The sequence below is a fragment of the Hymenobacter sp. 5317J-9 genome (assembly GCF_022921075.1).
GTDB lineage: Bacteria > Bacteroidota > Bacteroidia > Cytophagales > Hymenobacteraceae > Hymenobacter.
On sequence record NZ_CP095050.1, the window covers coordinates 2,460,437 to 2,515,290 of the forward strand.

The window sequence follows — 54,854 nt, forward strand, 5'->3', positions numbered from 1 at the left end:
CCACTGGAAGAGCAGCTTGCTGCGGCCGACAAGCTCAGCAAATCGCTACTCAAGCGTTTGATGAAAGTCAGCCGTAAACACATCACCCGCAAACGTGAACTACTCACGCAAATCATAGCGCTCAAGGAGGAAAATGCCCGGCTGCGCAAAGATGCCTTTGCCGAGGAGCGAGACCGCTTAAAAGCAGCCTTCAAAGCTGAACTCAAGCTGCACTACTTGGTAATGCACGAACCCGAGGCGTTTTTCCTGCAACAGGTATCAGAGATGGAGCTGGGTTGCCAGTTCCACCTTTTTGAAATCCTCGACCAGTTCCGGGAGCATAAAGCGCTGTACGACGCCGCTCGTAACGGAGAGAAACCGTCGCAGGAGTACTACGAGCGGCTGCTTCGCTTTACACAGGACCTCCACGCCATGAGCTACGATTGGTACGAGGAATCCAAACGCTACTGGACCGAAACCGAGGAGGAGCGTACCCACCGGCTCACCAGCGACGACCATGACGCAGACGGTCACTGGGACGACGACCTTGTTTCCGTTAGCAATTTCTACGCATCCGAAGAGGGGCAGGCCTACCTCCGAGAGCAGGAGTCCTACCGCAAGACACCAGAGTACGCCCGAGAGCAAGCGGCACAGGCAGCAGCGTGGGAAGTCGAAAGTAAAAAGTACGCCGAGGCCCACGGTTTAAAGTACGAAGCCTTGCAAACTGCCAAGGCAGAGCTTGCAAGCAAACCTTCGCTGAACAACGAAGAAGAGCGAGAGTGGCGCACTGACTGGTTGCCCAACAGCAAGCAGAACGACTCTGGCACCCTTTGGATGAAATCCGAAGATGGCCAAGACTACCAGCGTGAGCGGGAGGAATACCGGAAGACACCAGCCTACGCTCTGGAGAAGGCGGCTACTGATGCCACGCTGGCAGCAGCCAATGCGCAGTACGAAGACAACCACCGCTTCCTGCTTGGGCAGTAAGTAACCCGCACCGACACCCCTCGGCGCAGCCGCCTAATGAAAAACCCCTGCAAGTTGCTTGCAGGGGTTTTTCTATATGTTGATGCCCTGGAGGCGCAAGTCCTCTTCCATTGTGTCCATCACCTTGCGCATTTCCGCAACTGGGCGCAGTCGTCATTTCAGACAACCATGAAATACCTAACAACACCTTGCAAATGCAGGGTAGCAGAGGGTTGCGGCGGCTGAGTTTATAGGATAAATGTATCCGTTTTTTTTGCACCAGTGATTGGTGTGGGAATCGGGTGCATTTATCCTATTGACGTTTTAGGTCATGCCATCCAGACATACTGACCACAGCCAAGAAAATACCTAACAATGCCTTACAAATTGGGTGTTAGGAGGGTAGCGGCCGCTGCGTCCATAGGATAGATGTATCCGTTTTTTTGCACCGATGGATAACCGGTCCCGATGCAAAAACACGGATACTTGAGCTTATGGCTTACCTACTATCTCTACCGTCTGTAAGCGCAAAAAAACGGATACATCTATCCTATGAATGTGCATCGTCCACGCAGCCAGTGTGCATGGTGCACACCATTAGCTGGCCGCTGGCTGTGCAAAAAAACGGATACATCTATCCTATAGAACTGGCCGTCCGCTGCATGCACTTGCTGCCCGCTGGATGGTTGGGTGGCGGCGTTAAAGAGGCGGACCGGCGCCGAAGGCTGGCCGGGTAGCTGGCCACTATGATCAATAAATTATTTTCAGAAAGTGGTGATTTACTGAGACTTTTGGGCTAGTAGAGGCGTATAATCCTCATATATAAAGCATGAAAGACCACGCCAACGACCAGCCGAGCAAGCTCAGTAAAACCATCACCATCACGCCGTCGGTGCATGCCGACCTGGTGGCGTTAGGCAAGCGGTTCCGCCAACAGCACGACCGCTACGTGACGGCCAGCGAGGCCATCCGCATTCTCATTACCGCCTACCAGGCGGCCAACTAACCAAACCAAGGGCAACGGCTCCCGACGTCATCTAGGGAGATAGCAAGGCGGGCCGGCCAGCCTGCCTTGCGCCTACCGTTAACACCATCAGATGACGTAACCGATGACACAACTAAAACGAAAATCAACCGCCGAAAAGGCATTCGACAACGGCACCCTGACACCTTTGCGGGTGTGGCTGCCCGCCACCGTCAACGTGGCCACGTTCCGCAGCCAATTTCAGGCGTGGGTAGCCGCCGAAACCATCATCTTCGAGAACGGCCAGGGCGTGTTCCTAGAAGACGAGTGCCTGCATTTGTTCTCCACGCTAGGCCTGACGGCATACATGCACCAGTACCGCTCCCAGCGCTTTGCGGACACCTACAAGGACGGCACCCCGGCGGTGACCAAGCTCACGACCCTGGGCTACACCGGCTTGAGCTGGGACCGCTTGCGCCAGCAGTTCGGCAACAGCTACGGCAAGTACCTGGAGTTCCTGCGCACCCACCGCTACCTCCAGGTGTACAACTTCTACGACGCCGAGGGACTGGCCAGCGACGGCACCGACCTGTTCGGCGTGGCCCCGACGAAACGCAACTACACGTACCAACAGAAAGGCCACAAGAAAGCCAACACCGGCTCCTACATCGGCAAGAAGGCCGGTAGCAAAGAGGAAGGCCTTCCCAAGCAGTACCGCCTGCACAACGACCATGCGCTGGAAAACGCCGTTGGTTTCGATGCCATTTACCCTATCAAGCTGGGCCTGAAGTATTCGTACAAGGCGCACAAGTTCTACACCAAGGAAAAGGCCAGCACGCTACGAAAGCGGGCTACTCACTCGCCGCACCGCCAGCGCATGGCCGAATACGTGGACAGCCTCTTGCGGAACGTGGACTACGCTGGCATGGAAGCGTGGCTGCGGGCAAAGACCGGTACCATACAGGAGATGTCGCCCGTGTGGAGCCTCTACTATGCCGACCAACTACGCCAGGGCATCGTGCAGTTCGAGAATTTGAGCGACGACTTTGGCCACCGTTTGCACACGCCTCTCACCAACATGCCCACGGAGCTGCGTCGCTTCTACCGCCCCAACGACAACCAGGTGTACTCCATGGACATTCGCTGCTCGCAGTTCGTGCTGGCCGCTTACCTGTTCAAGTACCCCGAGCAATGCTTCAAGCTGCTCACCGAGAACGGCGACATGGACCCGGCCACAGTGCGCTACGTGCTCGACACGCTACACGCTGCTTACGTGGCCGATGAGAAGGTGCGCCAATTCTGCTACGATGCCATTCACACCGACCTGTATGCGACCACGGCCACCGAGTTAGGCCTGAAAGACCGGGCAGCCGGCAAAAACCTGTGGTTTGGCGCTTTCTTCTCTACCACCGGGGAATTTGCCAGCGTGAAGCGCCAGTTGGGCCGGTTGTACGGCTCCCTGCTCATCGTGACGAGCAAGTTGAACGACCCGAAACCGGGCAGCAACGTGAAGCAGAACCTGATGCCCATGATGCTCCAGTTACTCGAGCAGCGGCTCCTGATTGAGGGCGTGGCCAATCACTTGACTGTTACCTACGACGGCGTTTTTGGGTCTGTCCACGATTCAATCCACATTGACGAAGCGGGCATTCCACATGCTGCCGCTGCTTTGGGTGCCGTCTTTACCGCTGCCAGCTTGCCCGTCCCGCCCTACAAGATTGAAGGCACGGACGACCAAGGCAACGAAACCAAAACCCTCGTGGAGCCCGCCCCAGCGGCCACCACAAGCCTGCCCGAACCAACGCCCATGAACCTATCCGACTTGTTTTTCGACCTGGACGACCTGTTGGCCATCCCAGACGAGCCCGTGGTGGAGTTGCTGGCGAAACCCACGCCAACGACACCGGAGCCCGTGCAGGCCAAGAAACAATACCGCACGCCCTTCGAGCACTTCTTTCCCGGGGAAACGCCGCCGAAGGTGTACCGAGACGCCTACCAATAGGCTGCAAAGCCACCCATCTGCATTGCGAAGAAATAATGCCTCCGCAATGCAGACCAAATGCGCCCACGCTATTTAAATCAATACGAAAGGCGCAAAAGCCAATACATACCTCATGAAAACATTTAAGCTGTACAACTACACATCCCTAGCGCAGGCCATCAATACTGTGGCTCAGGAACTCAATAACGCCGCCACCGTGTCCAAAAAGCTTGCTTCCTACATCGAGGGCAAAGCAGTCAATAGTATATCCCGTTCCGCTACCCTCGACGCTGTGAAGCACGACGCCGCCCAGCACCTGCCCGGCTTCCTCGACTACCTGAAGGCCGGCGTCAACCTTGCTACCTCAATGCCCAACTGCCAAGAGTCAGACCAGACCCTGACCGCCATCGAAAAGGTAGTAACCCAACTGAAAGATTCCCACCTGAAAGATGGCCTGCGCTACGTGGCCTACTTCCAGAAGCAAAACAAGTTTGCTGTAACAGAAGAGGGCAAAGCGGCTCTGGAAGCTGCCGTCACCCGTTTGGAAAGTGCCGACGAGCAGACATACGAGTTTGTAGTTGCCTTGTATACCCATCTTAAAACCAGCTACGGCCTCAACAGCCTGCGCAAACTCATCCCCTCGCAATTCCTTGACACGTTCACCAGCGAACTGCGGGACGAAGTACTGGTCCCCCAGATTAAAAGCGTTGCCAATGCCAAGTAATGAACGACGAACGCCTCGACGCCGTGCTCCGCAAGAAAGATGCTGAGTACCGCCGGCTACGTCAGAAGGGCATTGACACGGCTCTGAAGCATTCGGTGTCGCTGCTGCTCTCTGACTTGGAAACGACCCGCATCGAACCGTTGCTCAAGCGCTACCACTTAACGCAAAGCGAACTGATTCGTCTTGCCATTCATCACTTCGCCGCCCATGTGAACCCGTCGAAGTAAAGTAACTGCACCGGGTGTCTTCGTTCCCGGTGTTAGTAGTCCCACTGGTTCGTCAGCAGTGGGCACCCGGTCTGCTCAGGCGTACAGTGCAGCCCACAATAGAAATGCCGGTGGGGTTAAGGTGATTCATAGCGCCTCCCACCGGCTTTTTTGTGCCCTTACCCAGGCCGCATTTTTCGATACCTTCGGAAAATAGGCTGCTTTTCTACAACTACGGCGGCCATGCCAGCACCATCTTTCGATACCTTCGGAAAAGCGTGAGCATTACCGCCGATTCAGCAGCGGCAGGAGGGGAGTAGCGCCGTGGTGGTAGTAGAAGCCCGGCCAATACAGGTGCTCTCTATAGGCACTTTCGAGAGCTGTTAGACCAGTAGAAAGGCCATAAGCCTATCAAATCGGACCCCAGTCACGTCCGAACCCTTCAGGTAGCTTCTACGCTTGCTGCGAGGTTCAAACGTGACTGGGGCCTTCTTTTTGAGCGATTTGAAAAGGTCGTAATCTTTAACAAAAATTAGTTTTTGGGTACAGCAGTAGTGTGGCGCCAACAGCGCTACTTCGAGCCATACATCAACCAAAAACCCCCAAACAAACACAATGGCCAAGAAAAACACGACCGCCCAACCCACTGTCGCCGCTCAGGTTGAATCACCCGAAGTTGCACAGGACACAGAAGTAGCTGCGGAAGCAACTGCCGCCGAAGCCACTACCGAAGAGGCTGCCACCGAAGAGAAAGCAAAGCGTGAGCGTGGGTACTCGCAGAGTGCTATCAATAAAGAGGACCTCGACCGCCTCAACGCTTTCAAGACCAACATCAAGGAGACCCGCAAGCTCAACGTGAGCAATCAAGTGATTCTTGCCGCTGCGCTCGACTGCCTTGCCACCACGGAGAATATGGAAGCGTTTCTCAAGAAATTGGTAGCGGCCGCTGCCGATAAACAGCGGGCCAAGGACTTGAAAGCATTCGAGGCGTTACGTGCGAAGCTCGAAAGCACCGCAGAGCCTGTCGCTGATGCCACGTCAGCTCCTGAGGAAGCCACAGAAGGAGCGAAGTAGTCAACCTCACATAGTTGGGCCTCACGTCTACTCAGGCGTGGGGCTTTTTTGTGTCCGATGGCTAAAAATCAGCGGAACCCACTGGGGCGTTGGGGTGCCCAATTCGGTGCTGAAACGCACTACGAAAGGCGCTACTGAGCACTGAATACATGAAAAAAGCCTCACAATCGGCTGATTATGAGGCTTTTAACTTTTGCAAACGAGCGGTCTGGACGGGACTTTCCAGGGGGTAGAATGGCGCGGCTGGGTCAAGGCTAATGTGCCTATGCGATGCATCAGGGCACTTTTTGCGCGTCAGGCCGCGTCAGCCTGGGCCACGTTGGGCGATTCATTGCCACCCTTTTTTGCCACCTTTTCAGTGCTTACTTGGGTTTTCGAAGCAACACACACAGGCTGTTGGTAGTGGAAAAGGTGTTTGCACTGTAGACCTCGTAGCCTTTCGACTCGAACTCATTAACCACTTTAAATAGCGGCCCTTCATCATAGGACCAGTGTTTGGATTCAGATTTTATGTTGCGTACCTCATATCTCCCATCACTACCAGAAATAGCAATATCATAGCCGGCTCGCCTGACCATCACGTAATCATACTGCTTTCCCTCGGCGGGGGCCTTGGCTGCGATGATGCTTCCGACAAGCAGCAGGGCGAGGACAAATAAACCAGATTGACGGGAGAAGATGTTCATAGTGTAAGGAAGTGAGGAAGCGAATGTAGTATCAAGCGGCCGCTTTGCCTGACTGCCCGCTTGCCACCTTCCGAGCCGTTTTGCGGTAGTTCTCCACCAGCTCATCCTCGTCGATGCCGACGTAGCGGTTGAAGCTGCGCTCGGTTTTGTGGCCGGTGGCCTGCATGACGGTGGTGCGCGGCACGCCCTGGGCGAGCTTGAGGGTGGCAAAGGTCTTGCGGCCCACCTTGCTTGTGAGCGGGATGCGGGTGAGGCCGGAGAGCTCCGCGACCGTGGGCAGGTATTCGTCCAGGCCAGTGCCCACCGGCAGGCAGGTGGCCAGCTGCAGCGGCCGGTACTTTTCGACCAGGGCCACGGGGCGGAACACGTCGTCGTCGATGAAGGGGATGACGCAGGGCAACTGGGTTTTGCCGGCCTTGAGGCGCACGACCTGGCGGGCGTAGTCGAGGTGGCGCGGGGCGAGCTTGTTGGCATCGGAGATGCGCAGGGCAAAGTAGGCGCACTGCAGGAACTTGTCGCGGGCGCGCTCGAGGCTGCGCAGGCGTTCGAGGATGCGGTAGTCGTCCACCTGGCTGCGGCGCTGGCCGCGGCGGCGTGGGGCGTCGGGCGCGGCCGCGTCGAGGGCCTCGAAGTGGCGGCGCACCAGGGTGCGGGCCCGTTCGGTGAAGAAGTCCAGGCCGGCGATGGCCAGCAGCTCGGGCTGGGTCAGCGCGTCGGTGCCAGTGCTCTCATCCGGAGCTTGGAACTTGTGGAACTTGGGGCTGACCGGCAAATCGTTGGTTTCGCACCAGCCCAGAAAGCTCTTCAGGGCCCGGATGTGCTTGCCGAAGGTGTTGAGGCCCTGACCGCGCTGCTGAAAGAAATACTCCTGGAATTGCTGGTAGAACTGGGGCGTCATGCCCTCCAGCGTCAGTGGGTATCCGGTGTGCTCGGCAAAGTCCTGCAGCACGCGCATCGAGTTGGCCAGGCTGTCGAGGTAGACCTTGCTCAGGCGCTGGCCCGTGCGCAGGTTCACCGAGCGCGACTGCTCGCCGAGCCAGCGGTCGAAGTACTGGGCGAAGGTGGGCGGGGCCGGCGGTGGGGGCGGGGGCACGGCCGGGAGCCCGGCGGCTTCGGCCGCCAGCTCAGCGTAGCGCTGCTCGATGGCGGCTTTCATGGCGCCCTTGTCCAGGTGCCGGCCGGCCAGGGTGGCCTCGTGCTCGGCAGCCGTGGCCGCGTCGGTATAGCGGTCGAGCACGTCGTTGATGCCGTCGAGGTAAGTGCCGGGCTTGGCCTTAGCGCGCTCGCGCTTGGCATCCCAGTCCTTGGGGTCCACCTTCTGGCCGCTGCTCAGGCGCAGGCGCTGGCCCGCCCAGCAGAAGGTGAGCTGGATGCGGGCCAGGCCTTTTTTACTGGCCCGCTCGGTGAGGAGCTGGCGGGTGACTTCCATCGGTGGGAAAGATAGCAGGGCAGCGGCCAAAGCTGTTATTCACATGCGGCCCGTGGCGCCTTAAACGAGGTGGCAGGGGCGGTGCCGTCAGCGGCCAAGGCGTCGAGGCGATGCTGACGGGTGATTCTTATAGTTGCGCCCAAGGTAGATGAGAACGACGCAAACGTATGATTCACCCGCTCTGTCGCATTAGACAGTCATTCCTATGCGTAAAGCTTTAGGATTGCTTGGTCGGATACCTCTGATGGATTGAGGATTTTTGGCACTACGAGGTCTTTTGAAAAAAACATTACCTCGCCGCCTTTCCGACGGTCCTGCGCACTGTAAGTCAATCCGTATTCCAGTGGCCGAAAGTCTTTGTACAACTCAATGATTTCGGGCGCGTCATCGTAGGATACAAGCCACTTTTTTTTCAGGGCAATTACTTTATCTGCTACGGCCGCGTGCTCTTCGGGGGTGTAAGCATTTTTGTAAAGACCCTGACCCTTAACATAGTATGGCGGGTCGAGATACGTTAAACTACGGTCGCTCATTTTGGGTACCACTTCGTCTAAAAAGACGGCCGCATCCAGATTAGAGAGGTGAATGCAGTTGCGGTGCCGCGCAATTTTTTTGATTCTTCTGATGAGCTCTTTTTTGTTGAAGCGCGCATCGACTTTCCAATCGCCCGTTTGGTCTTTGCCGCCAATAACGCCGCCGAGGATAATGCCGGAGCGATTCGTACGGTTGAGGTAAAAGGCAGCAAATCCACGTTCCAGTAGAGAAGAATCCTCACTTTTGAGAATGCGTTGCTGGTTTTCCCGCTCTATTAGGTCAACCTTGGTGTCCGTAATCCGTTTGGCCAAGCCCTCGGTTTCTTCCAGCACCGAATGCCAGAACGCATACACCGCCAAGTCCAAGTCGTTGATGAAAATGCGCGAGGCGTACTCGCCAAACAGCAACGACAGCGCCACGCTCGCGCCCCCCGCGTACGGTTCTGCATAGTCCCCGTCCAACAAATCGTTCACCTCGAAGAGGTACTTGACGTAGTTGGCAACCTTTAGCTTCCCTCCTGGGTAGCGTAAAGGAGAGGGATAAGGTCGGGCAGACATAGTAGGGGGTGATTAGAGCCAGATGGCTTCAATGAGCGGCTGAAGGACGTTCCAGTTGCTACGCAAGTTAGCACCCGTGGGTGATACTGGCCACCCCTGTTCGGTAGTGTACAGCAGTCCGGCATTGGCCGCTAGCGGATTATCTTTTTCAAGAATTTTGGTCAGTTCTTCGCTCTGCTCGGCGCTGAGCCGGGCGGTAGCGGCCAGGTGCTGGGTGGTTGCGAGCAGCTTTGCCAGCAGCACCGGAACCTTTGCTTTGCGGCTCGGTTTGGGCTGGGCTTCGGGAAATTGACTTAAATAGTGCTCCAGACTCGCTTCAACTAGGGTGTTGAACAGCATCGCGCATGCCAGGGGGCACGCGTCGGCGTCGGCCCGCTGCAACTCACGGTAAATGGCCTGCACCGGCTCGGGTGCGGTGCCAAGTTGCCCGCTGGGCAGTATAACTGATTTGCGCGGCCTCACCCGGACGGGGCGTGGCTTGGGTTTCTCGGCAGGGGGCGCGGCCTCGTCCGGTTCCGAAGCGTCGTCTTCGGCCGGCGATGGGGTTTGCGGCCTTTCACGGAAGGACGCCGTTTCTTCCAGGGAGTCAAAGTAGACCTTGCGGTCTTCTGACAGGGCCAGATGGGTAACGTCGACCCGCTTGTGGAGCAGGTCCAGCACCATGCGCTGCAGGGGGCGGATGATGTCGACGTCGGCGATGGTGGTCAGCACGCGCCCTTCTTGGTAGTCGAGGCCCAGCTGCGTTTTGATGTAGCGGTCGGCGATGAGGCGCTTGAGCGTGGTGATGGGGATTTTCGGCAGGTTTTGCAAATCCTCCGGGGAAAGGCTGCCGTGCTGGCGCACGGTTTCCAGGATTTGCCACTCGCGCGACTCGTAGCCCCGCCAGGCGTCGAAACGCTGCTTGTCGAGCGCTTCCCAACTGTCTTGGCCCACGCCGTTCATGTATGCCGAGTGCCGCCGGGCCACCCACAAGGCGCCGTGCTCGCGGTTCTCGAACAGGGCAATTTCCACCTCGTCAATAGGGTCTTCCTCAAACACATCGCCTAGGCGCTTGAGGCGCGTGAGCAGGCGGCCCGACATGACGCCATCGGCCAGCAGGGGCTCGTGCAGCAGCTTGAGAGCCACCAGCCGGCGGTTGCCGTCGAGGGAGATGTACTTGAAGCGGCTGTGCTTGTTTTCGGACGCCATCGCCATGAACCGCTCGGCGGCGCTGAGGCCGTGCTCGGCGATGTCGGTCGCCAGGTTCACGATTTTCTCCCCCTGCTGCTGGACCATGGCCCGGATGGCTTCGCGCTGGCCGATTTGTGGGTCTAAGCGGGGGTTGAGTTCATCGAGGCCGATGCTGGTGAGCGGAACGGTAAGCTTACGGATTGTTGGACGGGCCATTAATTTTAAAGATGTTATACAGAAGATTAAGCCCAGATAATCTCCATCAGCGGCTGGAGATTATTCCACTGCTTCCGCAGGTCGCTTGCCACCGGCGTCGACTTTTCCCGATGAACATAAGTGTGCATTTGCAGCACTGTTGGAGCTAACAATGCATCTGTTTTAGCTGCAGCGTAGATGGGCTCGGCGTCGGATTTTTCCATTAAGCCACTCGCAACAACGTATGCCCCGACCGCATGCAGTTTGTCGGACATGGTGGAGTTGCTCTTGCTCTTCTTGGGAGTTATCCCATTGGCATCGATGTAACTATCCAAGCTTAACTCAATGAACACCCGCATAAGCACGGCGCAGGCATTGGTGCATTGGTTGGAATCCAAATCCACCTGCAATTCGTGGTAGATGTCGTGAATGCGTTGTGAACTGATGGTCAGATGGCAGTCCTCTGGGATAATGCAAACCCGCTGGTTAGTGGTTTTCTTGCGCGGTGTACGCGGTTTCCTTGACTTTTTTTCTGGCTTGGACTCACCCTCTTTCTTCTTATCGTCAGTTCCTGATTTGCCTTTGCCATCCTTCTCCTTCTCGTCCTCTTTCTTCGTGGTTTCTGACTCGGGCAATGCCTCGTTTGGTTCGCCAAGCATGTGTGTCTTCACCTGCTTGGCGCTGGAGGAAGGCATGTGGTAGAAAGGAAACCCGTCGATGTATTCGGCACGGTCTGGGCTTTCTTCCAAATCGGTTACCTTGATTCGTTCGTCTTTATCCGGCAATGTGAGGTCTAGCACCATTTTTTTGAATGGTTTGACGATTTCATCGTCGGGCAGGTCGGTAAACACCACGTTGCTCTCGATGGTGTACCCAACGACTTCCCGCACATACGAATCAACGATGATGCGTTTGAGCGTCGTGATGGGAAACTTTCGCTTGCTTACCTGCTCATGTTCGGCTTGCGTCAGCGAGCCATGTTTTAGAACAAAGTCCAAGATTTGCAACTCAGCACTCTTTTTGACGGGTCTGCCTTCTTCGTCCAAGCGGGTTAGAAAACGCCGAATCTCAATTGGGTTCCAGCGTTCTTGTCCGACACCTTTCATCTCAATGGAGTGCCGCTTCTCCAGCCATGGTGCAGCCTCCGTCCTGTTTGCATAAACTGCTATTTCAGCGCGGGCAATTGGATTGGCCTTGAATTTATGAGAGGCCGTTCGCAGGCGTTCCATCAACTTTCCCGAAAGATGGCTACCGGCCAACGCAGGGTTCTCTAGCAATTTTAAAGCCACCAAGCGCCTGTTGCCATCGAGGGTGATATAGGAGTACGGTTGCCCCGTGGCCTTCATCACAATGAACCGCTCTGCGTCGCTTAGGCCGTTTTCCTCGATGTCCTCGGCTAAGTTAACAATCTTGCCCTTCTGATTTTCGACCATCGCCATGATGGCGGCCGGCTGTGAAAGTTGTTTAGCCAAACGAGGGTTTTCCTCATCAACGCCAATAAGTGTTAAATCAACTTCCAGTTTCTGGGTGGTATTCCGCGGCATTGAGATGGTAAGAAGGGGTTAAAGGAAAAGCAATGTATGGTACAGTACGAATTCAGGGGTATGAAATAGCAGGAAAGACTGCTCTTTGAGCAGTTCGCAATGGAAGATGCTTTTTGCTAGGCCGCTTGGCCCAACTCCCGCACCTCATTCGGCTGCCTCAACTGCCGTACCACGCTACAGGGCTGCATGGGCTGCCGCACATAGCCACCGGGTTGCACCACCTGCTGCTCCCAGCGCTGGGACGAGCCCCCCAGAGCCTTGGGCTCTGGCTCTTCGACGGTGGGCAGTACTTGAATCACCACCACGGTATTGTTGGTGACGTGGGTGATGTTGTTGATGATGGTCGTTTGCTGCCGGTTGCCATTGCCAGCAATGTTGAAGTTGCCAACTTGGGAAATGCCGATGAAAGAACGCGCAAACTCAGGGCGCAGGCAATCCGCCAAGCGGCGCAGCTCGGCTTGGGTAAAATCCCCGGTCAGACACAAATGAATCAGGCGCTCCCGCGAGATACCCGTCTTCTGGCTCATCTCGGTCAGGTTGGTCTTAAAATACTTAAGCAACGCTTTGAGCACCGGGGGAATGGTAGACGTTTTGGGCATGTGGTAGGGTAGGAGTGGAAGGAAGCACGATTGGGCACCAGGTACAAAAGTCGATGCCCCCAAAGCCAGTACCGTACAGTACGCTTTGGGGGCACTAAGTAGCAGAAAAAACTTGAGCTTCTAAGCTAGAAGTATTAGAAATTGTAATTCTAATATTGGGAAAATGCCTATGTGTGTAGGCCTACTGTTTCAAAGTGATTTCTTTTATTGACAGATAATTATTTACATCAATTGGGCGAGGTCCAACTTTTATGACGGCTTCATTTAGCTCCTTTCGAGTGCAATTCAGCCGTTCACACCAATAGGAAACTTCCCAAGGTTCGTTGAAATTGATAGGTTTGTTCGACGTAGGGATGCGCTGAAATACTACCCAGTCAGGGTTGACAGCGATGGTGCGCCACCCTTTTAACGACAGTTCCCTTGCAATCTCGGGATGCCCCTTCCACCAATTTAAATGCTCACGGGCTGCTTTCGGCAACCCACCCGGAATGATTTCGCTTAGATGAGGTGTATTTACATTAACTTCAAATCTGCCAGGAGCTTCGCCATGTGCCGCCAGTAGAGCATACAGAGGCTCGTATTTGGACATAGATAAAGCGGAATGCTTCGCTTGAGGCAATTCCTCGGCAGCTTGTTTTGCGCCACTAGACACTGGTTGTTCTTGTTGAGCGTTTGGCTGACCTGATTCGACAGCAGATGAAGTGCTTTCTGGATTCTTGAGAAGCAGGGGTGGATGATTTGCATACCAGTTGGCGCAAAACTGTAGGCTGTTGCGCTCGACGGGGGTGGTATCGCCTTTGAAATGAAACAGCTTATTCCTCACCAGCCGGATGTCCTCCATCATTTTCGACCAAGCAGGTTGAGAGATATTAAAGACAGGCTCTAGTTTAGTCCAATTCTTTTGCGCTAACTGGATAAATTCTGCTAAGGACAAATCAGCGAAAGTGCGGGCTTCACCGCGTATGGGGAAGTGCTTATCTACTATCGCGTCGAGTTCTTCCTGGGAAATAGTAGTCTTTTGTGCTTTGCACAATGCTTTGAGTGAAGCGTGGCTTTTTTTTCTGATGCCATCCAATGAGTTGCTGAGGTTATCTATGGCATCCCGAAGGGTTGGACTTTCTCCCTCCTGTGCATCATAAACAATTTGCAAGTGTCGCTTCAATGCATCCTCAATATCGTTGATGAGCACCAAGTCCTCTGCTCGCTGTCGGAAGTATTGTGTGGTGTCATACTCGGTAATGATGCCGGACAGCCTGCCATTTGCATTAACGACAAAAACCGCCGAGGCCTTAAGGATGGTATCCAACAAGTAAAGTAGGTCCTCGTCTTCAGGGTAAGTAGGAAGTTTGACCAATGCGTGGTTGACGCGTAAGTCCTCAACCTTAGCACCTAAGTGAAGGAGCGACTTGGCAATCGAGGCACACGTGACAACACCCAACGGTTTGTTGTCACCATCTATCACCGGCAGCTGACTAAAATCAGACTCAATCATGAGTGTTAGAGCATGAGTTAGGCTTTCGTCGGACGTTACAGAAACCAACTTTTGCTCTTGAATGAGCTGTCCTGCGAGAATTGGCATTACTTAGGTCGGTTAAACGGGCTGCGCAGCAGCAAAAGCAACTGGAAATACAGCAGACATACCCCAGCACCGGAGGCGATGCATTTCTGGAAATGGCGCTACCGGCAGTTCTCCAGCAACTGGTCACCTAAATCGATGGGGATGCAGTCGCAGTTCTTTTGCTGGCGCACAATGCAGAGGTTGCCGGTGATGGTGTTGTCGTCGAGTTGCAACTCGTAGCGGTAAGAACCCTCGGAAAGGTCGGCACCGCTATCGTCGCGGCCACCGAACCGGTTTTGCGGGCTGGTGCTGATAAAGACGGGCGAGCCGCCGCTCTGCCTGAACACTTTCAAGCTCTGGCTGGCAAAGGTTACCAGCGGTTTGGGGATGGCGGTGCTGTTCTTGTCTACCGCAAAGGGGAAAAACAAGTCGTTGCGGTTGTCGCCATTGGGAGTGATGACGTTGGGAACCGTGAATTGCAGGTTGGGGTGCGGGCTGACGATTTGCGGGCCCGGGCCGGTGCAGCACGTGCTTTTGGCATCGTCTTTTTTGCTGCACCCGACAAGGCAAAGCAGCAGGGAGGCAAAGTACAGGTGTTTCATGGGTAGAATCAGGTAATTGGGGCGGTTGAACTGGCTGCGCAGCAACTACAGGGTCTGGAGATACCTATGACTGCTCAGCGTCTGGTGTAATGCGTTTCGTAGTCAGTATGGCCGTTTTGAAAGCTGCCAGGCACTACCTGAAAAAGCGTGAGTTCCGTGGCAGTGAGTTGCCTGATGGTGTAAGGCGGAAGCGGGTTTGAGGGCTCAAAAGTGAGCGTATTGCCCAAACGCGTATAAGGTTGTGGCCCAGTTACACCAACCCCACCGCTCGTAAATAGCTGCATGGTCGTGCTGGTAAAGGTGGTATAGTTGGTGTTCCCTGGTGGGTTATTGTAGGTCTGCTGGTCTATTTGCACGCCAGCATTGTTGTAAGTGGTCGCTACGGATTGAGTGGGATTCCAACTTCCTTCCAGCGCAGCCATCGCAGGGGGCGGTGAGTCAGCCTTTTTAGAGCAGCCTAGGGTGCTGAGCAGCAGCACGGCGGCTAAGCATGTGGCGGGGAGTCGGTGTGGAAACATGGGTAGTTGGTTAATTGGGGCGGTTGAACTGGCTGCGCAGCAGCGAAAGCATTTCTTCCTTAGCGGCAATAAGCTGGTCCTTCATCGCCAGCTGCTCCCGCAGCAGGGCAATTTCCTTATTGGCTGATTCCAACGCTGCATTCAACTGCGTTTCTTGGCCCGAAGTGGCCTGTGAGCTGCCCTTGTTTACCGTATTCGTCTGCTTATTTCTGGTGCCCGCTTGATTGAATTTTCCAGTCTGGGTGGTGCTGCCCTGTGTCTCAACAATGAACGGTTCACCTTCACCAGTCATGAGCCACCCTGGACTGACGTTGCTAAAGTGGGACAAAACGTTGATTAGGTAGCTGGCGCGGGGTTCTGCCTGACGGGTGCCAATATAGTTATGAGTGTTTGTAGGGCTTTCGCCGATAATCTCGCTGAATGCACGACTACTTAAGCCCAGCTGGTCAACCAGAAATTTTAGTCGCTGATTAATAGTATTTTGTTCCACTATGGCGATATTTTTCTGAATTTGTCGCCAAAGTATTATACCACTTTGGCGACAAGAACCGTATGTTTGTGCGGTGTACAGTACCGAATAGCCGCAAGAAAGCGACTGCCGGGTGAATTGTGCCAAACACGAATATGACTGAGCGTCAGAAATACCTGCGGCTGCTCTCCATCGTCATCGAGGAGTTGCCCAGCAGCGCCGTCGATACCGCCGTGCGCGACGGCTACGAGGCCAAAACCTCCATGCTCAACAACGTGCGTATCGGCCGGGTGATGAACCTGGAGCACCTGGTAGCGCTGGTGGGCTACGGCCTGCCCAAGTACCAGATTCCGGCCGAGCTGCTGCCGGCCCCCGCCACCGTTCCGCTGGGCCTGTAATGGAAGCGCCGGCTCCGTACCATGCGGCCCCCAAGAGCCCGCGCGACCTCTCCGGGCCGCTGGCCGCCTGGCTGCGCGGGCAGGGCTTCACGGCCCTGGAGCAGGCGCGCCCGGCCACGGCCACCATCGCCGCCCACTGGCTCGGCCCCCAGGGCGAGCGGTTCCAGCTCGACTACGCCTGGGTGGCCGGCCCGGTGCCGAGCGCCACCTGCTGGCTCACGGTGCGCTATCCCGGCCGGCTCCAGCCCGAAACCCTCTTCACGGCCCAGCACGTGCGCCGCCTCCAAGAGGCGCGCCAGCTGCTGCTCGGCAACGTGCGCTACGCCAACGCCCGCACCCTGGCCAAGCTGGTGCCAACTCCCACCGACTACTAAAATCTATCCCTTCACCAACCTTTTTCTCAGCCCCATGCACCTCAACACCGACCCGCCGGCCCCGCTGGCCGCCCCCGCCAAACTGCCCTGCATGCGCGACATGCACGAGCTGATGACCACGCACCTGCCCGAGCCGCTGGTCAAGCTCGTGCCCCTCGACGAGCTGGAGCGCCGCGGCACCGAGCTCGTGAACGAGCACCCGCGCTTTGCCGAAGAAGTGCCGCTGGTGCTGGCCGGCGAGGCCCGCCGCCGCGCCCGCCACCGGGGCCTGGTGGGCAGCCGCACCCCGGCGCCGTTGCTCACCAGCCAGGCTTACTCCCGTGCCTAAGGTCTCGCTCACCGACGCGCGCACCGGCAAGCGCCTGCGCCTCGACGCGCTGCCCGAGGGCGCGGCCCTGGTGGAGCCCATCCTGGGCTACTGCTACCAGGCGGGCCACTTCACGGTGTACGTCAACGGCTCGATGCCGCTGGCCCTGCGCTCGGCCCAGGAAGAAAACCGCACGGCCGGGGAGGTGTGGCTCGTCAAGCCCCTGCCCGCCGGCATCCGCGAAATCGACTGGACCGACTGCCGCCGCGACTACCAGCTCCTGTTGCCGGAAGAATCTCAAGCTGCCTAATCCCTCTCTCTGCCATGACTGCTGCCGATTTGCTGACCGTGGGCCTGTTCGACCAGTGGGCCCGCGCCCTGCTCTCCCGCGTGGAGGCCCTGCCCGGCGCCGCCGCGCCGGCCGATAGGGGCGAGGTGGTGCTCTACAGCATCGCCAAGCTCGCCGCCGTCTGCGACGTGGACGTGGCCACGGTGCGCCGCTGGCTCAAGACCGGCAAGCGCGGCCGCGCGGGCCAGCCCATCACGCTCCAGGCCTACTACTTCACCTCCGAGGCCCGCATTCCCTGGCCGGCGCTGCTGGCCTACGAGCGCGGCGAGGCCTTCGACCTGGCCTCGCTGCCCGCGCCGGTGCTGGCTGCCCCCGAGGCCGTGCGCCCGGCCGCTCCGCCGCGCCCCGGGCCCGACGACGACCCCACGGCCCTGCGCCTGGCTTCCTGACCGTCCACTTTTTCCCCTTTCTCCGCATGTTCATCAACGTCTACACCTCGAACCCCGCCGACCAAGGGCTGGCGGGCTTCGCCCTGGCCCTGGGCCAGAACCTGCAGCGCCCGGTGCGCCTGTTGCCGCTCTCAAGGCTGCCCGTCCCGGACCCGCTGCGCCGGCAGGCCCTGCGCGTCGAGCGCACGGAGCTGCTCGACTCCATCGCCCGGGCCGAGCACGAGCTGGGCTGCTTCCTCAGCGGGCACTTCGCCCCCGACGCCGGCCGCGAGAACGGCCTCAAGGCCGACGTGGATGCGCTGCACGCGCGCCTGCGGGCGGTGAACGCCACGCTGGGGCTGGGGAAAGGAGGGGAGGACAATGGCTGAGCCGCTGCCGCCCGCGGACCGGCCGGGCTGGCCGGCCATGTTCACCCCGCCGGCCGAGCTGCTGCAGTGGCTCAATCGGCAGCGCCCGGCGGACAAGGCCGGCCAGAAGGCCGTGCTCACCATCCGCTGGCTCATCAGCGCCGAGCTCGACCGCACGGCGCCCGACCCGCCCCCGCGGGCCATCACCCACTTCACCCCGGACGACGGCCCCGGGGCGCAGTAAGCCTTTTCCCCGAGCCCACCGAAGGGCACCTGCGTGGAGCAGGCCCCCGGCGTCGAAGCCGGTCGGGGAGCACTGGGCTAGCCGAAACGCTACCCGGCGGCCGTTTGGGGGCAGGGATGACAGCCCCTGGCCCCCCGGCGCCGCCACCCGTTTGCCATTTCCCACCTTCCTCACCCCCGCACGTTCCCGAGAATGTTGCCACCCCCGTATTGCCCCTCCAAAGCCCGCGTGGCCCTGTCCGAGTACATCGAGCAGCGCGGCGCCCAGCTGCCCAAAACCTGGCGCACCCGCACGCTCAAGGCCCGCACCCTCGCCGACGGCACCGTGGTGCCGGCGCGCGTCGAGCACTACGCCGTGCGCGGCAGCATCCTCTCCGACGGGGCCGAAAAGACGGCCTGGGCCCTGATTCGCCTCGCCCTGAAAGCGGTGGGGGAGGTGCGCCAGGTGCCGCTGCTTCGCCTCGAGGCCGACGCCGAGGCCGACCCCACGCCGCCGCCGGTGGCCACCAACAGCGAGGCCCTGTGCCGCACGAGCGTGCGCGGCAAGCGCGTGGCCGGGCGCACGGTGCGCAACCACCTGGCCGAGATGCAGCGCGCCGGCATCGTGACCCGGGTGCAGTTCCGCGGCCGCCAGCGCGACTACCACGTGTGGATAAGCCCGCAATTCCTGTGGGAAGCCGGGGTAAAACCGGCCCAATCGGCCGAAAAAGCGCGTTTTCAACCCGCGGAAACGGTGGCGCTTCAGCCGCCAACCGGTACAAACTTTCCGCCTAAAGGAGTTCATGAACCCATTCAAGCTACTGAAATAGAAACCGGTCAGGTGGATAAATGCGCTGCGCAACGGGGCCAGACGCCGCCGGTAAGCACTCAGGCTACACCGTCAGGCTACACGGGGCAGCCGGCCTACCCCTGCGAGCCCGCGCAAGCGACGAAACAGGGCACTGGGCGCGCGAATGACAACGTCGGGCCTTCCGAGCCCAAAAAGGCGCCTGCGGCCCCGGACGGGCCCAAAACGGTGGTCGCCAAACGCCAGCGGGACATGGTATTAGAATTCTGGTGGGCCGCCCAGCGCGAGTTATATGCCCCCATAAACCAAACGTTTACCGAAGAGCAGGGCCGCCTGGCCTGCAACGCCATCTACTTCGGGGTGTACGGCGGCTTCCCGGCCGACTGGCCCCTGCACCAGCAGGAAAAGTACCACGAGCAGGCACTCGAGCGCCTGGGCCTGGCCGCCGGCTACTTCGCCCGCAACCCCCACAAGTACCCGCCCATGCCCTACGCCGAGCACGTGGCAGGCAAGGGCTACTTCGACGCCGCCAACCAGAAGGGCTTTGCCGGCACCATGGCCTGGTACGCCACCCACCTGGCCCACCGCGGCCAGCGGGCCCTGGCCGACGCGCTGCGCCGGGCCCGGCGGGAGCTGCGCCAGCACGCGCTGGGCACGGCCCCCAAGCGGGCCCAGGCCAAAACCACCCTCGAACTCTACCGCTACCACGAAGAGAAGCTGCGCCGGCTGGGCCTGCCGGCCCTCGAGCGCTTCTACCAGCACTTTGCCCGGCCCGCCGCGGCCTAACCATTCCCACCTATTCCTTACTCATTTCCTTTTCCCATGTCTACGCCGCTTACCGCCAGCTGGCAGCGCCAGCAACCCCACACCAAAGCCCTGGTGTACTTCATCTCCGGCCCGGGCCAGGCCGGGCGCACCTTCTTCGCCCGCGAGCTCTACTTCAACCGCCCCGTGGCCAACCCCCGCCAGTACGGCATCGAGGGCCTCAAGCGCATGATTGACAAGTGGGGGCCGCAGCTCGTGGCCAGCGCCGTCATCATCGATTTGGACCGCGACGAGGAGATTCACAAGTTTCTCTCGCAGAAAGGGTGGGTGGCCTGATGCGATTGCCCCACCTCGACCAAACCATCGACCTCGAGCGCGGCGATGCCGGCCAGCTCTGGTGGGCCGTGGCGGACTGCGGCCGCCGCAACGCGGCGCGGTTGCTCAGCCCCCAGGGCACTGCCGTGGAGGCCGCTGGCATTGTGCCGGCCCTGGGCTGCCTGGAGCGCGTGGCCAAGCGGCTCAAGCGCCTCGACGAGCGGGAGCGTACCCGCGTCGGCCTGCCGCGGCGCAAACCGGTGAAGTTTCGCCTGCAGGTCGACGAGTTGGTGGCCATCATGCTCTACGTCTACCCCCGGGCCTCCTTCCTGGCCCCGGCGCCGCTGGGCAAGGTGCAGCAGAAGTCGCTGAATCTGGAGCCCTACATCCGCTTCCCAAAGTGAACGGCCCCCGGGCGGCCCCGTGTTCAAATGGCAGCCAATCCAGGCCCTTTTCCATTGCATACTTTTCCTCGCATGCCGGAACGCTACCCCTCTGTTTTCGCCGCTTGCTCGCCCGCTTCTGCGTCCTTTTCCCCGGGGATGGCTCGCGCTAGGTTCGATTCTCCAACGCCCGCCCCTTACGTGAAGCGCATCGATTTTCCTCTCCGGCCCTACCTTCTGAAGTATCTCCAGGTGAACCTGCAACTCGCCCGCCTCAGCGAGGAGCCCCTGCACTTGGAGGACTACGTGCTCTCGACCACCAACCGCTTTGGCTTTGCCCTCGACGTGCTGCTGCGCAAGCCGGCCAAGAGCGCCCGCCACGAGGGCAGCATCGACGACTGCACGGCCACGCTGGGCGTGAACCTGCGCAATTTCAACGGTGCCTACTACGACCTGACCCGCGGCAAGCTCACCGAGTACGCCGTGTTCAAGTTCAACGACTTTGTCGACGACAACCTGAACGCCGACCTCTATTTCTGGGTGAAAGAGCACGTGAAGCGCCGCTCGACCATCAAGGACGCCATCCGCGCCTTTATGGTGTTTTATGACATCTCGGAAGACGAGAAATCCTACGAGTCGCTTCGGAAGAACGTGCAGCGCAACGGCGGCATCGAGCCCCGCAAAAAAAAGAAGGCCAAAACCAAGAATTTTCCGGTGAATCTGTCCCAAAAAATGGGCGGTTTGTCCCGAAAAAAAGGCGAAGTGTCTCGAAAAATGGGCGTTTTGTCCCGCAAGGACACCTTCGCGGCTGTAAGCCAAGAGCTTATGAAGCTGCCCATTGCCCTGTTCGAAACGCCGTTTTACCATGTCCGCTCCTAATCCCTACGACCTGCGGAACGTGGAACAGGTGCCGGCCGACAACTTGGGTGGCATCGAGGCGCTCTGGTACACGCTTGCCGCCAACCTGCTCCACTTCCCCGCCACCGGCGCCCTCGCCATCACCGGCAACCTGGCCATGAAGCCGGGCACCTGCTGGTACCAACTCGTGAGCGTGCGCCACACCACGCGCTACAAGCAAACGCGCAAAGACCTCGGCCGGCACGGCGATGCCTTCACCCAGCAGCTGGTGGGCACGCTGGCCCGCCACACGCCGGAATTGGCGGCCGGCCTCGAAGCCCTCGACGGCCAGGAGTTGGTGGCGCTCTACCGCGACCACAACGGGCAGATGCAGCTGGTGGGCACGCCCGAGCAGCCGCTGCTCTTCTCCGACATGTACGACAGCGGCCTGGCCACCGGCACGCGCAACAACTACGACTGGACCCTCGCCGGGCAGACCCCGCGCCGGTCGCGGCCTTACCTGGGCACGTGGGCCGTGTCGGGCCAGGGCCTGGGCGGCAGCATCGTGCTCGGGTCCGGTGCCGGTGGCTCCATCACCATCCGCGACGTCGCCGGCAACGTCATGGCCACCGTCGACGCCGGCCGCACTGTGGTGGTTCGCTCGGCCTTCCAAGTGGCCTTTAGCATCCTGTAACGTCTATGGCCAATTCTCAACCCCCTGTTTCCATCCCCGCCGAACCGTCGTTCCTGAGCAAGTGGACGCTGGTGAAATTCACCGACACCGAATACCAGAAGTGGAACGCGTTGACCTTTCGCGAATTCACGACGGACATCAACAGCCGCTTTGCGCGGCTCGACACGCTGAACACCAACCAGGTGCGCGGCAGTGTATTCCGCGTGCCCTACCTGGTGCTGCTCGACGGCCAGCTGACCGTGCCCACGGCGCTGATTCCGCCCCGCTTTCGCATTTCAGGCATGGAGGCGCAGGCCACCAACGGCACTGACCAAACCTCGGCGCAGTTCGGCGTGGTGGCGGACCCCGTCCGCTTTAAGCTCATCGCCCACCCACTGGGCGCCATCGATGCGCTGGTCGATGAAAAGGCCACCACCACGGCGACGGTGCGCGGCCACTGGGTCCGCACCAGCGGCACCGACGCAGAGAAGATAGCCTCCTATCCGGCGCTGCCGCTGGAGGATACCCCGCTGAAGAAAGGCTCGGTGTATCAGTACACCTTCGTTGACCTAGTGCCGCCAGTCGCACGCCTGATTGAAGTTCGTGAGAACATGAACCTCAGCCAGAACCCGCTGCCGACCGGACTTGATACCGACCCGTACTATAAGCCGTTTGCGCCGCTGAAGGCAAGTTCAGGCTACGACGACACGGCCGTCGTGATGCGGCTGGACTTGCTCGACCAGGCCGTGGACAATCACGAAGACCGGTTGGACACGGCTGAAGGGCTCCTTGCGGCCCTGCAATCCGGCAAGGTGGAGCTCTGGAAGCCCGGCGCGGTCTACGTCAACCGCGTGTACCTGCTCGTGAGCGGCATCGGCACGGGCCTGTATCAACCGAAGGCTGACTATGGCTTTAGCTCTTCGGTGAGCCTGACGTACTATACCCGCGTGGCCGACTTCCGTTACCTGCCCTCGTCGGACTTCCAGTTGCAGCTCACCGACCTGTACAACAACAAGGCGAGCATCTTCTCGCCTGCGTTCTCTGGCGTGCCCACCGCGCCCACCGCCGCCTACGGGGCAACGGGCAACCAGCTCGCCACGGTGGATTTTGTCAATAACACCCAGACAACGGCCCCGGCGCTCGTGGCCTACTCGCCGGCCGGGGCCGTTAATACAACCTTTACCAACCTGACCAACGCGCTAAGCTTCGCCAATGGTGGAGGGCGAGTCGTCGTGAACCGTCCCTCCCGGGTGGTGGCCGGCAACACGCTAGTGGGCGGCAACGTGACGCTCGACTTGCAGAACAACCCGCTGGACATGATTGGCGCCGCCCTGCATCTGTATGAGGGGTCCAAGGTCATCAACAACAAGCTGATTTTTAACGCTTCCGAGGTGTTCATTCGTAACGGGGGCGTGCAGGAAATTCAGGGCGGCATCGTGGCCAGCAAGATTACCTTTCAGGCCGGCGTCGTTTCCAAGGTAATCCTCGACAAAGTGCTGGTCACCAGCTTTTTCGCCACCCCGCCTCCCGCCACGGTGGGCGCCTTTGAAGTGGTGCTGCGCAACGGCAGTTCCTTCTTCAACGTGACGCCCGACCCGGCCACCACCATCACGGTAGAGCAGACGACGGGCGCCACCAGCCCCTGGCCGGCTTTCACCAACGGCATCGTGGACGACGTGAACAAAGTATTCCGGGCCACGGCGCCGGCCAGTTTCCGCAGCGCCCGCCTGTTTTACACGCTCGACGGCGGGGTTAACAAAACGGCGCTGACTGACGCCATGCGCAGCGGCGACGTGTTCACCCTGCCCGTCAGCGGGGCCAAGGCGGCCGGCACGGTGGGCTTCGGCGTGTACGCCGACTTCGGCCGGGCCGAATCCCCGATTGTCTACAACGCCACCGCCTTCACGGCCCCGGTGCTGGCGCCGGCCGGCTACCTCTCGGCCGGCGTGGCCAACTTCGACACCCCGCTCACCGACGCCAACAACGGCTGGCAGAACTTCAACGCCTGGAACATCAGCGGCGGCAAGGCCCTGGCCAGCGCCGGCGCCACCTTCCTGGTGCACAACTTCTACGACATGCCCGGCGACGCGCTGGTGCTGCGGCTGAACATCACGCGCTCCGAGGCCGGCCCGCTGCGCATCTACTTCGACGGCAACCAAACCTGGTCCAACGGCAACGTCGCCGGTACCGGCTTGTTTGAGTTTGTGCTGCCGGCCTGGTCGGGCGGCCTGCTGGTGCTCAATCTCAGTGGCCAGAACGGTTTCGTCGGCGACATCGACTGGCTCCAAATCTCCACCACCTAACCCGCTAACCCGCTCATGGCCCTGAAACTGACCCTGCCGATGGACTCGGAAATCCTGCAAACCAGCCCGGTGCAGGAAACCGATTTCTACATTAAAATCACCGGCCTGCACTTCCTGCCCGAAAAAAGCAAGTGCGTGACCATCCTCAGCTACCGCGCCATCGACCCAGACAATCAGCCGGTGGGCGAGCCGTTGACCGTGCCGGGCCTGCCGGCCGTGCTCGCCGTCTGGGAGCCGCGCGTGCTGATGATGAGCAAAGAGCAGTCGGCCTACGAGCTGGCCTACGGCAGCGTCTACCAAGAACTCAGCACCAAGCTCGGCCCCGCGGCCGTCATCGAGGCCCTGCTGTGAGCAACACCTTCGCCACCTACCTGCGCCTGGCCGTGCTGGCGCTGCTGGCCGCGGCGTACGTGGTAGCCTGCCAGCCCTGGCCCCTAGCTTGAGCAAGTAGCCCCGACCATCCGGCGGGGCTTTTTGGTGTCCTTTTTCCCGGTTTGGGCTCCGGGCAGCTTTGCATCATTCAATCCTGAACGATGCTCGGTTTACTCTCCCGCCTAATCTCCTCGCCGTGGGCCATTTCGATGGAACACGCCCAATCTTTTATGCCGGTGCTGGCGAACCTGCTCACCGGCAACGGGCCGCTGGTAACGGGCCAGAGCTTCGCAGAGCTGCGGGCGGAAGCCGCGCCCAAAGACCTTGTGGCCACCCTGGCGGCTGGCGGCATCATTGCCTACGGCGCCCGCCAGCAGGCCGGCAATTCGGGCACTGGTGGTGCCAACGACGGCATCATCATCCGGGTGATGGGCGTGAGCGGGCCGCTGATGAAGGCCGACCAGGAGTGCGGCCCGCGCGGGCTGATGTCGCTGGCGGGTGACCTGCAGCGGGCTTCCCGCGACCAGGAGATTTCGGCCGTGCTGCTGCGCATCGACTCGCCCGGTGGGCAAGTGTTCGGCACCCAGAGCGTCGTCGACGCCGTGAAGGAGTGCCAGGCCGCCGGCAAACCCGTGGTCGCCCTGTGCGAGGACGGGCTCATGTGTTCGGCCGCTTACTGGATAGGTTCGGCCGCCAACACCATCATTGCCACCCACGAAACGTGCACCATCGGCAGCATTGGCGTGATGGCCAGCTGGATGGACGCCCAGCCCTACTTCGAGAAGCTGGGCGTGAAGTTTCACGAGGTGTACGCCGAGCAGAGCACCGAGAAAAACGCCGACTTCGCCGCCGCCGCCAAGGGCGACTACCAAGCCGTGCAGGCCAGCCTGACGGCCATCGCCACCGGCTTCCTGGCCGATGTGCGCGCCAACCGCGGCGCCCGCCTCGACGCCAAGCTCTTCGAAAAGTCCGGCGCCGCCGCCGGCAAAACCTTCTACGCCAGCCAGGCCGGCGAAATCGGCCTCATCGACGCCATTGGCTCCTTTCAGGACGCCATCGGCGAGTGCGTGCGCCTGGTGCAGGAAGGCCAGAAACGCCCCTAACTCAACCTTTTTTTCAATTCAATCCATGAAAGTTTTTGGTAGAACCCTCGGTGCCGCCCTTGTATTCGGCGCTGCTATGACGGCCCTGGTGGGCAAGGAAACCGTGTCGGCCGAGGAGGCGGAAGCGGCCAACGGTGAACTCGAAGAGGCCGGCATCAAAGGGGCCCAACTCATCAACGAGGCCACGTTCACCGACCTGAGCGAGAAGGCCGGCCGAGTGGACGCCGCCGAAAAAACCGCGGCCGATGCCGCCAAAGTCACCAGCGACGCCCTGGCCGCCGCCGGTGCCGAGTCCATCGAGGCGCTCGTGGCGCAGCGCGACGCCTACAAGGTGAAGGCCGACAAGTTTGACAAGCTGCCCGGTGCCGGCCACACGGCCCCCGCGCTGGAGGCTGGCAAGTCGGATGTGGAAGAGCAGGAGCCCGATGCTCACCAGAAGGCTATTGACAACCTGCCCCATAACAAGGCGCTGGCTGGCCACCCGCTCTTCGGCTAAGTCCATTCCTTCCGCTTGTCTCAACTCAAATTTTCGCTTTCACCCTTAATCGCAGACCATTATGGCCATCGACATCGATGACATCAAAACCGAGTACGGCAACTATTACCGCGATGGCGGTCAGAACCTGTCCCGCGTACTCAAAAAGCCTTATCTCTCCTCCAAGACGGAGGCGTTGTTCGGTCTCATTCCTACCGACGACACTAGCTACACGATGGCTCAGACGGAGCTGAGCCGCGTGCTCCAGCCCTTCCAGCCGGGCTGGACCCCGTTGGGTAACTTCTCGGCCTCGCCCATCGTGCTGACCCAGACGCCGTTCAAAATAGACATCGAGGAGAACCCCGACAAGCTGGAAGACAGCTGGCTGGGTTTCTTGGCCGACAAGAACCTGGACCGCGCCCAGTGGCCGTTCATCCGCTATGTCGTAGAGGAGCACCTGTTCGCGCGCAGCGACGAGGACTACGAGTTGAATGAAATTTACTTCGGTAAGTTTCAGGCGCCTACGCCCGGCACGCCCGGCGCCGCCGGCACCGGCATGGACGGCATTCGGACCGTGCTCAACCGCGCCATCCAGGCCAGCAAACTGGAGCCCATTGTGATGGGCGCCATCCCCACCGATGACTTGGCATTTGCCGAATACGTGGAGGCGTTCGTCAACGGCTTCAGCCGCCGCTACCGTGGCCGCCCGATGGAAGTGTGCATGAACGACACGCTGGCCCGCCGCTACGCCCAGGGGCGTTACAAGAAGTACAAGAGCGACACCGGCCAGTCGGTTTCCCGACAAATCATCGACGGCAACGGCGATACGCTGCTTACCTCGCCGATTGAGTTCACCAAGCACCAGGTGGTGGGTCTCGATTCGATGGGCGACTCGATGAAAATCTGGGCCACTCCTGTGGAAAACCGTAAGCGACTGGCCAAGAAGACGGTAAACACCAAGCAAGTGCGCATCGAGAGCGCCAAGCGCCAGGTGAGCATCTACACGGACTTCTACAAAGGCGTGGGCTTCCCCGTGCTGGAGGCCGTGTTCACCAACGAGCAGGACCTGACCCTCTAATCCCGGCTACACCGGTGCCCGGCCGGCCTACTCCGACACCGCGAGTGGGCCGGCTTCGGCGGTGCCAACCCATGCGTTTTTTATTTCACTTAAGCCCTAACCACCGTGCCAAATAAGACACCCCTTACCCCCGAGCAGGAGATTGCCGAGCTGAAGCGCCAGCTGGCCGAATCGAACGCCGAAAAAGAGGCCCAGGCCTCCATCATCAGCACCCAAGAGGAGCAACTCGCGGCTGCGGCCGTGCAGGGCGCCGGTGCGCTGTCCGTCGTGACGCACGACAAGAAGCGCTACCAAGTGCTGGCCGGCCGCTTCAGCCTGAAGGGGGTGAGCATCACCCACCAAGAGCTGAAAAGCAAGCCGGAGCTGGTTCAGCAGTTGGTGGAGGAGAACTCGCCCTTGCTGGAACTCATCGAAGAGCCAGCCAAAGCCGCATAGTTGGGGCCGGCCCAGCTATAAATCACTTATCCACTGACTTAAGCATTCGACATGAATCCTTTTGAGTTGAATAACCTCGAAGGCCCGAACGGCGAGGACAACACGCCCGGCTTGCTCGGCTACGTGCTGCTCGCGCTGGAGCGGGACTTCGCCACCATTGCCAAGGCGCCGAAACTCGGTGCTGCGGCTGGTGACACGGCCATCATCACCGACGCCCACACCTTCAAAGCCACCAAGGGCTTCGTGAAGGTGTACATGACGCTGGACTCCAACACCCTCAAAGCCGCTCTGGTGGGTGAGCGCGACGGCAAGGGCTACAAAATTAGCTTCGAAGGCTTCCACCCCGGCAACAAGGCCTCCGTGCTGGAGTTTGCCCGCGTAGTGAAAAACCTCGGCCTCATCATGCTGGTGCCGGATGCCGATGGCACCTACCTGCAGGTGGGCTCCGAAGGCCTGCCGGTGGAGCTGGCTCCGGACTTCGATTCGGGCAAGCTGAGCGGCGGCCGTCGCGGCTTCACCATCAAAGGTGAGGCGTATGCCAACGGCCTGTACATCTACGCGGGCGACATCACGATGAAGCCCTAAGTGATGGCAAAGTCTAGGAAGTGTTAACAGTCGCGTAGCCACAGGACGGTTGCAGCGAGGTGAATAAAGGCCAAAAAATGCGCATCGAGTTTGTCATACCGGGTGGCCACGCGGCGAAACTGCTTGAGGCGGCTGAAAAGGCGCTCAATGGGGTGACGTTGGGCGTAACGCGCCGCGTCGTAGCCCCGCGGGTAGCGGCGCTTGCACCGGGGCGGAATCACGGCACAGGTGCCGCGGGCAGCCAGGGTGGCCACGAGCGGGTCGGAATCGTAGCCCCGGTCGGCCACGAGGTAGGCCGGGGCCAGCCCGTCGAGCAGCGGCAGCGCTTGCGGGGCGTCGTGGCGCTGGCCGGCTGTCAGGCTGCCGCGCACGAACCGGCCCCCAGCGTCGGCCACCGCGTGCAGCTTGGTGGTCAATCCGCCGCGGCTACGCCCCAGGGCTTGCGGCCCGTTTTTTTGCGTGCCCCGCTCGCGTGTTGGTGCACCCGCACGGTGGTCGAGTCGACCAGCAGCGTGTGCAGCGCGTCGTCCTCTTGCACGGCGGCCAGCACCCGGGCCCACACGCCCGAGGCGGTCCAGCGCTGGAAGCGCGTGTATGTTGTGTGCCAGTTGCCCCACGCGGCCGGCAAGGCACGCCAGCGGCAGCCGTTGCGCAACAACCACAGCACCGCTTCTACAAAACGGCGGTTGTCCTGGCCCCGGCCACCTTTCGTGCCTTCCCGACCCGGCAGCAGCGGCGCGATGCGGGCCCACTGCGCGTCTGTGAGCAAATAATCCATACCCCAAATTAATACCTACTGTTAACACTTCCTAGTCACCAGCTGCAGCCCGAGGTCGCCGCCAAGTACCGCGCCACTGTCGTGCCTACCCAAATTGTGATTCAACGCCTGGGACGCACGATAGACCTGCGCCTGCTCACGCTGGCCGAGGCTGACGAGCTGGTGAAAGACCCGAAGTTCACCTACTTAGTCCCGAAGCGAAAACGACCTACATCGGCGAGTTGAAGCCAGCGTGAACCGAAGGGAAAGGCCCCGGCGCATTGTGCATCGGGGCCTTTTTACGTCCTTTTTTGCCGTGGCAGGCGCCGGCAACTTCGGGCCATGGAACTTGCAGCAATCACCGCCTGGCTGGCCTCGGCGCGGCCCTTCGCGCAGGGCGTGGCCCTCTATGCTCAGGTGGGCACAAACGCCACGTACCAGCGCCTCTTCGCGCTGGGCGAGTCAGACTACTCGGCCCAGGTGCTGGCGCGTGAGCTGCGGGCCATGGTGGGCGAAGTGAAAGAGGAAATCGCGGCGCTGGCCAACGCCGCGCCGCCTCCGGAACCACCCGCTGCAGCCCTGCCCACGCCGGCCCCAGTGGTACCGAACACCCCAGTGGGCGTGGGCAGCCCGGCGTTGGCCCAGGTGCGAGCCCAGCTGCGCGCCGTGCGCGACGAACGCAGCCAGGCCCATGCGCAGCTCACCGCGCGCAACCTAGGCAAAAAAGCCCGCTACGCCGTGGCCGCCCGCATTCTGGAGCTGACCGACCAGGAAGTCAAGCTGAAGGAGGCCGAGGCCCACGTGCTGGCGCACGGCCGCCTGCCCGGCCCGGTGCCCACGGCCGAAATCGACGATGCCGGCGTGCTGCGCCAACGCCTGACCAACCTGCTCAGCCTGCGCTCCAAACTCAAAAAACGCCCCGACCGCGCCGATGACCTGGCCGCGGCCGAAGCTGAAATCATCCTTATCCGTTCCAAACTCCACTCGTAATGTCCGAAGAGCTAATTCCCCTGCAGTGGCACAACGCCCAGCGCCGCGTGCGCGACCTCGTGCCCCTGAGCTATAACCCGCGCACCCTGACCGAGGAGGGCCGAGAGCGCCTCACGCGCAGCATCCGCAAGTTTAACCTGGCGGAAGTGCCGGCCGTGAACCTCGACAACGTGGTGCTGGCCGGCCACCAGCGTTTGGCCGTGCTCATCGACCTGGGCCGCGGCGACGAACTCATCGACGTGCGGATGCCCAACCGCCATCTCACGAAAGACGAGCTCGACGAGTACAACATCGTCAGCAACGTCGGGGCCGGCGTCTGGGACTACCAGAGCCTGCTCGACAACTTCAGCCACCTGGACCTCGATGCCATTATGGACACGCCTGCGCTCGATGCGCTGGCCCAGCTCACGGCTTCGCTGCTGCCGCCGGCCGAGGAGCAGGAGTTCGACCCCACGCCGCCGGCCGTACCCGTGTCGGTGCTGGGCGACGTGTACGAGTTCGAGAGCGACGGCCAGGCGCTGCTGCACCGCCTCGTGTGCGGCTCGTCGACGGATGCCGACGTGGTGGCCCGCGCGGTGGGCGAGGGCGTGCTCATCGACCTGGTCGACACCGACCCGCCCTACAACGTCGATTACCAGGGCAAAACGAAGGATGCGCTGAAGATTGAAAACGACAGCATGAGCGACGGCAACTTCCGCGAGTTCCTGTACGACTTCTACGTCAACTGCTTCACGTTCATGCGCGAAGGAGCGCCCATCTACGTGTTTCACGCCGACAGCGAGGGCGCCAACTTCCGCCTGGCTTTCAAGGAGGCTGGCCTGAAGCTCAGCCAGTGCCTGGTGTGGGTGAAGCAACAGTTCGTGATGGGCCGGCAGGACTTCCACTGGCAGCACGAGCCGATTCTCTACGGCTGGAAGGAAGGCGCCGCCCACACCTGGTGCTCCGACCGAAAGCAGACCACGGTGCTGCGGTTTGACCGTCCGCAGCGCAATGCCGAGCACCCCACGATGAAGCCGCTGGACATTCAGGTGTACCTGGTGGAGTGCTCCAGCACGCCCGGCGCCATCGTGTTCGACGGCTTCGGTGGGTCGGGCACCATGCTCATCGTGTGCGAAATGACGGGGCGGCAGGGCCGCTTCGTGGAGCTGGACCCGCGCTACGTCGACGTGCACGTGCGGCGCTACGTCAAGTTCATGCGCGACAACAACCGGCGCTTCACCATCACCCGCAACGGAGAGGAACTGACCCATGAGCAACTCGCTGCCTTCGCCGAATAGCCTCCCGCACGCCGACCAGGTGCTGCTGGCCAAGTCGACGGCGGTGGAGCGCATTTTTGCGGCCTACCACGACGAAAACGGCCCAGGGCTGGACGGTCTGAGCCGCGAGGATAAGTTGGTGCACAACCAGCTGGAGGCGGCGTATGGGCTCATCCTGAACTACCACTCCTTTGAGCAGGCCTGGCCGCTGCTCTCGAAGCAGTTCTCCATCAGCCGGGCCACGTGCTACCGCCGCCTGCGCGACGCCCAGAACCTGTTTGGCGACGTCAAAAAGGTGAAGAAGGAGGGCCGCCGGGCCGTGCTGCTGGAGTTTGCCCGCAAGCTGCTGCAGCTGTGCCTCACCATGCGCCCCCCGGACGTCAAAGGGGCGATGGCGGCCATGAAGTTCGAGGCCAACGTGTCGGGACTGCTGCGCGCCGATGCGGCCGGCGAAAACGACGGCAGCGGCAGCGGCAACACGTCCTACAACATCCACCTGACCGTGGAGGGCCGGAAACCGCGCGTGCTGGACCTCAACAAGCTCGACGACATCTCGGATGCCGATTTCGAGCTGATAAACGAGGCCGTGCAGCAAAACGTGTTCGGCGCCGACGCCATGGAGGTGATGCTGGCCGAAACCAGCGGAAAGGAGCTCCCGGGTGGTAATCGTTGACCAAGTCAAGCTGCAGTTCAATCAGCCGCAGCTGCGGTACGTCACCGCGCGCCGGAAAAAGGAGGGCGTCAGCCTCTGGGGCCGCGGTACCGGCAAGTCCAGCATCATTGCCTGGGACATTCACAAGATTGTGTCGACGATGCCCCGCAGCTGCTGGGTCATCGTCGGCTCGACCTATAAGCAGGTGCTCACCCGGACGCTGCCCTCGACGGTGGCGTCCCTCGAGCGCCTGGGCTACCGCCTGAACCGGGATTACTACATCGGCCGCAAGCCGCCGCCCACCCTGAACTGGGACCGGCCCTTTGAAGGCCCGCTAAGCTACGACCACTTCATCATTTTCAAGAACGGCACCGGGTTCCACCTGGTGTCGCTCGATGCCGGTGGTTCGGCCTCGCGGGGCCTAAACGTGGACGGCTTTATCGGCGACGAGGCCCTGCTGTTCGATAAGCAGAAGCTCGACGCCGACCTGTCGGCCACTAACCGGGGCAACGGCCAGTATTTCGGCAAAAACCCGATGCACCACGGCGTATTCCTGTTCTCCTCGATGCCGTGGGGCGATACGGGCCGCTGGCTGCTCGACAAGTCGAAGTACTACGAGGACGAAGGCATCGACCTGGTGCAGCGCCAAAACGAGTTGATTGACGCCCAGGTGCGCTTCCTGGACGCCAAAACGGATGAGGAAAAGCTCGAAATCTGGAAAACGGAGGTGCTGAAGCTGATGCGGGAGGTAAACTACTTCCCCTCGGCCAAGGACAAGGGCACTTTCTACTCCGAGGCCAACGCCTTCGACAACATCCACAACCTGGGCCTGCAGTACCTGCTCGACCAGCGGCGCTTCATGACCGACTTCACGTTCATGATTGAGATGATGAACCGCCGCCCCACCACCGTGGAAGGCGGTTTCTACCCTCAACTGAACCAAGCCCGCCACGTCGTGGAGTGCGCCAACGACGACTTCGTGCTGGGCCTCGAGTTCAACCTGAAGAAACTCAGCACGCACGATAGCCAGATGGACAGCGACTGCCGCGCCCATCGGCCGCTGCGCATTTCGGTGGACTGGGGTGCCGAAATTACCACCATGGTAGTCGGCCAGCCGCATGCGGATAAGGGCGAGTATCGCTTCCTGAAGGACTTCCACGTCAAGCACCCCGCCTTCATTGAGGAATTGGTGGCCGACGTGACGACCTACTATGCCCACCACCTGAAGCGGGAGATTGAGCTGCTGCCCGATACCGAGCGCGGCGATGCCCGGCGGGAGGACAGCAAGTACACGCTGAACCAGTCGCTCATCAATGCCTTCACCAAGAAGGGCTGGCGGGTGCGGCGCATGAGCATTGGCCGGGCGCCGGACCACGCCACGCGCTACCTGCTGGGCCAAACCCTGCTCGGGGAGCGGGACCCCAAGCTGATGCGCATCCGCATCAACAAGGTCAACTGCAAGAACATGGTCACGGCCATGCTGCTGGCCCCGGTCAGCCAGGACTCCAAGGGCCGCATCGTGAAGGTGAAGAAGAGCGAGGGCAAGAAGAGCTTCCCCCAGGAGCACGCCACGCACTTCACCGACAACTTCGACATGCACCTGCTCAGCGTGGGCACCGACGTGGTCAATGCCGGCGTCGACTTCGGCCAGCTCCTCATCGTGAGCAGCTGACTCTGCCCACCTCCAGTGCGCAAGCCCCGACCCACCAGTCGGGGCTTTTTGTTTGCCCAAGGCGCAACGGCCAAAAAGGGAAACGCCCACAGATATCCCCGAGGCGCCCCTCGGCAACTGCCAAACCGTGACAGTGCAAGCCGGGGTCTTTTGCTCGACGTGTGAGACTATAAAACACCGTCGCACCCCAAAAAGGCCGATTCCCGCGCGCTGGCGCAATAGGCAGTGAGATTGGCTTTTTATGCCGTTTCGGGGCCGCTGATGCGGTTTTGTGTCCTTTTTCCCGCCTCGGTGCCGCGCCTACTTCGTGGCACCAATGGAAACGCCCACTATCCGACTTAAAGATGCCTTGGACCTGCTCGACGGGCCCGCGCCCGTTGCCGTGCAGTGGGTGAAGTGCGACCGGCGCCGCAAAACCGGCGGCGACTTTGGCAAGCTGCCGGCCGCGCGCATCGGCCGCGGCACGCGCCAAGCCGCCGCGGAGCTGCGCGCGCCGCGGGCAGGGGAGGAGTCCGCCGCCGACCGGGCCAGCGTCGCGGCCGATGGGCTGGTGCCGGTGCCGAAAGACCCCGCCCACTGGCGCAATGCCACCCGCAACCTGGTCGATACCCGCACCGGTGCCCTAGTCAAAATTCACATTTACCTGCTCACGCACGTCGCGGGGCGCAAAGTCTACATCTAAATGGAGCAACTCGTATTTGCCGGCAACGGCGTGGCCTATCACCGCGGCATGAGCGCGGTGTTGCGCACGCCCGGCGCGTTTGGCGCGGCCGGTGGCAAGGGCGGCGCCAAGCCCGGCGGCGCGGAGCCCACCACGCCCGTTGCCAAAGGCACGGCCAGCGGCGACCTCGCGCCCTGGGGCGACGCCAACGACTTCCCGCAGCAGGTGCTGGCGGCCATGGCCAAGAGCACCATCCTTAAGCCGGTGCTGGACTGGAAAACCCGCGCCGTGTACGGCAAGGGCATCGTGTACGGCAAGGTCATCGGCTACAAACCGGACGGTTCGGAGATATTCCAGCGCGTGAACGACCACGTGGTGAAGGAGTTTTTCCGCAAATCCAACCTGAGCCGCTTCGGGTTCGAGGGCATTCAGGGCCTGATGTACTTCGCCAACGCCTTCCCGGAGCTGGTGCTGAGCAACGACCGCAGCCAGATTACCAGCATCTGCGTCCAGGACACGCCCTACTGCCGCTACTCGGCCCAGAAACCCGGCGAAGCTGCGCCGCAGTGGGTGTACATCTCGGCCAACTGGCCCGAAGCCAAGCCCGGCGACGAGTACACCACCCGGGTGCCGGTGCTCGACCCTTACTACGACGTGGTGGAAACCCTGCGCACCGACACGCGCGGCTTCAAGTACATCTACCCGCTCTCGCTGCCCAGCCCCGGCCAGGCGCTCTACCAGCTGGCGGTGTGGAACGTCATCATCAAGTCGGGCTGGCTCGACGTGGCGCAGGCCATTCCCGAGTTCAAGAAGCAGCTGTTCATCAACCAGCTCTCGATTAAGTACATCATCGAGGCCGACCTGCGCTACTGGGAGTGGAAGTACCCGGACTGGGCCGAAAAGAAGGAAGGTGACCGCAAGCGCATCATTTCCGAGGAGCTGGACGCCTTCGAGAAAACGATGGCGGGCACCGACGGCGCCGGCAAGTCGGTGCTGGCCGTGACCATGCCCGACCCCAACGGCGGCCCGCCCATCTCGGTGTTCAAGGTGACGGCCATCGACGACAAAATCAAGTCGGGCCTCTACATCGAGGACTCGCAGGAAGCCAGCAGCCACATCTACACGGCCCTGCAGGTCGACCCCACGCTTAGTGGTATCTCGCCTGGCAAGGGCATGGGTGCCGGTTCCGGCTCCGACAAGCGGGTGGCCTTCAATGCCTTCCTGGCCACCCACGCTTTTCACCAGGACTTGCTGCTGGAGGTGCTCAACCTGGTGCGCGACTACAACGGCTGGGACCCCGAGCTGGAGTTCCGCTTCCTAAACCCCGAAATCAATACGCTGGACAAAAACAGCGAGACCACTACTACAACCGACGCCTGATGTCCCTGCTCAACACCGTCGACGAGCTCAAGCAATTTGTCTCGATAGACTCCCGAACCATTCCCCCGGCCATCGCCATCGCGCTGCGCGAGGTGGAGGCCACCGTCATCCGGACGGTGCTGGGCAAGCCGCTGGCCGACTGGCTGCAGGCGGCCTACGACGCGGACGGCTTCGATGCCGACTCGGCCGATGACCTGGCCGCCGAACTCCTACGCTTGGTGCAGGCGCCACTCGGCCGCCTGGCCACCGCCATCGGGCTGCCGGAGCACCAGGTCATCATCGACGGCACCGGCGTGCACATCATCGTGTCGGAAACCAGCAAAACGGCCTTCCAATGGCAGACCGTGAAGGCACAGGCCGTGCTGCAGGGCCGGGGCCTGCGCGACCTCGACATGCTGGTGCAGTGGCTGGAGGACAATTACCAGTCGTCGGCCGAGTTGCAGGCGTGGGCTACGTCCGACGCCGGCCAGCGCCACCGCCGGGAGCTGTTCACCAGCACCGCCCAGTTTCAGGAGTACGAGAACATCGGCGACTCGCGCGCCGTGTTCGCGCTGCTGGGGCCGGTGCGCCGCCGGCTGGAGCACTTTGAGCTCGGCCGCGTGATGGGCCACGAGTTCCTGCAGGAGCTGCGCGACCAGACGCTGGCCCGCAACCTGTCGTCGGACAACAAAAACCTGCTGCGCACCTACGTGCTGCCGGCACTGGCCAGCTTGACCGTGGGCCACGCCACCCCCGAAATGGGCCTCAAGTTTACCGGGGAGGGCATCGAGCTAATGGTGGCCCGCATCGACGACAGCAACTCGAAGGAAGCCGACGCCGGCCTCGACCAACTGCTGAAGAACAAAGCTGACCAAGCGCTGCTCACTGGGGCCCGGTGGCTGAACCAGCTCACGGCCTACCTCGACCGCACGGCCTCGGCCACCCGCTTCGCCACTTACTTCAATTCCAGCGCCTACACGCCGCCCAAGCCGGAGCCGGGCCGCGACTTTACCGCCAAAACCTACCGGGCCTGCTAATGGAGTACTTCGAAATTTTCGTGAAGTGCTTCACGGCCATCGGCGTCCTCGCCGCCATCTACAACATTTTCTCCTCGCGCACCATCGTGACAGAGCAAGCTCAGAAGGCCAAGATTGAGCAGGCCCTGAAGCTTGGGGAGGAAAACAAAACTGAAATCAAGCACCTGAAGGAAATGGCGGGTATTCGGGACGATGCCACCGAAAAGCGCCTCGCCCAGATTGGCGACGACATCGGCTTTGTGAAAGACCTGCTGGTGAAATGGCTGCTCGACCCTAACCGCAAATCTTAATTCTTCATCAATGCCCATCCCCAACTACATCCGTCAGGCCACAAAAGGCCTGTTTGCCACCGGTCTCATTTTCGTGGTGCTGCCGCCGGTGCTTCGCATCCTCGACCCCACAGCCGGCGCCTTCGGCATCGAAATCCTGAACGCGCTGGGGCTGGCGGCGCTGCTCACGAGCGGCGTGCTGCACGGCGGCCTGTTCATGCACGAGAAGTTTCTGCCCCGATTTCAGGGCTATCAAGCCGAATCGCTGGAGCAGGACGGCAAGCTCTACGAGAACCTCAGCGCCGAACTCCGGGAGCCCCTCTACACAGAAGCCAACATATACCCCCACCGGCTGGCGCAGCTTATCGAGCGGCGCAAAGTGGCCGAATTTCAATTCAGAATGCGATGCGTCAGATTAAACTACTCCTTGTTCTCCTTGGCTTTCTTGCTCTGCCTGGGCGCATTTATGGTTTGGATAGCGATGACGGCCGTGCCGGCCTCCTCCGCGCCCGCATCGTGGCCGAAGCCAACAAACTTGTTGGCATCCGGGAGCACGGATTCAACCGCGGCCCCGACGTTGAAAAAATCATCAAGGAAGCCGGTGGCCGCATTGGCGACGCCTGGTGCTCGTGGACCGTTGTCGTCGAGCTGCGCCGCGCCGGCCTTCTCGTCCCACGCTTCGGCCGCGCCAAGGACTGGTTCGACGCCGCCCACACCATCTGGCGTAACGGCGTCCAACTCGCCGGCCGGCCTGGGCCTCAGCCCGGCGACCTCCTCGGCTTCACTTGGGGTCGCGCCGCAATATGTCACGTGGAAATGCTCATTGTCTGGGGCACCGGACCCAGCTGCCGCGCAGTAGGCGGCAACACCGGCGGGGGCGGCGCCCTGCAGCGCGAAGGCGAGGGCGTGTACGTGAACTGGCGACTGAAGCGCATGGTGGCTGCCGTGGCCAACGTCGTCGATAACCCGAAGTACCAATGAAGATTCACCTGACAGGCATTCCCTGCAATTGCCAGAAACGCTGGGGCAGTACCGTGCTCAGCAGCATCCGTAACCCAGCGAAGGTGACCTGCAAGAATTGCCTTAAAGCCATCAAATGAAGAAGCTATTAGTTGCTTGTTGCCTGTTGTCAATGGTAGGCTGCTCAAACGAAATGTGGCGTTACCCCATGCAGGTGCCCACCGACAGCACAGCCCTGCTGCTGCCGGCGGCACCGGCTGGCAAGTGGAAGTTCAACGGCCCGGTCACCATCATCATGCAGCGCGGCAACAACAACGTGGCCAACCCCACCGCCACCGGCAAAGCCAAGGGCGACGCCGTGGCCCTCGGGCCGGCGCAGGCCTCAGCCGTGAAGCCGAGCGGCACGCCCTGGTGGGTGTACGGGCTGCTGGCCGGCGTTGTCATCGGCCTGGTAGTGGTGCTGCTGCGCCGATTCACTTGGCTGCGCGTCGTGCTGGGCTTGGCGTAGGCCGTGGAATCAACTTACTCAGGCGCACCCCATATTGGTGGGCCGATGCGGATGAAGTGGGTAGTCGAAAGGCCCCAGCCTCGTGACCGTGGTAGTAGCTCCCCGTCGCATCAGCACAACTTAACGGCCCGTCTGCCTCGCGCAGGCGGGCCGCTTTGCTATCTTTGCCCAGCAAACACTTCATGATAAAAGCTCCGTTCGCCCTGGCCGTCAAAATACGGCTGGGGAGTAGTGGAGGAGCGTGACCTCTATGCTTAGGGCGAACGGCCCATGAAGTGTTTGCAGCGATTTCCCCAGCTTGCTTGACCGCTGCCATGGCAAAGACAAAGAAGAGTGCCCCGCCCATCGGCTTCGGCCGCAACCCTGCCGCCGACGACCTCGACGACGATAGCGGCGCCAAAGCCCCAGCGCCGGAGAAAGTGTTGGAGCCCCCACTGGCCGAGCCCATCTTTGTCGACACGTTGGTGATGTATGAAACCCTCAGCCGGTACAACATTCACCCGCTGGTGCCCCTCGGCACCACCGAGTTTCAGTTGGTGCAGGTTATTGCCGGCCTCGAGAAGCGCATTCGGGAGCTAGACCACGATTTATACTAGCGCGTTTTATAAGCCCCGCCCCACCAAGGTGGGGCTTTTTTTGCACCGTGCCAGTTGGGCATTCCACCGTGGGTGGAATCTGCGCTAAATGACTCAAAAACAAGTTATTTAACTTGACTTAGGGCCAAGAGTGATGCGTTGTTTGTCATGCTAAACGACACAAAAACAACGCCTTACGCCATGACCACCGCCCAAATCCTCGCCACCGCCGGAGCCACCAAAACCTGGAAGATGCAGCAGCTCTTCGCCCTGGGCCACACCCGCCGCGAAGTAGCCACCCTGCTGGGCGTAGGCTACGGCTTCGCCCAGAACGTTTACGCCGCCTGGATTGCGGCCAGCGCCGAGCGGGCCTTGGTAACGCCCTCCCGCACGGCTGCCCAGCAGGCCCTGGCCCCCTTCGCACCCGGCCCCTTCAACCGCACCTTCGGCGTAGAAATCGAAGCCTTCGGCGTAACCAGCGCGGCCCTGCTCGCCGAGTTGCGCGCCCAAGGCCTCGAAGCCCAGGCCGAAGGCTACAACCACACCACCCGCGGCCACTGGAAAATCACCAGCGACGCCAGCATTAGCGGCCCCAACGCCTTCGAATTGGTAAGCCCGGTGCTGCAGGGCCTCGAAGGCCTGGCCGACCTGGAGCGGGCCTGCCGCGCCCTGCGCATCTGCGGCGCCCAGGTCAACAGCACCTGCGGCCTCCACGTGCACCTGGGCGCCCGCGACCTGAGCATCGAGGCCATGCGTCAACTGGTGCGCAATTACCTCGTACTGGAGCCGACCATCGACCAGCTCATGCCGGCCGACCGCCGCGGCGACGCCGCCTACTACTGCCGTAGCCTTCAGCGCGGCCGCACCCTAGCTGCCGCCGAGCAAGCCATCCTGAGCGCCACCACGGCCCAGGAACTAGGCAACGCCGCCAACACCAACCGCTACCACAAGGTGAACATGCAAAGCTTCTTCCGCCAGGGTACCATCGAATTCCGCCAGCACAGCGGCACCACGAACTTCGAGAAAATCAGCATGTGGGTGCGGTTCCTAGCTAACCTAGTAGACTTTTCGAAGCAGCGCCTCGTAACCCCGGCGCTACCCGTAAGCGAATTTGCTACCTTTAACCAGCGCGACATTGCTACCTTCTACCAGCGCCGCCGCACGGCGCTGGCCACCCGCACCCGCTAATCTTTTCCCTATGATTTACGAAGTACTCGGAGGCGGCCGCATTGAGGCCGCCTCACCGGTGGAACTAGTCGAAGCCCTGCGCCAGCTCGACCATGACTGGATTCATTCGGTCAGCGTGGAAGATTTTATGGCCGACATGGCTGACCGCTGCAAGCTGCAAACTGGCGCCGTGGTCCGCACTGATACCATGGTCAATTTCCTGCACGACTTGCAGTCCGGCGGCTTCATTACGCCGGTGCCGATTGAGCAGACCATCTAAAACCGAAGCCTCGCCCCGCCGGCGGGGCTTTTTTGTGTCCTTTTTCACCGTGGCAGGCGCCGGCAACTTCGGGGCATGGAAACCCTGCAAATCGGCGCCATCACCAAACAGGTGCCCTCGACGTGGAATGAAATGACCCGGAAGCAGTTGCTCCGGGTGCTGGCCGAACTCTACGGCGCCAGCGAAACCAACGGGTACCGGCTTCGGCTTTTGGCCATTCTGACCGGCTTCCGCCTGCCCCTGCTCTCGGCATTGGCCCCCGACGTGCTGGCCCAACTGCTGCCGCTTGTTGACTTCACTACTTCCGAGGACCACCGGCTCACGGCCCAGCTCGTGCCCACCCTGCGCCTGCCCGGCCGGCACCGTACCGAGCCAGCGACCACCGTGCACGGCCCGCGCGCTTCGCTGAGCAACGCCACCTTCGGCGAGTTCATCTTCGCCGACACCTTTTTCATCCAGTACCACCGGGCCAAGGCCCAGCACCGGGCCACCTACCTCGACAAGTTTCTGGCCGTGCTCTACCGGCCGGCCAAACGGCACGTCGACCCCGAGGCCGCCGATTGGAACGGCGACGTGCGCATCCCCTTCAACGAGTATCACCTGGAGCAGCGCACCCCGCGCCTGGCGCCGGTGCCTGCCCTTGAAAAGCTGGCCGTGCTCACCTGGTACCGCGGCTGCCGGGCCCAGCTCGGGCTGGAGTTTCCCGAGGTCTTTGCCGCGGCCGAGGAGATACACGGCCCTGCCAAGGCGCCGGAGTGGGACCGCGTGCTCCGCAAACTCTCCGGTGGCGCTTTTGGCACGGTGGGCGAAACCGCTGGCCAGCCGCTGCGCCTCGTGCTGGCGGAAATGCACGACGCAGCCGTGGAGTATAACCGTCTCAAAACGCAAAAACCCTCATTCTGATGCGCAATTCGACTTATAGCGCCCTGTTCCGCACCATTGCCGGGCGCAACCTCCTCATTCGCCACCGCGAGGACTCACCCCGCTTCGCCCGCATCATCGTCAGCGTCGACCCGCTGCAGCGCCAGGTCGACTTGCTGGAGATGCAGGAAACGCTGCTCGGCCGCACGCTGAAGGCCGGCGCCGGGGAGCAGGTACTCGTGCTTGAAAGCCTGCAGACCCAGTACCGAGACAACAACGGCGACAACTACCAGCGCACGGCGCGCGGGGCCTTCTTTCTGCTCGAACAGAAAACGTCCGGTGGTGACGCCTGGGAAATCCTGGACCGCACCGAGGAAAACGGCGAGCAAGTGCTGGCCGCCGCGCGCCGCGAGTACGAGAACCAGGTGAAGGTGCGCTGGCCGGTGGGCAGCATCGTCGCCGACGCCGTGGGCCCCATCGGCGACCAGTGGTACGGCACCCGCTTTGACTTCGAAATCATCTCGCCGGCCAACGCCGGCCTCACTTACAACCCGGCGGCCTTCAGCTAATTGCCATGCTCAAACTTCTCAAACTCGACTGGACCAGCACCGGCACCTACGGTGACCGCAGCGACCAGGTGTACGGTGAGCGGTTCGCGGCCGACAAGTACGAATTCGACACCACCACCCGCACGGTGGTGCACACGCCCTTCCCGCTCGGCGGCGACTACGACTACGACCAGAGCAGCGGCAGCACCATCGGGCCGCCCGAAAACTACAGCCGCGACGTGCTGGAGGAATTCCACGTCTACGTCAACGGCCCCACCCGCACCGGCTACTTCCACGACGGCAACGGCGGGTTCACCACCGCCGTCACCACGCTGACCCTCACGGCCACCACCACCCAGTGCCCCTGCTTCGGCACCAACACCGGCGGCATCGACCTGACCGTGGCCGGCATGAACGGGCCGTTCACTTACCGGTGGGACGACGGCCCCACCACCGAAGACCGCGGCCTGGTGCCCGCCGGCACTTACCGCGTGGCCGTGACCGACGTGCCCAGCGGCGCCGTGGCCCGCGCCACCGTGCAGGTGGGTACCAATCCGGAGTTGGTCGTGGTGATTCAGAAAACCGGTGCCGACGTCGCCCTGCAGGTGAGCGGGGGCACCGGGCTGTACACCTTCCTGTGGGACGACGGCGTGACCACGCGCGACCGCACCGGCCTCTCCGATGGGCCGCACTCGTGCGTCATCACCGACGTGCTTGGGTGCAGCAAAGAAATCAACCTGGTGGTGACCAGCGACGTTTTTTTCTGGTCGCGCAACCCCATCACGCTGGCACTGGATGCCGGCGCGGCCTACCGCGCCGACCCCACCACCAAACCCAACCTGACCTTCCTCTGCGAAGTGTGGGTGGAGAAGGACTACCTGAGCGGGGCGTTTGAGTTGGTGGGCGGCGTGCTGGAGCAGCCGGCCGACCGCGACGGCCGCACGGTGTTTCAGGTGGAAACGCTGCTCGACGTGTTTCTGCAACACCACGTGCCGGCGGTGGGCCTCTCCGGCGTGGTGCGCGCCGACCCCATGTTCCGGCGCTTCTACCTCAAATACGCCGAGAGCTACGGCACGCCGCCGGTGCGCTCGGGCACGTCGGTGCTGACGCAGAACTACGTGGTGCTCGGCGGCCTGAACTTTTACGAGTCGCGGGCCCGCACCTTTTTCGACCGCTACCAAGGCGCGGTCATGCCCTTCCTGACGTGGGAGCCGCCGGCCAAAACCGTGGTGGCTGACCAGCCGGAGTTTCTGTACTACCTGGTGTCGAAATCCACCGCCGGGTTCCGCTTCCAGCTGCGGGTACAGTACACCGACGGCACCAACGAAGTCATCAACCTGGGCGGCGTCGACAACGTGCGCCTGCACGAAGTGTACTGCCGGCCGGTGGGCTACGAGGCCCTGCAACTGGCCGCCATCGCCGAGTCGGCCGGCGCGGACAAGGTGGTGCTGTGGTGGGAAATCTTCGTCACCACGCCCGACGAAGCCACGGCGCTCAGCGAGGTGCGGCGCTACGAGCTCGACCGCAAAACCTACCCGAAGCGCCGCTTCTTCCTCTTCGCCACCAGCCTCGGCGGCATGGCCACCTACGCGGCGCTGGGCGAAGCGCAGGTGGTCGACGTGGAGCTAACCGGCGAGGAGTCCAGCCGCACGCTGACGCCCGATTCCGACCCGCTGGATGGCGACACCGCCGTGCGCACCCGCGCGCTGCGCCCGGTGATGAAGGTGGCCAGCGGCAAGCGCTCCCGCGCCCAGATGGAGGCCTCGCAGGACTTCCTGCTGTCGCGGCGCGTGTTGCTGCAGCACGGCCTGCGGTGGCTGCCGGGCTTCGTCAAGGCCAAAACCAGCACCCTGCTGGACGAAAGCAAGCCGGTGCCCACCCAGGACTTCGAGTTTTACCTGACCACCGAGCAGCTCTACACGCCCGAACTGGGCGATGCGCAGTTCACCTACGCCCAGCCCGCCCTATGATTGGCCTGAAAGTGCCGAAGGGCTGGCTCGTGCTGGCTCCCGGGTCGATTACCATCGACATCAACAGTCCGTTTTTCAGCTTCGGCACCGTGCCGGGCACCATCACCTACCCGTTTGGCTTGCCGATGGAGGACAACCTGGCGGCGCTGAACTTCCCCCACGTGCGCGCCGAGCAGGGCGACGTGGTGGCGGATGAGCCCTGCGAGTTGTACATCGACGGGCAACTGCGGTGGGTGGGCGCCCTCGTGTACCTCGACTGCGACGCGCCGCGCGGCCTGTTTGCCTACAACTTCGTGGCCGACGCCGCCGACCTGCAGAGCCGCATCGAGGGCATCACCCTGGGCACGCTGGACCTGGGCCGCCTGCCGCTGAGCCTGGTGCACAACGACCCGGAGTATGCCCTGCCGCCCCTGCGCAACGCCGATTTTTACGGCGACAAAGACCCCGGCTTCTGCGGCATCGTCAACTACCACCGCTTCGGGGCCTACGAACTGGTGCCGGTGGTGGGCAAGCGCAGCACCGTGGTGCCGTTCGTGCGCCTAGTGCCGTTGCTTCGGCGTGTGCTCGGGGCGGTGGGCTACGCCCTGAGCGGCGACTGGTTAGCCGAGCCGGAAGTGCAGGCGCTGGTGGTGTACTCCGACCGTTCGGTTGAGCAGGCCGATGGCACGCTGCCGGCCGACTTTGCCGTCAACCGCCACGTGCCCGACATTGGCGTGGCCGAGTTGCTGCTGGCCCTGCAGAAGATGTTTGGCCTGGGCTACAGCTTCCACCCGGTGCGCCGCGAAATGGCCATTCGGTCGCTGCGCGACGTCATAGGCGACCAGGCCTACCTCAACCGCACCGGCGGCCCCGCCCACAGCACGGCGGTGTTGCAGCGCGGCTTCGTGCTGAAAATGGCGCTGGAGAGCAACGACGACCTGAACAAAACGCTCGACACCGGCTGGGCCACCCTGCGCGTGGGCGCCGGCCAGCAGGAGGTGAGCACCGAGGCCGGCACGCTGCACGTGGTGCGCGAGCGGGACCCGGCAGACTTTGGCACCCGTGAGTGGCTGGTGCCGGCGGTGGCCGCAAAAGGCGCCTCGCCGGCCTTCGAGCTGGGCGATGATTCGCGCTGCGGCCTGCGCCTGCTCTTCGACCGCGGCCTGCAGCCCGACAGCGAAGGCTACCTCTACCCGCTGGCTACCTGGGGCGCCGAGGACTTCGCCGGCAATACCGTGGGCACAAGCACCCTGCGCTGGGACGGCGCCGACGGCCTGTACGCCACCTGGCACCGGGCCTGGCTCGACTTCCTAGACCGGGCCACCACCCGCGAGGCCACGATGGAGTTCCGGGTGGCGGATTTACTGTCGCTGGACCCGGCCCGCAAGGAGATGGTCGACCGCCGCAAGTACCTCTGGGAAAAAGTGTCGCTCACGCTCAGCACCACCGGCCGCAACCTGGAGCAAGCCCAGTTCACGTATCGCTACGTCCGACTATGAGCGAGCCCATTTCTCCCCGCCAGCTGGCGCTGGACTGGCTCGACATCACCGTCGAGCGCTTCGTGGCCAACATGCGCCGGCTCCAGATTGAAAACACCGGCCACCTGCTGGCGTCCTTCAAAAAGAACGTCATCGGCGAGGCCGGCGCCGACCGCCTGCGCATCCAGCTCAGCTACGCGCTGTATGGCAAGTTCGTCGACATGGGGGTGGGCCGCGGCCACGGCGCCGGCATCCGGAAGGGCGACGACGGCTACGACCGCCTGCGCAACTCACGCGGCCAGCTGCGCCGCCTGGCGCGCAAGGCCCGGCCGTGGTACTCGAAGGAAGTGGCCCATCAAACCAAGCGGCTCTCCGAGCTGATGCTGGACCTCTACGGCCAGGTGCTCGTGGCCAAGACCGTCGACGCACTGCCGGGCGAAACGACCATCAGCTTTTAACACTTAACTTATACGATAAGCCTCATGGCAGCAGATAAGGAAACCCGGGAGTTAGAAATACTCCTCAACGCCCAGCAAGCCAACGCCAGCATCAAAGACATGGCCGCGGGCGTGGCGCTGATGAATAATCAGCTCAGCAAGATGAGCCAGGATGACCCGCGCCGGCAGCAGCTGCAGCGCGACTTTCAGGTGCTCACCCAGCGCGTGGGCGCGGCCCGCGCGGAAATGCGCACCTACGTGCAAACGGAGGAGGAAATGCGGGAGGCCACCGAGAAATTGAACCGGGAAAACACCCAGGTCATCCTCAACGGCCAGAAGCTGAACTCCTCTTATAAGGAAATGAAGGCCTCGGCCGCGCTGCTGGAGCAGCAGCTGCACGAAATGAACGGCGACGCGCCGGGCCGGGCCAAAATGCTGGCCGATTACCACGCCCTGCAGGACCGCATTGCCGGCGTCAGTTCCGAGATGAAGGGCGCCACCGCTGGCACCGGCTTCCTGAAGCAGGGCTTCGCCAACGCCTTCAGCTTCTTCCTGGGCGGGGGCATCCTCGACGTGGTGCAAAAAATCTTCGGATTCTTCGCCTCCGCGCGGGAGGAGTTCCAGGGCAGCGCCAAGTCCTCGGCTGACCTCGAAGCCACCCTGCACGCCACCAAGAAGGCCGCCGGGCTCACGGCCGACGAAATCCGGCGCATCGGCGAGGAGCGGGCCAAGGTCACGCTCTTCGACGACGACGAAACCAACCGGGCCAGCGCCATGCTGCTCACGTTCAAAAACGTGAAGAAGGGCGTGTTCGAGGAGGCCATTCCCGCCATTCAGGACCTGGCCACCAAGATGGCCGGCGACGGCCCGGCCGACATGAAGGGCGCCAGCATCCAGCTGGGCAAGGCCCTGAACGACCCCATCAAGGGCATCACCGCCCTCACGCGGGTGGGCGTCACGTTCACCGAGCAGCAGAAAGACCAGATTGCGGCCATGGTGAAAGCCGGCAACACGGCCGGGGCCCAGAAGCTGATTCTGGCCGAGCTGAACTCCGAGTTTGGCGGAGCGGCCGTGGCTGCGCGTCAGGCAGCCGGCGGCATGGCCACCTGGACCATGCGCTGGAATGAAATCAAGGAGACGGTGGGGGGCTTCGTGAACGACGGGCTGACCAAGCTTTTTGACTGGCTCGGCCGCGTATTCGACAAATCGCAGCCCGTCGTCGACATCTTCGTGGCGCTGGGCGAAGAAGTGGTGTCGCTGTGGCACGACGTGAGCGACCTAGTCGACGGGCTGGGCCTGTTCGGGGAGAAAGGCGACTCGGCCGCGTTCGTGGCCAATCTGCTCAAGTCGGCCATCACGCTGCTGGTAGCTCCGTTGCGCATCGGCGTGGCCGTGATTCGCAGCATGGTCGACGGCTTCATCGACCTCTACAATAAGAGTGAGTTGGTGCGGGGCGTACTTGGAGGCCTGGCCGCCATGATTGTGAGTGTGTTCACCACCATCAAGGACGATGCCCTCAAGATTCTGGGCGGGGTGGGCGACATCCTCATTGGCATTTTCACCCTCGACAAAGGCAAGATTGTCGCCGGCTTCAAATCCGCCATGCAGGCCACGGCCGATGTGGCGCTGGAGAGTGGGCAACGGGCCGCCGAGGCGTTCGCCAAGGGCTACGAGGCCAATAAAAACAACCGCATCGTGCGCACGGCGCGCACGTCGACTGCCGACACCAACAGCAGCGGCGGGGGCGGCACGGCAGCCAGCAGCGGCGAAGAGGAGCCAGCCGGCGAGTCGGCCAAGGATAAGAAGGCCCGTGAGTCGGCCGAGAAAAAAGCCAAGGCCGAGCGCGACAAAGCCGACCGCGAACGGCTGGCCGACATGAAGGCCTGGATAAAACAGGAAGGCAACCTGCTGGAGTACCGCAACGCACTGCGCGCCCAACTCGACCGCACCGGCATGAGCGACGAGCAGCTGCGCCGCGAAGAAGAGCGCCAGCGCATCTTCGACGCGGCCGACAAAAAGGTAGCGGCCCTCGACGAAACGGAGGCCAACTACACCGAGCAGGTCGCCGCCATCGTGGCCGAGCGGGACCTGCGCCTGCGCGAGTTGTGGGAGAAAAACGCCGCCGATGAGGAGAAGCGCCGGCAGGACGCCATCGACCAGCAGATTGCCCAAGCCAAGGCCGACGCCGAGGTGTCGCTGGCGGAGGCCGAGCTGAGCATGGCCAACGGGCTGATTACCGAGCAGGCGTACCAGGACGCCATTTTCGCCATCAAGCAGGCAGCCATGCAGCGGGAGCTGGACCTGATTAAGCAGCGCGACCAGCAGGAGTCGGTGGCGTGGAAGAAGCTGCACGCCGACAAAATCAGCGGCGAGGCCGACTACGCCAAGAAATCTAAGGCCGAAGCCGATGGCATCGTGGTGTTCAAAAAGAAGCTGGCGGCCATCGACAAAGCCTTGAACGACGACAGCGTGAAGTTTCTGGAGGATGCGCTGGAGGAGCAGACCGTTCTGTATAAGGTGTTCAAGGCCGCGCGCAAAGCCGAGGCCATTGCCAACGTGTTCGTCAACCTGCAGGAAGAAATTCAGAACTACTGGCTCGACGCCGCCAAGATGGGCCCGGTGGCCGGCCCCATCTACGGCATCGCCATGAGCGGACTGGCCACCCTGCGCGGGGGCCTGGCTGTGGGCAAAATCGCCGGCTTTGCCAAAGGCGGCGCCACCGGCGCCGGCGTGACGGCGCCGGCCTCGACCAGTAGCAGCATGTGGGAAATGATTGGCTTACGCGTGGGCGGCAACGGCAAGCTCATGGACCAGAGCGGGCACTCAGTGGCCGGCGTCGTGCACGACAACGAGTACGTCATCCCAAAGTGGATGCGCGAAGACCCGGAAGTGATGCAGGTCGAAGGCTGGCTGGAGCAGCGCCGGCAGCGCGGCTTCTATGACGGTGGCCCCACCACTGAGCCGGCCGGCCCGAAGCCGGGTGACGACGAGGAGCAAGTGGTGAGTGGCGCCAACGGCCAGCGCCTGACGTCGGTGCTGGAGTCGCTGGACCGACGCTTGGCCGGAGTGGAGCAGTGGGCCACTCAGCTCGAAGTGGTAGCGGACCCCTTTATCCTGAACCGCGACCTGGAGAAAGCGAAGAAGCTGCAGAGCAAGTCCGACATTCGTCCCAAAGGCCCCTCCAATTAGTGTTCAAAAAAGAAAACCAAATATGAACAGTCACTCCGTGTACGAATGGTTGTTTATTTGAACTACCGTTTGGCTAAACGCACTTTGCTGCAGACAGCAGCAAAAATGTAAGAGCTTGGTATATCCGCTAACATGTAAGTTTGCGCATGTCACACTCATCTCCGCCTTATCGGACACTGCTTGGGTTTCTGGCCAGCCTCTACTACACGGATTTCCGGACCGTTGCGCAGGCGGACATTGTGCAGCTCCTGCAGGAAGCCGGTGTGACTTACACCACAGAGGGCGTGATGCTCGACGAGCACCCGTATACCACCGCCGTGCTGCAAATCGTCTTTGAGTTGGTGCAAGAGACTGGCCACCGCAACGAAGTGTGCATGACCGTGCTGCCCGGAGGAAGCTTGGTGGACCTCCGGCTGAGTACGTCGCTGTAAGGGGCGTGTTAAGCTTCGGACCGTTTTTGCAAACTCTAAATGTGGGGCACGACGGTGGAGTGTTTCTCTGCAAAGGCAGTTGCTTGCGCCGCCGTGTCAAATGGCCACTTGGTCTCGTTGTCGTAGCTCGACACGATGTACCGCCCTTGATGGAAGTATAAGCAAGGAGAATCGTTTGTCGACAACGGGCCGCCCTGGGTCGAGCCGGGTAATGCCAAGCCTACCCGTCCGAGGCTTACGTAAGGCATGACCCGTCGCAAAACGGCGGACCGGCAGCAGCAATCCACCAACTCTGCGGCCTGCTGCGGGTAGAAATGAGCGGGGAACTCCAGTAGGCGCTTCCGGACCCGGGCCCACTCTTGGCGTTGTGGCGCATACTGCAATCGGACCCGTACAGGCCAGCTGGTGCCAACGGCCTTCTTAGAGTTCTTTAACATGTCGCAACTTAACGCTCGGTTCACTAAACTACTCCAGTAGCCTGGGAAAAGACGGCTAACAGGCCGTTGCAGCGTTTGGAGAGTTTAAGAAACTTGTCTGCGAATCAAAGTTTAAGAAACTGACGAGGGCAATGAGTTTCGTAAACTCGGTGGCCTCCAAAAAACGTCCGTATTCTGGATGGTTTTTCACCCTGCTCAAATGGCCTGGAAACGCATGTTTCTCGGTCCGTTTTTTTACACCCTTTATTGGAGGGTATTTTTGGTCTGTCGCCTACCAATATGAAGTAAGATGCAGCAATCAATTAAAAATGCGTTTGGCCATGAATTAGTATTTCAATCCGGCGCCGCAATTGGTGCACTTAAAGAAGCGACATCTCTTATCGAACGCTACATAGCATCTGGTAGAATACCTTCAGGCCTAGAAAACCCTTACCACATCTTTGCAAAACTGCATGCCTTTATTAGCCATGCGGCTAACGTGTCAAAAATCTTCTGGCCGATAGTAAGTCCAATGCGCAAGAATGAGTCACTAGCTGATTATGAGCAAAGGCTTCCTAGAATTATAAGAGGCCGGGAGCTTCGTGAAATATATACTATCCCAGATGATAGCGTCTTGCGCCTTAGAAACATGCGAGATAATATCGAGCATTACGATGAAAGGCTTGATGAATTTTTAAACTGGTGGTCAGAGAACGGTGCTAATCAAACGATAGCTGATGTGATGCTACTTGAGCCTGCATATATTCAGCAACACGGGCTCCCATCATTTCGAATGCGTCAATATGATTGCGTGAACAAGATTTTTTATTTTCAAGGGCAGCAATTGGAGCTCCAGCCAATAGAGGCTGAATTGACCCGCGTTGTGAACATGGTGATGAAAAGAAAGTGAGAGTAGCCATCTACGCCCGCGTGTCGACGAACGACAAAGGCCAAGACCCCGACAACCAAGTGCACCAGTTGCGCGACTTTGCCGAGAAGCACGGCTCTATATATAAAGTATTCACTGAGGAGGTGTCGGGCGGCAAGTCCGACCGCGCGCAGTTCAAGCTGCTGCTGCTCGAAGCCTACCAGAAGAAATTTGACCTAGTGGTATTCTGGCGCCTGGACCGCTTCAGCCGCGAGGGCGCCCTGCCCACGCTCAAATACCTGAAGGAGCTGCGCGACCATGGGGTGAACTACAAATCCTTCACCGAGCCTTACCTTGACAGCCTCGGCCCCTTTGGCGACGTAATTGTCTCGATGCTAGCCACCATCGCTGCGCAGGACCTGATTAAGATTTCGGAAAACACTAAGGCAGCGCTGGCCAAGAAAAAAGCGGCCGGCATGAAGCTTGGAGCGCCCACGAAAGCAGCTGCCGTGGTAGAGCAGGCGCGGGCCTTGAAAGCCGAGGGTAAGTCGAATGGCTACATCGCCCGAACACTGGAGATATCGCCGAGCACGGTGGCTAAGTATATAGCCTCTCCGGCATAAATTGTCTAATAAGGCTGCTCAGCTCGTGGGACCGTTGTCGACGCGAGCTTCTACCACTTGCTGTACGCTGGCGGGCACGGCCGACATGATATCCAGCCCCGTGGCCGCCTCAATGGCGTCGACGCTGGTGCGGTACGTGCCCCAGGTGGTGCTGATGGAGTTGTCGTTGGGCGTGTCAATGGCGATGACGCGGGTGCCGGCACTCACCCGGGCGGCGTCGTTGGTGCCCACCGGCAGGATGACCACAACTTTCCAGCAGCGGGCGGGCACGCGGATGCGGCCCTGGTCGAGGGTGGTGGCGAAGCCATTGGCGCCGGTGCCGCCCTGCCCGTAGCTGCCGCAGATGACGTACACCTCGTTGCCGGAGCTGAGGAAGGTGCGGCAGTAGTCCTCCAGGTTGGCCCAGGTCTGCTGGTTGTTGCGCGGGGCCTGGGGCATCATGTTGCTCATGAAGAACGTGGCCGAGTTGTCGGCTACCGTGCTGGTGCGGTCGGCCGAGGGGCAGTTGTGGCCGCGGTCAAAGCCCGAGCCGGTGTAGCTGGTGGCGCCGGGGGCGTACCAGCCGGCGGGCAGGTCGGGGTCGGCGCGGAAGTCGTCTTGCCGGGCGGCCGAGCCAATCCAGCTCGTGCTCAGGTGCCAGCTGACCCAGTTGGGCTTGCCCTGGTCGCGGTTGTAGCTCACGGCATACTGTAGCCGGTCAAGCAGGTAGTTGCTCGTCTGGTTCACGTCCGTAGTCGCGCCGCTGGGGTTGCCCAGGGTCAGGTGCTCGGGCAGGGCCGAACCCGCCGGGCCCACCGTGAGGGGCGGGGCCAGCGTGGTGGCGCCCGCCGTGACCGTCACGGTTTGCGGGGCAGGAGCCGCGTAGCCGGCGGCCGGTCCATAAGTGAGCGTATACGTGCCGGGAGGCAGGGCCGCAAAAGAATAGGCGCCCGTGAGCAAGGTGGCGTTGATAGCCGCACCGCCCGCTGCGGGCGTGGCCGTCACGCTGGCCAGCGCGCCGGCGGGGGAGAAGTTGCCCGTGACGGTGCCCGTCGTGGGGGTGGGCTGCACCGGTGGCTGCGGGGTAGGGTCGCCGTCCTGGTTGGCGCAACCGGGAGCCCAGAGCAGGGCGCTAGTGAAAAAACAGAGCGCCAGGGCGCGAGCGGAAAGGGGCACGGGTGGGAAGGATTGTTTACCTAAAGATAGGTCTTCGACCGCCGAGACGCTTGAAAAGCACGGCAGCGTCTGCCACCCTTTTTGCCACCCTTTTTTGTTTGGGCAATAAAAAAGGCCATTTCCGTGCTGGAAATGGCCTTTTTAACAAACGGTAGCGGTCTGGACGGGACTCGAACCCGCGACCTCCGCCGTGACAGGGCGGCATTCTAACCAACTGAACTACCAAACCGTTTGCCTTGGTGGAGAAGCTGTGTGCTTTTCCGTTTTGGTGTTACAAAGGTAGGACAAGAAAACTGCGCCCTGCAAACCTGGGGCCAATATTTCTTCAAAAAAGAGTTGTCCGTGGGGCTTTAGGGTTGTTTCTCAGGAAGATTAATTTTTTGCGCTGGGCCCCAACGATGGATGTTTTACCTTTGCCACCCGCCTTTATAACGGCTAGTGGGGGCGGCGGGGGCGCGTTGAAGCTCCGCGTAGACCGCGCCGCCCGCTATTTTCGCCTTCCCACTCCCCGCAATCTTTTTCGCGCCCCATGCTCCTCGACTTTGAACAACCCATTGCTGCCCTCGAAGGCAAGCTCCTCGAAATGCAAAAGCTCGCTGCCGACAGCGACGTGGAAGTAGGCGCCGCCGTGGCCGCGCTGGAAAAGCGCATCAAAGACCTTAAGAAGGAAACCTACGCCAACCTTACCCGCTGGCAGCGCGTGCAGCTCTCGCGCCACCCCGACCGGCCCTATACGCTTGACTACATCGAAGGCATGGCCGAGAAGTTTGTGGAACTGCACGGCGACCGCACCGTTGGCGACGACAAGGCCATGGTGGGCGGCTTCGGCGAGATTAACGGCCAAACGGTCATGTTCATCGGCCAGCAAAAGGGCCACAACACCAAACAGCGCCAGTACCGCAACTTCGGCATGCCCAACCCCGAGGGCTACCGCAAGGCCCTGCGCCTGATGAAGCTGGCCGAGAAATTCAACGTGCCCGTGGTGACGCTCATCGACACGCCCGGCGCCTTTCCGGGCCTGGAGGCCGAGGAGCGGGGGCAGGGCGAGGCCATTGCCCGCAACCTGAAGGAAATGTTCATGCTGAAGGTGCCGGTGGTGTGCGTCATCATCGGCGAAGGGGCCAGCGGCGGCGCCCTGGGCATTGCCATTGGCGACCGGGTGCTGATGCTGGAAAACACGTGGTACTCGGTCATTTCGCCGGAGTCGTGCAGCAGCATCTTGTGGCGCTCCTGGGACTATAAGGAGCAGGCCGCCGAGGCCCTCAAGCTCACGGCCACCGACATGCAGAAGGCCGGCTTGGTCGACGGCATCGTGAAAGAGCCCCTGGGCGGCGCCCACACCGACCCGGAGCGCATGATTGACACCTTAAAAACCACGCTGCTCAAGACGCTGAAGGAGCTGGCCGACATCCCGGCCGCGGAACGGATTTCGCAGCGCATCGACAAGTTCTCGGCGATGGGCGTGGTGGTGGAGTAGGTTTTCTAATAACCACATCCCCGAACGTCATGCCGAGCGCAGCGAAGCCTCTCGCGTGCCGCCACTAATCCTGAGAAATGGTTACTGGTGGCGGGCAAGATGGTTCGCTGCGCTCGGCATGACGTTCTTTTGTTTTTCTTTGGTCTGAATCCTTCACTGTCATCCCACCCATGACCATTCATACCCTCGACACCGGCCTTTTCAAACTCGACGGCGGCGCCATGTTCGGCGTGGTGCCCAAGAGCATGTGGCAGAAGCTGAACCCCGCCGATGCCAATAACATGTGCACTTGGGCCATGCGCTGCCTGCTGATAGAAGACGGCGGCCGCTTGCTGCTGATTGACAACGGCATCGGGGAGAAGCAGGACGAGAAGTTTCGCGGGCATTTTTACCTGCACGGCGACGACACGCTGGAGAAATCCCTGCGCAAGCTGGGCTTTGGTAGCAGCGACATTACCGACGTGTTCCTGACGCATTTGCACTTCGACCATTGCGGCGGCTCGGTGCAGCGCCGGCCCGATGGCGTGCTGCAGCTGGCTTTTCCCAACGCCACGTACTGGAGCAACGAGGCGCACTGGAACTGGGCCGTGACGCCCAACCCGCGCGAAAAAGCCAGCTTCCTGCGGGAGAACATCCTGCCCATTCAGGAAAGCGGGCATTTGAAGTTTGTGGACCTCGGGGCGGGCGTGCCCGATGCCCTGCCGCAATTCCGCGAAATCATTCTGGCCGACGGGCACACCGAGAAGATGATGGTGCCGGTGATGGAGTACAAGGGCCATAAGCTGGCCTTTATGGCCGATTTGCTGCCCAGCGCGGCCCACATTCCGCTGCCTTACGTGATGAGCTACGACGTGCGCCCGCTCCTCACCATGCCCGAAAAGGAAGCCGTGCTGCGCCGCGCCGCCGATGAAAACTGGGTGCTGCTGCTGGAGCACGACCCTACCCACGAAGCCTGCACCGTGCAGCACACCGACAAAGGCGTGCGCCTGGCCGAAACCCTGCGGCT

General features: G+C 61.3%; 63 protein-coding genes and 1 tRNA gene (2 of these 64 running past the window's edge). 50 read left to right on the forward strand and 14 right to left on the reverse strand.

Annotated elements, in window-relative coordinates:
• From MUN81_RS10255 to MUN81_RS10280, 6 genes are all read left to right on the forward strand, one after another.
• A protein-coding gene (locus MUN81_RS10255) for a hypothetical protein (protein WP_245117201.1) crosses the window boundary here: on the forward strand, positions 1 to 966 show its 3' portion. It extends 75 nt beyond the left edge of the window; only the last 966 of its 1,041 coding nucleotides appear in the window; its start codon lies beyond the left edge, outside the window; it ends in the stop codon at positions 964 to 966.
• Between the two features lie 808 nt (positions 967 to 1,774).
• A complete protein-coding gene (locus MUN81_RS10260) occupies positions 1,775 to 1,951 on the forward strand; it encodes a hypothetical protein (RefSeq protein WP_245117202.1) in 177 nt (58 codons plus the stop codon).
• Between the two features lie 103 nt (positions 1,952 to 2,054).
• A complete protein-coding gene (locus MUN81_RS10265) occupies positions 2,055 to 3,911 on the forward strand; it encodes a hypothetical protein (RefSeq protein ID WP_245117203.1) in 1,857 nt (618 codons plus the stop codon).
• Positions 3,912 to 4,023: 112 nt separating this feature from the next.
• Positions 4,024 to 4,614, forward strand: a complete 591-nt coding sequence (locus tag MUN81_RS10270; RefSeq protein ID WP_245117204.1) for a hypothetical protein — start codon at positions 4,024 to 4,026, stop codon at positions 4,612 to 4,614.
• Entirely contained in the window at positions 4,614 to 4,841 is a 228-nt protein-coding gene (locus MUN81_RS10275) for a hypothetical protein (protein WP_245117205.1), read from the forward strand. Before MUN81_RS10270 ends, MUN81_RS10275 begins: the two co-directional genes overlap by 1 nt.
• Before the next feature lie 594 nt (positions 4,842 to 5,435).
• Positions 5,436 to 5,894 (forward strand): hypothetical protein, encoded by a 459-nt coding sequence (locus tag MUN81_RS10280; protein ID WP_245117206.1) that lies wholly within the window; start codon positions 5,436 to 5,438, stop codon positions 5,892 to 5,894.
• Positions 5,895 to 6,256: 362 nt separating this feature from the next.
• Here the strand turns inward: MUN81_RS10280 and MUN81_RS10285 are convergent, their stop codons facing one another.
• The 10 genes from MUN81_RS10285 to MUN81_RS10330 form a co-directional block, all read right to left on the reverse strand.
• Positions 6,257 to 6,580, reverse strand: a complete 324-nt coding sequence (locus tag MUN81_RS10285) for a hypothetical protein (protein ID WP_245117207.1) — start codon at positions 6,578 to 6,580, stop codon at positions 6,257 to 6,259.
• 31 nt (positions 6,581 to 6,611) lie between these two features.
• Positions 6,612 to 8,009, reverse strand: coding sequence for a phage integrase SAM-like domain-containing protein (locus MUN81_RS10290; RefSeq protein WP_245117208.1), 1,398 nt, complete (start codon positions 8,007 to 8,009; stop codon positions 6,612 to 6,614).
• Positions 8,010 to 8,212: 203 nt separating this feature from the next.
• Complete coding sequence (locus MUN81_RS10295; protein ID WP_245117209.1) at positions 8,213 to 9,100, reverse strand: DNA adenine methylase; 888 nt, start codon at positions 9,098 to 9,100, stop codon at positions 8,213 to 8,215.
• A 12-nt stretch (positions 9,101 to 9,112) separates the two neighbouring features.
• Positions 9,113 to 10,486 (reverse strand): hypothetical protein, encoded by a 1,374-nt coding sequence (locus MUN81_RS10300; RefSeq protein ID WP_245117210.1) that lies wholly within the window; start codon positions 10,484 to 10,486, stop codon positions 9,113 to 9,115.
• 26 nt (positions 10,487 to 10,512) lie between these two features.
• Positions 10,513 to 12,009: a hypothetical protein gene (locus tag MUN81_RS10305; protein ID WP_245117211.1), complete on the reverse strand. Its 1,497-nt coding sequence runs from the start codon at positions 12,007 to 12,009 to the stop codon at positions 10,513 to 10,515.
• Positions 12,010 to 12,125: 116 nt separating this feature from the next.
• Positions 12,126 to 12,608 (reverse strand): hypothetical protein, encoded by a 483-nt coding sequence (locus MUN81_RS10310; RefSeq protein WP_245117212.1) that lies wholly within the window; start codon positions 12,606 to 12,608, stop codon positions 12,126 to 12,128.
• 181 nt (positions 12,609 to 12,789) lie between these two features.
• The gene (locus MUN81_RS10315; RefSeq protein WP_245117213.1) at positions 12,790 to 14,187 is read right to left on the reverse strand and encodes a CBS domain-containing protein; all 1,398 of its coding nucleotides are present in this window, start codon (positions 14,185 to 14,187) and stop codon (positions 12,790 to 12,792) included.
• A gap of 98 nt (positions 14,188 to 14,285) precedes the next feature.
• Positions 14,286 to 14,768, reverse strand: a complete 483-nt coding sequence (locus MUN81_RS10320) for a gliding motility-associated C-terminal domain-containing protein (protein WP_245117214.1) — start codon at positions 14,766 to 14,768, stop codon at positions 14,286 to 14,288.
• 74 nt (positions 14,769 to 14,842) lie between these two features.
• Positions 14,843 to 15,286 (reverse strand): hypothetical protein, encoded by a 444-nt coding sequence (locus MUN81_RS10325; RefSeq protein WP_245117215.1) that lies wholly within the window; start codon positions 15,284 to 15,286, stop codon positions 14,843 to 14,845.
• Positions 15,287 to 15,296: 10 nt separating this feature from the next.
• A complete protein-coding gene (locus MUN81_RS10330) occupies positions 15,297 to 15,902 on the reverse strand; it encodes a helix-turn-helix transcriptional regulator (protein WP_245117216.1) in 606 nt (201 codons plus the stop codon).
• Between the two features lie 8 nt (positions 15,903 to 15,910).
• Between MUN81_RS10330 and MUN81_RS10335 the strand changes: the two genes are divergently transcribed.
• From MUN81_RS10335 to MUN81_RS10425, 19 genes are all read left to right on the forward strand, one after another.
• Positions 15,911 to 16,153, forward strand: a complete 243-nt coding sequence (locus tag MUN81_RS10335) for a hypothetical protein (protein WP_245117217.1) — start codon at positions 15,911 to 15,913, stop codon at positions 16,151 to 16,153.
• On the forward strand, positions 16,153 to 16,527 hold the full coding sequence (locus MUN81_RS10340) for a hypothetical protein (RefSeq protein ID WP_245117218.1): 375 nt from the start codon (positions 16,153 to 16,155) through the stop codon (positions 16,525 to 16,527). Before MUN81_RS10335 ends, MUN81_RS10340 begins: the two co-directional genes overlap by 1 nt.
• Before the next feature lie 34 nt (positions 16,528 to 16,561).
• Positions 16,562 to 16,855 carry a hypothetical protein gene (locus tag MUN81_RS10345; protein ID WP_245117219.1) on the forward strand — a complete coding sequence of 98 codons (294 nt, stop codon included), beginning with the start codon at positions 16,562 to 16,564 and terminating at the stop codon, positions 16,853 to 16,855.
• Complete coding sequence (locus MUN81_RS10350; RefSeq protein WP_198977017.1) at positions 16,848 to 17,144, forward strand: hypothetical protein; 297 nt, start codon at positions 16,848 to 16,850, stop codon at positions 17,142 to 17,144. The genes MUN81_RS10345 and MUN81_RS10350 overlap by 8 nt, the downstream gene beginning before the upstream one ends.
• A gap of 14 nt (positions 17,145 to 17,158) precedes the next feature.
• On the forward strand, positions 17,159 to 17,572 hold the full coding sequence (locus MUN81_RS10355; RefSeq protein ID WP_245117220.1) for a hypothetical protein: 414 nt from the start codon (positions 17,159 to 17,161) through the stop codon (positions 17,570 to 17,572).
• Positions 17,573 to 17,598: 26 nt separating this feature from the next.
• Complete coding sequence (locus MUN81_RS10360; protein ID WP_245117221.1) at positions 17,599 to 17,940, forward strand: hypothetical protein; 342 nt, start codon at positions 17,599 to 17,601, stop codon at positions 17,938 to 17,940.
• On the forward strand, positions 17,933 to 18,163 hold the full coding sequence (locus MUN81_RS10365) for a hypothetical protein (protein ID WP_245117222.1): 231 nt from the start codon (positions 17,933 to 17,935) through the stop codon (positions 18,161 to 18,163). Before MUN81_RS10360 ends, MUN81_RS10365 begins: the two co-directional genes overlap by 8 nt.
• Positions 18,164 to 18,355: 192 nt before the next feature.
• A complete protein-coding gene (locus tag MUN81_RS10370; RefSeq protein ID WP_245117223.1) occupies positions 18,356 to 19,735 on the forward strand; it encodes a hypothetical protein in 1,380 nt (459 codons plus the stop codon).
• 36 nt (positions 19,736 to 19,771) lie between these two features.
• Positions 19,772 to 20,050 carry a hypothetical protein gene (locus tag MUN81_RS10375; protein ID WP_245117224.1) on the forward strand — a complete coding sequence of 93 codons (279 nt, stop codon included), beginning with the start codon at positions 19,772 to 19,774 and terminating at the stop codon, positions 20,048 to 20,050.
• Positions 20,050 to 20,433 carry a hypothetical protein gene (locus MUN81_RS10380; protein WP_245117225.1) on the forward strand — a complete coding sequence of 128 codons (384 nt, stop codon included), beginning with the start codon at positions 20,050 to 20,052 and terminating at the stop codon, positions 20,431 to 20,433. The genes MUN81_RS10375 and MUN81_RS10380 overlap by 1 nt, the downstream gene beginning before the upstream one ends.
• 231 nt (positions 20,434 to 20,664) lie before the next feature.
• On the forward strand, positions 20,665 to 21,291 hold the full coding sequence (locus tag MUN81_RS10385) for a hypothetical protein (RefSeq protein WP_245117226.1): 627 nt from the start codon (positions 20,665 to 20,667) through the stop codon (positions 21,289 to 21,291).
• Positions 21,278 to 21,943, forward strand: coding sequence for a hypothetical protein (locus tag MUN81_RS10390; protein ID WP_245117227.1), 666 nt, complete (start codon positions 21,278 to 21,280; stop codon positions 21,941 to 21,943). The genes MUN81_RS10385 and MUN81_RS10390 overlap by 14 nt, the downstream gene beginning before the upstream one ends.
• 5 nt (positions 21,944 to 21,948) lie before the next feature.
• Entirely contained in the window at positions 21,949 to 24,225 is a 2,277-nt protein-coding gene (locus MUN81_RS10395) for a hypothetical protein (protein ID WP_245117228.1), read from the forward strand.
• Positions 24,226 to 24,240: 15 nt separating this feature from the next.
• Positions 24,241 to 24,576 (forward strand): hypothetical protein, encoded by a 336-nt coding sequence (locus MUN81_RS10400; RefSeq protein WP_245117229.1) that lies wholly within the window; start codon positions 24,241 to 24,243, stop codon positions 24,574 to 24,576.
• A gap of 182 nt (positions 24,577 to 24,758) precedes the next feature.
• Positions 24,759 to 25,700, forward strand: a complete 942-nt coding sequence (locus MUN81_RS10405; protein ID WP_245117230.1) for a S49 family peptidase — start codon at positions 24,759 to 24,761, stop codon at positions 25,698 to 25,700.
• Positions 25,701 to 25,725: 25 nt separating this feature from the next.
• The gene (locus MUN81_RS10410; RefSeq protein ID WP_245117231.1) at positions 25,726 to 26,196 is read left to right on the forward strand and encodes a hypothetical protein; all 471 of its coding nucleotides are present in this window, start codon (positions 25,726 to 25,728) and stop codon (positions 26,194 to 26,196) included.
• Between the two features lie 61 nt (positions 26,197 to 26,257).
• Positions 26,258 to 27,253, forward strand: coding sequence for a hypothetical protein (locus MUN81_RS10415; protein WP_245117232.1), 996 nt, complete (start codon positions 26,258 to 26,260; stop codon positions 27,251 to 27,253).
• Between the two features lie 105 nt (positions 27,254 to 27,358).
• Positions 27,359 to 27,688, forward strand: coding sequence for a hypothetical protein (locus MUN81_RS10420; RefSeq protein WP_245117233.1), 330 nt, complete (start codon positions 27,359 to 27,361; stop codon positions 27,686 to 27,688).
• A 51-nt stretch (positions 27,689 to 27,739) separates the two neighbouring features.
• Positions 27,740 to 28,273 (forward strand): 2-phosphosulfolactate phosphatase, encoded by a 534-nt coding sequence (locus tag MUN81_RS10425; RefSeq protein WP_245117234.1) that lies wholly within the window; start codon positions 27,740 to 27,742, stop codon positions 28,271 to 28,273.
• Positions 28,274 to 28,296: 23 nt separating this feature from the next.
• Here MUN81_RS10425 and MUN81_RS10430 read toward each other — a convergent pair.
• Positions 28,297 to 29,051 (reverse strand): IS5 family transposase gene (locus MUN81_RS10430; protein WP_245110381.1). Its coding sequence is split into 2 segments (ribosomal slippage): positions 28,297 to 28,721 and positions 28,721 to 29,051, totalling 756 coding nucleotides; the frame shifts between segments, so codons are not numbered across the junction.
• Positions 29,052 to 29,132: 81 nt separating this feature from the next.
• Between MUN81_RS10430 and MUN81_RS10435 the strand changes: the two genes are divergently transcribed.
• The 9 genes from MUN81_RS10435 to MUN81_RS10475 all read left to right on the forward strand — a co-directional run bounded on the left by MUN81_RS10435 (position 29,133) and on the right by MUN81_RS10475 (position 36,947).
• The gene (locus MUN81_RS10435) at positions 29,133 to 29,276 is read left to right on the forward strand and encodes a hypothetical protein (RefSeq protein ID WP_245117235.1); all 144 of its coding nucleotides are present in this window, start codon (positions 29,133 to 29,135) and stop codon (positions 29,274 to 29,276) included.
• A 96-nt stretch (positions 29,277 to 29,372) separates the two neighbouring features.
• Complete coding sequence (locus MUN81_RS10440) at positions 29,373 to 30,020, forward strand: hypothetical protein (protein WP_245117236.1); 648 nt, start codon at positions 29,373 to 29,375, stop codon at positions 30,018 to 30,020.
• Positions 30,020 to 31,297, forward strand: coding sequence for a DNA methyltransferase (locus MUN81_RS10445; protein WP_245117237.1), 1,278 nt, complete (start codon positions 30,020 to 30,022; stop codon positions 31,295 to 31,297). The genes MUN81_RS10440 and MUN81_RS10445 overlap by 1 nt, the downstream gene beginning before the upstream one ends.
• Entirely contained in the window at positions 31,269 to 31,949 is a 681-nt protein-coding gene (locus tag MUN81_RS10450; protein ID WP_245117238.1) for a hypothetical protein, read from the forward strand. Before MUN81_RS10445 ends, MUN81_RS10450 begins: the two co-directional genes overlap by 29 nt.
• Positions 31,936 to 33,600 carry a hypothetical protein gene (locus tag MUN81_RS10455; RefSeq protein WP_245117239.1) on the forward strand — a complete coding sequence of 555 codons (1,665 nt, stop codon included), beginning with the start codon at positions 31,936 to 31,938 and terminating at the stop codon, positions 33,598 to 33,600. Before MUN81_RS10450 ends, MUN81_RS10455 begins: the two co-directional genes overlap by 14 nt.
• A 316-nt stretch (positions 33,601 to 33,916) precedes the next feature.
• A complete protein-coding gene (locus MUN81_RS10460; RefSeq protein WP_245117240.1) occupies positions 33,917 to 34,282 on the forward strand; it encodes a hypothetical protein in 366 nt (121 codons plus the stop codon).
• Entirely contained in the window at positions 34,283 to 35,641 is a 1,359-nt protein-coding gene (locus MUN81_RS10465; RefSeq protein ID WP_245117241.1) for a hypothetical protein, read from the forward strand. It abuts the gene before it with no gap.
• Positions 35,641 to 36,657 carry a DUF6712 family protein gene (locus MUN81_RS10470; protein ID WP_245117242.1) on the forward strand — a complete coding sequence of 339 codons (1,017 nt, stop codon included), beginning with the start codon at positions 35,641 to 35,643 and terminating at the stop codon, positions 36,655 to 36,657. The genes MUN81_RS10465 and MUN81_RS10470 overlap by 1 nt, the downstream gene beginning before the upstream one ends.
• Positions 36,657 to 36,947, forward strand: coding sequence for a hypothetical protein (locus MUN81_RS10475; RefSeq protein ID WP_245117243.1), 291 nt, complete (start codon positions 36,657 to 36,659; stop codon positions 36,945 to 36,947). Before MUN81_RS10470 ends, MUN81_RS10475 begins: the two co-directional genes overlap by 1 nt.
• Before the next feature lie 7 nt (positions 36,948 to 36,954).
• Here MUN81_RS10475 and MUN81_RS10480 read toward each other — a convergent pair whose 3' ends face one another.
• Positions 36,955 to 37,320, reverse strand: coding sequence for a hypothetical protein (locus tag MUN81_RS10480; RefSeq protein WP_245117244.1), 366 nt, complete (start codon positions 37,318 to 37,320; stop codon positions 36,955 to 36,957).
• A 77-nt stretch (positions 37,321 to 37,397) separates the two neighbouring features.
• Here MUN81_RS10480 and MUN81_RS10485 point away from each other — a divergent pair, with 77 nt between their 5' ends.
• The 14 genes from MUN81_RS10485 to MUN81_RS10550 all read left to right on the forward strand — a co-directional run bounded on the left by MUN81_RS10485 (position 37,398) and on the right by MUN81_RS10550 (position 51,216).
• Entirely contained in the window at positions 37,398 to 37,907 is a 510-nt protein-coding gene (locus tag MUN81_RS10485) for a hypothetical protein (protein ID WP_245117245.1), read from the forward strand.
• Positions 37,908 to 38,079: 172 nt separating this feature from the next.
• Entirely contained in the window at positions 38,080 to 38,394 is a 315-nt protein-coding gene (locus MUN81_RS10490; RefSeq protein ID WP_245117246.1) for a hypothetical protein, read from the forward strand.
• A 314-nt stretch (positions 38,395 to 38,708) separates the two neighbouring features.
• The gene (locus MUN81_RS10495; RefSeq protein WP_245117247.1) at positions 38,709 to 38,990 is read left to right on the forward strand and encodes a hypothetical protein; all 282 of its coding nucleotides are present in this window, start codon (positions 38,709 to 38,711) and stop codon (positions 38,988 to 38,990) included.
• Between the two features lie 180 nt (positions 38,991 to 39,170).
• Entirely contained in the window at positions 39,171 to 40,157 is a 987-nt protein-coding gene (locus MUN81_RS10500) for an amidoligase family protein (protein WP_245117248.1), read from the forward strand.
• A 10-nt stretch (positions 40,158 to 40,167) separates the two neighbouring features.
• On the forward strand, positions 40,168 to 40,416 hold the full coding sequence (locus MUN81_RS10505; RefSeq protein ID WP_245117249.1) for a hypothetical protein: 249 nt from the start codon (positions 40,168 to 40,170) through the stop codon (positions 40,414 to 40,416).
• A 75-nt stretch (positions 40,417 to 40,491) separates the two neighbouring features.
• Complete coding sequence (locus tag MUN81_RS10510) at positions 40,492 to 41,319, forward strand: hypothetical protein (protein ID WP_245117250.1); 828 nt, start codon at positions 40,492 to 40,494, stop codon at positions 41,317 to 41,319.
• A complete protein-coding gene (locus MUN81_RS10515) occupies positions 41,319 to 41,846 on the forward strand; it encodes a hypothetical protein (protein ID WP_245117251.1) in 528 nt (175 codons plus the stop codon). Before MUN81_RS10510 ends, MUN81_RS10515 begins: the two co-directional genes overlap by 1 nt.
• Before the next feature lie 5 nt (positions 41,847 to 41,851).
• A complete protein-coding gene (locus MUN81_RS10520; protein WP_245117252.1) occupies positions 41,852 to 43,795 on the forward strand; it encodes a SprB repeat-containing protein in 1,944 nt (647 codons plus the stop codon).
• On the forward strand, positions 43,792 to 45,273 hold the full coding sequence (locus MUN81_RS10525; protein WP_245117253.1) for a hypothetical protein: 1,482 nt from the start codon (positions 43,792 to 43,794) through the stop codon (positions 45,271 to 45,273). The genes MUN81_RS10520 and MUN81_RS10525 overlap by 4 nt, the downstream gene beginning before the upstream one ends.
• On the forward strand, positions 45,270 to 45,710 hold the full coding sequence (locus MUN81_RS10530; RefSeq protein WP_245117254.1) for a hypothetical protein: 441 nt from the start codon (positions 45,270 to 45,272) through the stop codon (positions 45,708 to 45,710). The genes MUN81_RS10525 and MUN81_RS10530 overlap by 4 nt, the downstream gene beginning before the upstream one ends.
• Before the next feature lie 24 nt (positions 45,711 to 45,734).
• Complete coding sequence (locus MUN81_RS10535; RefSeq protein WP_245117255.1) at positions 45,735 to 48,878, forward strand: hypothetical protein; 3,144 nt, start codon at positions 45,735 to 45,737, stop codon at positions 48,876 to 48,878.
• Positions 48,879 to 49,024: 146 nt separating this feature from the next.
• Positions 49,025 to 49,309, forward strand: coding sequence for a hypothetical protein (locus MUN81_RS10540; RefSeq protein WP_245117256.1), 285 nt, complete (start codon positions 49,025 to 49,027; stop codon positions 49,307 to 49,309).
• A gap of 726 nt (positions 49,310 to 50,035) precedes the next feature.
• Positions 50,036 to 50,635, forward strand: coding sequence for a hypothetical protein (locus MUN81_RS10545; protein ID WP_245117257.1), 600 nt, complete (start codon positions 50,036 to 50,038; stop codon positions 50,633 to 50,635).
• Entirely contained in the window at positions 50,632 to 51,216 is a 585-nt protein-coding gene (locus tag MUN81_RS10550; RefSeq protein ID WP_245117258.1) for a recombinase family protein, read from the forward strand. The genes MUN81_RS10545 and MUN81_RS10550 overlap by 4 nt, the downstream gene beginning before the upstream one ends.
• An 18-nt stretch (positions 51,217 to 51,234) precedes the next feature.
• Here MUN81_RS10550 and MUN81_RS10555 read toward each other — a convergent pair whose 3' ends face one another.
• Together MUN81_RS10555 and MUN81_RS10560 are read right to left on the reverse strand one after the other, a co-directional pair.
• Entirely contained in the window at positions 51,235 to 52,371 is a 1,137-nt protein-coding gene (locus MUN81_RS10555; protein WP_245117259.1) for a DNA/RNA non-specific endonuclease, read from the reverse strand.
• A 155-nt stretch (positions 52,372 to 52,526) separates the two neighbouring features.
• Positions 52,527 to 52,600, reverse strand: a tRNA-Asp gene (locus tag MUN81_RS10560).
• A 300-nt stretch (positions 52,601 to 52,900) separates the two neighbouring features.
• Between MUN81_RS10560 and MUN81_RS10565 the strand changes: the two genes are divergently transcribed.
• Together MUN81_RS10565 and MUN81_RS10570 are read left to right on the forward strand one after the other, a co-directional pair.
• Complete coding sequence (locus MUN81_RS10565; RefSeq protein WP_245117260.1) at positions 52,901 to 53,848, forward strand: acetyl-CoA carboxylase carboxyltransferase subunit alpha; 948 nt, start codon at positions 52,901 to 52,903, stop codon at positions 53,846 to 53,848.
• 170 nt (positions 53,849 to 54,018) lie between these two features.
• On the forward strand, positions 54,019 to 54,854 hold the 5' portion of the coding sequence (locus tag MUN81_RS10570) for an MBL fold metallo-hydrolase (protein ID WP_245117261.1). The gene runs 13 nt beyond the window's last position; only the first 836 of its 849 coding nucleotides appear in the window; the start codon lies at positions 54,019 to 54,021; the stop codon falls past the right edge of the window.

What these genes read in the sequence shown, in the direction of transcription:
- MUN81_RS10345 (WP_245117219.1), top strand. Translation starts at nt 16,562, where the DNA reads ATGCACCTCAACACCGACCCGCCGGCCCCGCTGGCCGCCCCCGCCAAA.
- MUN81_RS10370 (WP_245117223.1), top strand. Translation starts at nt 18,356, where the DNA reads ATGTTGCCACCCCCGTATTGCCCCTCCAAAGCCCGCGTGGCCCTGTCC.
- MUN81_RS10475 (WP_245117243.1), top strand. Translation starts at nt 36,657, where the DNA reads ATGGAGTACTTCGAAATTTTCGTGAAGTGCTTCACGGCCATCGGCGTC.
- MUN81_RS10445 (WP_245117237.1), top strand. Translation starts at nt 30,020, where the DNA reads ATGTCCGAAGAGCTAATTCCCCTGCAGTGGCACAACGCCCAGCGCCGC.
- MUN81_RS10450 (WP_245117238.1), top strand. Translation starts at nt 31,269, where the DNA reads ATGAGCAACTCGCTGCCTTCGCCGAATAGCCTCCCGCACGCCGACCAG.
- MUN81_RS10500 (WP_245117248.1), top strand. Translation starts at nt 39,171, where the DNA reads ATGACCACCGCCCAAATCCTCGCCACCGCCGGAGCCACCAAAACCTGG.
- MUN81_RS10390 (WP_245117227.1), top strand. Translation starts at nt 21,278, where the DNA reads ATGTCCGCTCCTAATCCCTACGACCTGCGGAACGTGGAACAGGTGCCG.
- MUN81_RS10310 (WP_245117212.1), bottom strand. Translation starts at nt 12,608, where the DNA reads ATGCCCAAAACGTCTACCATTCCCCCGGTGCTCAAAGCGTTGCTTAAG.
- MUN81_RS10275 (WP_245117205.1), top strand. Translation starts at nt 4,614, where the DNA reads ATGAACGACGAACGCCTCGACGCCGTGCTCCGCAAGAAAGATGCTGAG.
- MUN81_RS10465 (WP_245117241.1), top strand. Translation starts at nt 34,283, where the DNA reads ATGGAGCAACTCGTATTTGCCGGCAACGGCGTGGCCTATCACCGCGGC.
- MUN81_RS10395 (WP_245117228.1), top strand. Translation starts at nt 21,949, where the DNA reads ATGGCCAATTCTCAACCCCCTGTTTCCATCCCCGCCGAACCGTCGTTC.
- MUN81_RS10325 (WP_245117215.1), bottom strand. Translation starts at nt 15,286, where the DNA reads ATGTTTCCACACCGACTCCCCGCCACATGCTTAGCCGCCGTGCTGCTG.
- MUN81_RS10490 (WP_245117246.1), top strand. Translation starts at nt 38,080, where the DNA reads ATGTGGCGTTACCCCATGCAGGTGCCCACCGACAGCACAGCCCTGCTG.
- MUN81_RS10410 (WP_245117231.1), top strand. Translation starts at nt 25,726, where the DNA reads ATGAAAGTTTTTGGTAGAACCCTCGGTGCCGCCCTTGTATTCGGCGCT.
- MUN81_RS10380 (WP_245117225.1), top strand. Translation starts at nt 20,050, where the DNA reads ATGCGATTGCCCCACCTCGACCAAACCATCGACCTCGAGCGCGGCGAT.
- MUN81_RS10525 (WP_245117253.1), top strand. Translation starts at nt 43,792, where the DNA reads ATGATTGGCCTGAAAGTGCCGAAGGGCTGGCTCGTGCTGGCTCCCGGG.
- MUN81_RS10530 (WP_245117254.1), top strand. Translation starts at nt 45,270, where the DNA reads ATGAGCGAGCCCATTTCTCCCCGCCAGCTGGCGCTGGACTGGCTCGAC.
- MUN81_RS10285 (WP_245117207.1), bottom strand. Translation starts at nt 6,580, where the DNA reads ATGAACATCTTCTCCCGTCAATCTGGTTTATTTGTCCTCGCCCTGCTG.
- MUN81_RS10510 (WP_245117250.1), top strand. Translation starts at nt 40,492, where the DNA reads ATGGAAACCCTGCAAATCGGCGCCATCACCAAACAGGTGCCCTCGACG.
- MUN81_RS10315 (WP_245117213.1), bottom strand. Translation starts at nt 14,187, where the DNA reads ATGCCAATTCTCGCAGGACAGCTCATTCAAGAGCAAAAGTTGGTTTCT.
- MUN81_RS10540 (WP_245117256.1), top strand. Translation starts at nt 49,025, where the DNA reads ATGTCACACTCATCTCCGCCTTATCGGACACTGCTTGGGTTTCTGGCC.
- MUN81_RS10400 (WP_245117229.1), top strand. Translation starts at nt 24,241, where the DNA reads ATGGCCCTGAAACTGACCCTGCCGATGGACTCGGAAATCCTGCAAACC.
- MUN81_RS10335 (WP_245117217.1), top strand. Translation starts at nt 15,911, where the DNA reads ATGACTGAGCGTCAGAAATACCTGCGGCTGCTCTCCATCGTCATCGAG.
- MUN81_RS10320 (WP_245117214.1), bottom strand. Translation starts at nt 14,768, where the DNA reads ATGAAACACCTGTACTTTGCCTCCCTGCTGCTTTGCCTTGTCGGGTGC.
- MUN81_RS10545 (WP_245117257.1), top strand. Translation starts at nt 50,036, where the DNA reads ATGCAGCAATCAATTAAAAATGCGTTTGGCCATGAATTAGTATTTCAA.
- MUN81_RS10365 (WP_245117222.1), top strand. Translation starts at nt 17,933, where the DNA reads ATGGCTGAGCCGCTGCCGCCCGCGGACCGGCCGGGCTGGCCGGCCATG.
- MUN81_RS10495 (WP_245117247.1), top strand. Translation starts at nt 38,709, where the DNA reads ATGGCAAAGACAAAGAAGAGTGCCCCGCCCATCGGCTTCGGCCGCAAC.
- MUN81_RS10360 (WP_245117221.1), top strand. Translation starts at nt 17,599, where the DNA reads ATGTTCATCAACGTCTACACCTCGAACCCCGCCGACCAAGGGCTGGCG.
- MUN81_RS10280 (WP_245117206.1), top strand. Translation starts at nt 5,436, where the DNA reads ATGGCCAAGAAAAACACGACCGCCCAACCCACTGTCGCCGCTCAGGTT.
- MUN81_RS10505 (WP_245117249.1), top strand. Translation starts at nt 40,168, where the DNA reads ATGATTTACGAAGTACTCGGAGGCGGCCGCATTGAGGCCGCCTCACCG.
- MUN81_RS10470 (WP_245117242.1), top strand. Translation starts at nt 35,641, where the DNA reads ATGTCCCTGCTCAACACCGTCGACGAGCTCAAGCAATTTGTCTCGATA.
- MUN81_RS10405 (WP_245117230.1), top strand. Translation starts at nt 24,759, where the DNA reads ATGCTCGGTTTACTCTCCCGCCTAATCTCCTCGCCGTGGGCCATTTCG.
- MUN81_RS10415 (WP_245117232.1), top strand. Translation starts at nt 26,258, where the DNA reads ATGGCCATCGACATCGATGACATCAAAACCGAGTACGGCAACTATTAC.
- MUN81_RS10340 (WP_245117218.1), top strand. Translation starts at nt 16,153, where the DNA reads ATGGAAGCGCCGGCTCCGTACCATGCGGCCCCCAAGAGCCCGCGCGAC.
- MUN81_RS10425 (WP_245117234.1), top strand. Translation starts at nt 27,740, where the DNA reads ATGAATCCTTTTGAGTTGAATAACCTCGAAGGCCCGAACGGCGAGGAC.
- MUN81_RS10565 (WP_245117260.1), top strand. Translation starts at nt 52,901, where the DNA reads ATGCTCCTCGACTTTGAACAACCCATTGCTGCCCTCGAAGGCAAGCTC.
- MUN81_RS10260 (WP_245117202.1), top strand. Translation starts at nt 1,775, where the DNA reads ATGAAAGACCACGCCAACGACCAGCCGAGCAAGCTCAGTAAAACCATC.
- MUN81_RS10265 (WP_245117203.1), top strand. Translation starts at nt 2,055, where the DNA reads ATGACACAACTAAAACGAAAATCAACCGCCGAAAAGGCATTCGACAAC.
- MUN81_RS10300 (WP_245117210.1), bottom strand. Translation starts at nt 10,486, where the DNA reads ATGGCCCGTCCAACAATCCGTAAGCTTACCGTTCCGCTCACCAGCATC.
- MUN81_RS10290 (WP_245117208.1), bottom strand. Translation starts at nt 8,009, where the DNA reads ATGGAAGTCACCCGCCAGCTCCTCACCGAGCGGGCCAGTAAAAAAGGC.
- MUN81_RS10520 (WP_245117252.1), top strand. Translation starts at nt 41,852, where the DNA reads ATGCTCAAACTTCTCAAACTCGACTGGACCAGCACCGGCACCTACGGT.
- MUN81_RS10270 (WP_245117204.1), top strand. Translation starts at nt 4,024, where the DNA reads ATGAAAACATTTAAGCTGTACAACTACACATCCCTAGCGCAGGCCATC.
- MUN81_RS10440 (WP_245117236.1), top strand. Translation starts at nt 29,373, where the DNA reads ATGGAACTTGCAGCAATCACCGCCTGGCTGGCCTCGGCGCGGCCCTTC.
- MUN81_RS10295 (WP_245117209.1), bottom strand. Translation starts at nt 9,100, where the DNA reads ATGTCTGCCCGACCTTATCCCTCTCCTTTACGCTACCCAGGAGGGAAG.
- MUN81_RS10460 (WP_245117240.1), top strand. Translation starts at nt 33,917, where the DNA reads ATGGAAACGCCCACTATCCGACTTAAAGATGCCTTGGACCTGCTCGAC.
- MUN81_RS10355 (WP_245117220.1), top strand. Translation starts at nt 17,159, where the DNA reads ATGACTGCTGCCGATTTGCTGACCGTGGGCCTGTTCGACCAGTGGGCC.
- MUN81_RS10535 (WP_245117255.1), top strand. Translation starts at nt 45,735, where the DNA reads ATGGCAGCAGATAAGGAAACCCGGGAGTTAGAAATACTCCTCAACGCC.
- MUN81_RS10375 (WP_245117224.1), top strand. Translation starts at nt 19,772, where the DNA reads ATGTCTACGCCGCTTACCGCCAGCTGGCAGCGCCAGCAACCCCACACC.
- MUN81_RS10305 (WP_245117211.1), bottom strand. Translation starts at nt 12,009, where the DNA reads ATGCCGCGGAATACCACCCAGAAACTGGAAGTTGATTTAACACTTATT.
- MUN81_RS10515 (WP_245117251.1), top strand. Translation starts at nt 41,319, where the DNA reads ATGCGCAATTCGACTTATAGCGCCCTGTTCCGCACCATTGCCGGGCGC.